Annotated in this window: 52 protein-coding genes and 2 tRNA genes (2 of these 54 running past the window's edge); 45 read left to right on the forward strand and 9 right to left on the reverse strand. The window is 66.5% G+C overall.

Annotated features, from left to right (window positions below; all coding sequences use genetic code 11):
* The 5 genes from AB4Y94_RS10340 to leuA all read left to right on the forward strand — a co-directional run.
* Window positions 1–1,139 carry the 3' portion of a hemolysin family protein gene (locus AB4Y94_RS10340; protein ID WP_441727730.1) on the forward strand. Its footprint begins 181 nt before the window's first position, so the window shows 1,139 of its 1,320 coding nt (coding positions 182–1,320); its start codon lies beyond the left edge, outside the window; its stop codon occupies window positions 1,137–1,139.
* The gene (gene era / locus AB4Y94_RS10345; protein WP_441727731.1) at window positions 1,132–2,031 is read left to right on the forward strand and encodes a GTPase Era; all 900 of its coding nucleotides are present in this window, start codon (window positions 1,132–1,134) and stop codon (window positions 2,029–2,031) included. The genes AB4Y94_RS10340 and era overlap by 8 nt, the downstream gene beginning before the upstream one ends.
* 265 nt (window positions 2,032–2,296) lie before the next feature.
* Window positions 2,297–3,583, forward strand: coding sequence for an alpha/beta hydrolase (locus AB4Y94_RS10350; protein ID WP_441727732.1), 1,287 nt, complete (start codon window positions 2,297–2,299; stop codon window positions 3,581–3,583).
* Window positions 3,584–3,596: 13 nt separating this feature from the next.
* Entirely contained in the window at window positions 3,597–6,089 is a 2,493-nt protein-coding gene (locus AB4Y94_RS10355; RefSeq protein ID WP_441727733.1) for a phosphatidylglycerol lysyltransferase domain-containing protein, read from the forward strand.
* 168 nt (window positions 6,090–6,257) lie between these two features.
* Complete coding sequence (leuA, locus tag AB4Y94_RS10360; protein WP_441727734.1) at window positions 6,258–8,024, forward strand: 2-isopropylmalate synthase; 1,767 nt, start codon at window positions 6,258–6,260, stop codon at window positions 8,022–8,024.
* Between the two features lie 109 nt (window positions 8,025–8,133).
* On the opposite strand, the gene AB4Y94_RS10365 is transcribed toward leuA, so the two are convergent.
* Window positions 8,134–8,820, reverse strand: coding sequence for a trimeric intracellular cation channel family protein (locus AB4Y94_RS10365; protein ID WP_441727735.1), 687 nt, complete (start codon window positions 8,818–8,820; stop codon window positions 8,134–8,136).
* A gap of 86 nt (window positions 8,821–8,906) precedes the next feature.
* On the opposite strand from AB4Y94_RS10365, the gene recO reads away from it, so the two are divergent.
* The 3 genes from recO (at window position 8,907) to AB4Y94_RS10380 (ending at window position 11,345) form a co-directional block, all read left to right on the forward strand.
* A complete protein-coding gene (recO, locus tag AB4Y94_RS10370; RefSeq protein WP_441727736.1) occupies window positions 8,907–9,629 on the forward strand; it encodes a DNA repair protein RecO in 723 nt (240 codons plus the stop codon).
* Window positions 9,626–10,459, forward strand: a complete 834-nt coding sequence (locus AB4Y94_RS10375; RefSeq protein WP_441727737.1) for an isoprenyl transferase — start codon at window positions 9,626–9,628, stop codon at window positions 10,457–10,459. Before recO ends, AB4Y94_RS10375 begins: the two co-directional genes overlap by 4 nt.
* 172 nt (window positions 10,460–10,631) lie before the next feature.
* Window positions 10,632–11,345, forward strand: coding sequence for a DsbA family oxidoreductase (locus AB4Y94_RS10380; protein ID WP_441727738.1), 714 nt, complete (start codon window positions 10,632–10,634; stop codon window positions 11,343–11,345).
* A 119-nt stretch (window positions 11,346–11,464) separates the two neighbouring features.
* Here the strand turns inward: AB4Y94_RS10380 and AB4Y94_RS10385 are convergent, their stop codons facing one another.
* Window positions 11,465–11,965 carry an aminoacyl-tRNA deacylase gene (locus AB4Y94_RS10385; RefSeq protein WP_441727739.1) on the reverse strand — a complete coding sequence of 167 codons (501 nt, stop codon included), beginning with the start codon at window positions 11,963–11,965 and terminating at the stop codon, window positions 11,465–11,467.
* Window positions 11,966–12,002: 37 nt separating this feature from the next.
* On the opposite strand from AB4Y94_RS10385, the gene dusB reads away from it, so the two are divergent.
* From dusB to AB4Y94_RS10435, 10 genes are all read left to right on the forward strand, one after another.
* A complete protein-coding gene (gene dusB / locus AB4Y94_RS10390) occupies window positions 12,003–13,196 on the forward strand; it encodes a tRNA dihydrouridine synthase DusB (protein WP_441727740.1) in 1,194 nt (397 codons plus the stop codon).
* A complete protein-coding gene (locus AB4Y94_RS10395; protein WP_441727741.1) occupies window positions 13,189–14,457 on the forward strand; it encodes a deoxyguanosinetriphosphate triphosphohydrolase in 1,269 nt (422 codons plus the stop codon). The genes dusB and AB4Y94_RS10395 overlap by 8 nt, the downstream gene beginning before the upstream one ends.
* Before the next feature lie 174 nt (window positions 14,458–14,631).
* Entirely contained in the window at window positions 14,632–16,503 is a 1,872-nt protein-coding gene (dnaG, locus tag AB4Y94_RS10400; RefSeq protein ID WP_441727742.1) for a DNA primase, read from the forward strand.
* Window positions 16,504–16,661: 158 nt separating this feature from the next.
* Window positions 16,662–18,299, forward strand: coding sequence for an ABC transporter substrate-binding protein (locus AB4Y94_RS10405; protein WP_441727743.1), 1,638 nt, complete (start codon window positions 16,662–16,664; stop codon window positions 18,297–18,299).
* A gap of 93 nt (window positions 18,300–18,392) precedes the next feature.
* A complete protein-coding gene (locus tag AB4Y94_RS10410; RefSeq protein WP_441727744.1) occupies window positions 18,393–19,478 on the forward strand; it encodes an ABC transporter permease in 1,086 nt (361 codons plus the stop codon).
* A 2-nt stretch (window positions 19,479–19,480) separates the two neighbouring features.
* On the forward strand, window positions 19,481–20,566 hold the full coding sequence (locus tag AB4Y94_RS10415; protein ID WP_441727745.1) for an ABC transporter permease: 1,086 nt from the start codon (window positions 19,481–19,483) through the stop codon (window positions 20,564–20,566).
* Window positions 20,566–22,254, forward strand: a complete 1,689-nt coding sequence (locus tag AB4Y94_RS10420; RefSeq protein ID WP_441727746.1) for a dipeptide ABC transporter ATP-binding protein — start codon at window positions 20,566–20,568, stop codon at window positions 22,252–22,254. Before AB4Y94_RS10415 ends, AB4Y94_RS10420 begins: the two co-directional genes overlap by 1 nt.
* Before the next feature lie 4 nt (window positions 22,255–22,258).
* On the forward strand, window positions 22,259–23,173 hold the full coding sequence (locus AB4Y94_RS10425; protein ID WP_441727747.1) for an ATP-binding cassette domain-containing protein: 915 nt from the start codon (window positions 22,259–22,261) through the stop codon (window positions 23,171–23,173).
* The gene (locus AB4Y94_RS10430) at window positions 23,157–23,525 is read left to right on the forward strand and encodes a TfoX/Sxy family protein (protein ID WP_441727748.1); all 369 of its coding nucleotides are present in this window, start codon (window positions 23,157–23,159) and stop codon (window positions 23,523–23,525) included. Before AB4Y94_RS10425 ends, AB4Y94_RS10430 begins: the two co-directional genes overlap by 17 nt.
* A complete protein-coding gene (locus AB4Y94_RS10435) occupies window positions 23,522–24,544 on the forward strand; it encodes a D-isomer specific 2-hydroxyacid dehydrogenase family protein (RefSeq protein WP_441727749.1) in 1,023 nt (340 codons plus the stop codon). The genes AB4Y94_RS10430 and AB4Y94_RS10435 overlap by 4 nt, the downstream gene beginning before the upstream one ends.
* 6 nt (window positions 24,545–24,550) lie before the next feature.
* On the opposite strand, the gene AB4Y94_RS10440 is transcribed toward AB4Y94_RS10435, so the two are convergent.
* Window positions 24,551–25,078 (reverse strand): hypothetical protein, encoded by a 528-nt coding sequence (locus tag AB4Y94_RS10440; RefSeq protein WP_441727750.1) that lies wholly within the window; start codon window positions 25,076–25,078, stop codon window positions 24,551–24,553.
* A 190-nt stretch (window positions 25,079–25,268) separates the two neighbouring features.
* On the opposite strand from AB4Y94_RS10440, the gene AB4Y94_RS10445 reads away from it, so the two are divergent.
* The 6 genes from AB4Y94_RS10445 to AB4Y94_RS10470 all read left to right on the forward strand — a co-directional run bounded on the left by AB4Y94_RS10445 (window position 25,269) and on the right by AB4Y94_RS10470 (window position 29,635).
* Complete coding sequence (locus AB4Y94_RS10445) at window positions 25,269–26,006, forward strand: response regulator transcription factor (protein ID WP_441727751.1); 738 nt, start codon at window positions 25,269–25,271, stop codon at window positions 26,004–26,006.
* Window positions 26,007–26,044: 38 nt separating this feature from the next.
* A complete protein-coding gene (locus tag AB4Y94_RS10450) occupies window positions 26,045–27,385 on the forward strand; it encodes a sensor histidine kinase (RefSeq protein WP_441727752.1) in 1,341 nt (446 codons plus the stop codon).
* An 80-nt stretch (window positions 27,386–27,465) separates the two neighbouring features.
* A tRNA-Asn gene (locus tag AB4Y94_RS10455) sits at window positions 27,466–27,538 on the forward strand.
* A 75-nt stretch (window positions 27,539–27,613) separates the two neighbouring features.
* Window positions 27,614–28,510 carry a sensor histidine kinase gene (locus tag AB4Y94_RS10460; protein ID WP_441727753.1) on the forward strand — a complete coding sequence of 299 codons (897 nt, stop codon included), beginning with the start codon at window positions 27,614–27,616 and terminating at the stop codon, window positions 28,508–28,510.
* Window positions 28,511–28,550: 40 nt separating this feature from the next.
* Window positions 28,551–29,333: an AzlC family ABC transporter permease gene (locus tag AB4Y94_RS10465; protein ID WP_441727754.1), complete on the forward strand. Its 783-nt coding sequence runs from the start codon at window positions 28,551–28,553 to the stop codon at window positions 29,331–29,333.
* Window positions 29,330–29,635, forward strand: coding sequence for an AzlD domain-containing protein (locus tag AB4Y94_RS10470; protein WP_441727755.1), 306 nt, complete (start codon window positions 29,330–29,332; stop codon window positions 29,633–29,635). The genes AB4Y94_RS10465 and AB4Y94_RS10470 overlap by 4 nt, the downstream gene beginning before the upstream one ends.
* A gap of 15 nt (window positions 29,636–29,650) precedes the next feature.
* Here the strand turns inward: AB4Y94_RS10470 and def are convergent, their stop codons facing one another.
* Entirely contained in the window at window positions 29,651–30,217 is a 567-nt protein-coding gene (def, locus tag AB4Y94_RS10475; protein WP_441727756.1) for a peptide deformylase, read from the reverse strand.
* A 40-nt stretch (window positions 30,218–30,257) separates the two neighbouring features.
* Here def and AB4Y94_RS10480 point away from each other — a divergent pair, with 40 nt between their 5' ends.
* The 3 genes from AB4Y94_RS10480 to AB4Y94_RS10490 all read left to right on the forward strand — a co-directional run bounded on the left by AB4Y94_RS10480 (window position 30,258) and on the right by AB4Y94_RS10490 (window position 32,729).
* Complete coding sequence (locus tag AB4Y94_RS10480) at window positions 30,258–31,172, forward strand: DMT family transporter (protein ID WP_441727757.1); 915 nt, start codon at window positions 30,258–30,260, stop codon at window positions 31,170–31,172.
* A gap of 225 nt (window positions 31,173–31,397) precedes the next feature.
* Window positions 31,398–32,639, forward strand: a complete 1,242-nt coding sequence (locus AB4Y94_RS10485; protein WP_441727788.1) for a glycosyltransferase — start codon at window positions 31,398–31,400, stop codon at window positions 32,637–32,639.
* Window positions 32,640–32,655: 16 nt separating this feature from the next.
* Window positions 32,656–32,729: transfer RNA gene (locus tag AB4Y94_RS10490), tRNA-Ile, on the forward strand.
* 428 nt (window positions 32,730–33,157) lie between these two features.
* On the opposite strand, the gene AB4Y94_RS10495 is transcribed toward AB4Y94_RS10490, so the two are convergent.
* The gene (locus AB4Y94_RS10495) at window positions 33,158–34,468 is read right to left on the reverse strand and encodes a HAMP domain-containing sensor histidine kinase (RefSeq protein WP_441727758.1); all 1,311 of its coding nucleotides are present in this window, start codon (window positions 34,466–34,468) and stop codon (window positions 33,158–33,160) included.
* Window positions 34,469–34,595: 127 nt separating this feature from the next.
* Here AB4Y94_RS10495 and AB4Y94_RS10500 point away from each other — a divergent pair, with 127 nt between their 5' ends.
* The 4 genes from AB4Y94_RS10500 to AB4Y94_RS10515 are packed head-to-tail and all read left to right on the forward strand — an operon-like array spanning window position 34,596 to window position 39,233.
* Complete coding sequence (locus tag AB4Y94_RS10500) at window positions 34,596–35,213, forward strand: hypothetical protein (protein WP_441727759.1); 618 nt, start codon at window positions 34,596–34,598, stop codon at window positions 35,211–35,213.
* Window positions 35,201–35,878, forward strand: a complete 678-nt coding sequence (locus tag AB4Y94_RS10505; RefSeq protein ID WP_441727760.1) for an ABC transporter ATP-binding protein — start codon at window positions 35,201–35,203, stop codon at window positions 35,876–35,878. The genes AB4Y94_RS10500 and AB4Y94_RS10505 overlap by 13 nt, the downstream gene beginning before the upstream one ends.
* Window positions 35,875–36,576 carry an ABC transporter ATP-binding protein gene (locus AB4Y94_RS10510; RefSeq protein ID WP_441727761.1) on the forward strand — a complete coding sequence of 234 codons (702 nt, stop codon included), beginning with the start codon at window positions 35,875–35,877 and terminating at the stop codon, window positions 36,574–36,576. Before AB4Y94_RS10505 ends, AB4Y94_RS10510 begins: the two co-directional genes overlap by 4 nt.
* A gap of 5 nt (window positions 36,577–36,581) precedes the next feature.
* Complete coding sequence (locus AB4Y94_RS10515) at window positions 36,582–39,233, forward strand: FtsX-like permease family protein (protein WP_441727789.1); 2,652 nt, start codon at window positions 36,582–36,584, stop codon at window positions 39,231–39,233.
* A 3-nt stretch (window positions 39,234–39,236) separates the two neighbouring features.
* Here AB4Y94_RS10515 and AB4Y94_RS10520 read toward each other — a convergent pair whose 3' ends face one another.
* Window positions 39,237–39,962, reverse strand: a complete 726-nt coding sequence (locus AB4Y94_RS10520) for a response regulator transcription factor (protein ID WP_441727762.1) — start codon at window positions 39,960–39,962, stop codon at window positions 39,237–39,239.
* Window positions 39,963–40,128: 166 nt separating this feature from the next.
* On the opposite strand from AB4Y94_RS10520, the gene AB4Y94_RS10525 reads away from it, so the two are divergent.
* Window positions 40,129–41,664, forward strand: coding sequence for a glycosyltransferase family 39 protein (locus AB4Y94_RS10525; protein WP_441727763.1), 1,536 nt, complete (start codon window positions 40,129–40,131; stop codon window positions 41,662–41,664).
* Window positions 41,665–41,717: 53 nt separating this feature from the next.
* Here the strand turns inward: AB4Y94_RS10525 and AB4Y94_RS10530 are convergent, their stop codons facing one another.
* On the reverse strand, window positions 41,718–44,267 hold the full coding sequence (locus tag AB4Y94_RS10530; RefSeq protein ID WP_441727764.1) for a CDP-glycerol glycerophosphotransferase family protein: 2,550 nt from the start codon (window positions 44,265–44,267) through the stop codon (window positions 41,718–41,720).
* 220 nt (window positions 44,268–44,487) lie between these two features.
* Between AB4Y94_RS10530 and AB4Y94_RS10535 the strand changes: the two genes are divergently transcribed.
* Entirely contained in the window at window positions 44,488–44,613 is a 126-nt protein-coding gene (locus tag AB4Y94_RS10535; protein WP_441727765.1) for a hypothetical protein, read from the forward strand.
* 110 nt (window positions 44,614–44,723) lie between these two features.
* Window positions 44,724–45,713 (forward strand): acyltransferase family protein, encoded by a 990-nt coding sequence (locus tag AB4Y94_RS10540; RefSeq protein WP_441727766.1) that lies wholly within the window; start codon window positions 44,724–44,726, stop codon window positions 45,711–45,713.
* Between the two features lie 33 nt (window positions 45,714–45,746).
* Here the strand turns inward: AB4Y94_RS10540 and AB4Y94_RS10545 are convergent, their stop codons facing one another.
* Entirely contained in the window at window positions 45,747–46,418 is a 672-nt protein-coding gene (locus AB4Y94_RS10545; RefSeq protein ID WP_441727767.1) for a VTT domain-containing protein, read from the reverse strand.
* 333 nt (window positions 46,419–46,751) lie between these two features.
* Between AB4Y94_RS10545 and AB4Y94_RS10550 the strand changes: the two genes are divergently transcribed.
* From AB4Y94_RS10550 to AB4Y94_RS10570, 5 genes are all read left to right on the forward strand, one after another.
* Complete coding sequence (locus AB4Y94_RS10550) at window positions 46,752–47,591, forward strand: COG4705 family protein (RefSeq protein WP_441727768.1); 840 nt, start codon at window positions 46,752–46,754, stop codon at window positions 47,589–47,591.
* 220 nt (window positions 47,592–47,811) lie between these two features.
* Entirely contained in the window at window positions 47,812–48,255 is a 444-nt protein-coding gene (locus tag AB4Y94_RS10555) for a phosphatase PAP2 family protein (protein WP_441727769.1), read from the forward strand.
* 309 nt (window positions 48,256–48,564) lie between these two features.
* Complete coding sequence (locus AB4Y94_RS10560) at window positions 48,565–49,605, forward strand: iron ABC transporter substrate-binding protein (protein WP_441727770.1); 1,041 nt, start codon at window positions 48,565–48,567, stop codon at window positions 49,603–49,605.
* 106 nt (window positions 49,606–49,711) lie between these two features.
* Window positions 49,712–51,205 carry an ABC transporter permease gene (locus AB4Y94_RS10565; RefSeq protein ID WP_441727790.1) on the forward strand — a complete coding sequence of 498 codons (1,494 nt, stop codon included), beginning with the start codon at window positions 49,712–49,714 and terminating at the stop codon, window positions 51,203–51,205.
* Window positions 51,202–52,263, forward strand: coding sequence for an ABC transporter ATP-binding protein (locus AB4Y94_RS10570; RefSeq protein ID WP_441727771.1), 1,062 nt, complete (start codon window positions 51,202–51,204; stop codon window positions 52,261–52,263). Before AB4Y94_RS10565 ends, AB4Y94_RS10570 begins: the two co-directional genes overlap by 4 nt.
* 122 nt (window positions 52,264–52,385) lie before the next feature.
* Here the strand turns inward: AB4Y94_RS10570 and AB4Y94_RS10575 are convergent, their stop codons facing one another.
* Window positions 52,386–54,287 carry an amino acid transporter gene (locus tag AB4Y94_RS10575; protein WP_441727791.1) on the reverse strand — a complete coding sequence of 634 codons (1,902 nt, stop codon included), beginning with the start codon at window positions 54,285–54,287 and terminating at the stop codon, window positions 52,386–52,388.
* A gap of 231 nt (window positions 54,288–54,518) precedes the next feature.
* Here AB4Y94_RS10575 and AB4Y94_RS10580 point away from each other — a divergent pair, with 231 nt between their 5' ends.
* From AB4Y94_RS10580 to AB4Y94_RS10605, 6 genes are all read left to right on the forward strand, one after another.
* Window positions 54,519–54,917 carry a PASTA domain-containing protein gene (locus tag AB4Y94_RS10580; protein ID WP_441727772.1) on the forward strand — a complete coding sequence of 133 codons (399 nt, stop codon included), beginning with the start codon at window positions 54,519–54,521 and terminating at the stop codon, window positions 54,915–54,917.
* Between the two features lie 118 nt (window positions 54,918–55,035).
* Window positions 55,036–55,392 (forward strand): ArsR/SmtB family transcription factor, encoded by a 357-nt coding sequence (locus AB4Y94_RS10585; protein WP_441727773.1) that lies wholly within the window; start codon window positions 55,036–55,038, stop codon window positions 55,390–55,392.
* On the forward strand, window positions 55,385–55,858 hold the full coding sequence (locus tag AB4Y94_RS10590; protein ID WP_441727774.1) for an SRPBCC family protein: 474 nt from the start codon (window positions 55,385–55,387) through the stop codon (window positions 55,856–55,858). The genes AB4Y94_RS10585 and AB4Y94_RS10590 overlap by 8 nt, the downstream gene beginning before the upstream one ends.
* Window positions 55,855–56,670 carry an alpha/beta fold hydrolase gene (locus AB4Y94_RS10595; RefSeq protein ID WP_441727775.1) on the forward strand — a complete coding sequence of 272 codons (816 nt, stop codon included), beginning with the start codon at window positions 55,855–55,857 and terminating at the stop codon, window positions 56,668–56,670. The genes AB4Y94_RS10590 and AB4Y94_RS10595 overlap by 4 nt, the downstream gene beginning before the upstream one ends.
* Window positions 56,671–56,809: 139 nt before the next feature.
* Window positions 56,810–57,022: a DUF998 domain-containing protein gene (locus AB4Y94_RS10600; protein WP_441727792.1), complete on the forward strand. Its 213-nt coding sequence runs from the start codon at window positions 56,810–56,812 to the stop codon at window positions 57,020–57,022.
* A 71-nt stretch (window positions 57,023–57,093) separates the two neighbouring features.
* On the forward strand, window positions 57,094–57,098 hold the 5' portion of the coding sequence (locus AB4Y94_RS10605) for a multicopper oxidase domain-containing protein (RefSeq protein WP_441727793.1). The gene runs 205 nt beyond the window's last position; only the first 5 of its 210 coding nucleotides appear in the window; its start codon is at window positions 57,094–57,096; its stop codon lies off the right edge, out of view.

The following is a 57,098-nucleotide window of genomic DNA, read 5'->3' on the forward strand; positions in this document are numbered from 1 at the left end:
CGATCAGCTTCGTGCGGATCATCGCCGAGACCACGGCCGCGGTGCTGGTGACCCTGGCCTTCGCGACCACGGTCAAGGAACTGTGGGTCGCCCTCGTCCTCTCCGCCCTGATCATGACGGCCGCGTCGTTCGTGCTGGTCGGCGCCAGCCCCCGCAGTGTCGGCCGGGCCCACCCCGGCATGCTGCTGCGGCTCACCGCGCCGATGGTGCACTTCCTGCGGGTGATGCTCGGCCCGATCGCGAACGCGCTCGTCGCCCTCGGCAACCGGGTCACACCCGGCCGCGCCCGGCTGGCGAGCTTCACCTCGGAGGACCAGCTGCTCAGCATGGTCGACGAGGCCACCGAACTCGACGTGCTCGAAGAAGACGACCGGGAACTGATCCACTCCATCTTCGAATTCAACGACACTGTCGTGCGCGAGATCATGATTCCCCGCACCGACATGGTCACCATCGACGCAGACGCCACCATCGGCCCGGCGATGGGCTTGTTCCTCAGCCGCGGGATCTCGCGGGTGCCGGTCATCGACGGCGAGGTCGACGACGTCACCGGCATCCTCTACCTGCGCGACGTGGCGCGCCTGGTGTACGAGCGCCCGATCAACGCGGAGTCGCTGACCGTGGGCGAACTGGCCCGGCCGGCGGTGTTCGTGCCCGAGTCGAAGAAGGCGGACGACCTGCTCCGGCAGATGCAGCTCGAGTCGAACCACCTGGCGATGGTCGTCGACGAATACGGCGGCATCGCGGGCCTCGTCACCCTCGAGGACCTGATCGAGGAACTGGTCGGCGACATCTCCGACGAATACGACCGCGACGTGGTCGAGGTCGAAGACCTCGGCGCCGGGCGCTACCGGGTGAGCGCCCGGCTGCCCGTCGACGAACTCGGCGAGCTGTTCGACCTCGACCTGGACGACGACGACGTCGACTCGGTGGGCGGGCTACTGGCCAAGGCGCTCGGGCGCCTCCCGGTGGCGGGATCGGTGGCGACAACGAGCGGGCTGATCCTGACCGCCGAGCGCACCGAGGGTCGCCGGAAGCGGATCAGCACAGTGGTGGTGGAACGGGACGAGGCGCTGATCGATGCGCAGTCCGCGTTCCTGAACGGTTCAGACGATGAAGGAGCACAAGAACGTGGCTGAGGACAAATACCGGGCAGGATTCGTTTCGTTCGTGGGGCGGCCCAACGTGGGCAAGTCCACGCTCACCAACGCGTTGGTGGGGGAGAAGGTCGCGATCACCTCGTCCAAGCCTCAGACCACACGGCGCGCGATCCGCGGGATCGTGCACCAGAAGAACGGCCAGCTGATCCTGGTCGACACCCCGGGCATCCACCGGCCGCGCACCCTGCTCGGCGAGCGGTTGAACAGCCTGGTGCAGTCAACCCTCGGCGACGTCGACGTGATCGGACTGTGCATCCCGGCCAACGAACCGATCGGCCCCGGCGACAAATTCATCAACGAGCAACTGGATGCGTTCCCGCGGGCCCGCAAGGTCGCCATCGTCACTAAGATCGACGCGTCATCGAAGACCACCGTCGCGGCCCAGCTCCTCGCCGTGTCGCAGCTTCGGGACTGGGAGGCGATCGTCCCGATCTCCTCGACCAGCCGCATCCAGCTGGACACCCTCGCCGGTGAACTCCTGCGCCTGCTGCCCCCGTCCGAGGCGCCGCTCTACCCGGCCGACGTTGTCACCGACGAAACCCTCGAATCGCGGATCGCCGAGTACATCCGTGAGGCTGCGCTCGAGGGCGTCACCGACGAACTGCCGCACTCGATCGCGGTCACCATCGATGACATCATCGAGCGCGACGACCAGGAGCTGGTCGAGATCTACGCCAACCTGTTCGTGGAGCGGGACAGCCAGAAGGGCATCATCATCGGCAAGTCCGGCAGCCGGCTGAAGGATGTCGGCATGCGCGCCCGCAAGCAGATCGAGCCGCTGGTCGGCAAGCGGGTGTTCCTCTCGCTGCGGGTCAAGGTCGCCAAGGAATGGCAGCGCGACGCCAAGCAGCTGGGGCGCCTCGGGTTCTAGGCGCCGCCCCACGGCCGCCCTGGCGCTTCACCCTCCCAGTTCGTGCGCGCGTGCGGTCAAATTGCCGCCTCGGGTTCGCGCTGGGCGACACTTTGACCGCACTCGCGAGCGTGGCCGGGGCGAGCGTGGCCGGGGCGAGCGTGGCCGGGGCGCCAGCCGTGTGTTGACTGTGACTTGGCCGCCCTGCGGCTGAACCCTCGCTCAGAGTGAGGCCGCTCCGTGTCCCGGCGCTTCCCCAGGTGCGAAAGTGGCGAGGGAGGCTTTGATGATCGACCAGTTGCTCAATTTCAGGATCGACGGCTGGGCATTCCTGTTGGCGCTCGACCTGGTCGGCGCTTTGGTCGGGGCCGCGCTCCTGGTCCTGCTGTTCCGCCGCCCCGCCAGGTCCGATGCCAGCAGACGCGGCCAACGCCGTGCGGAGCGGAACACGGTGGTCATCCTCGTGGCCGGCGCGCTCACCGGCTGGCTGCTCGCCTGGCTCGCCGGCGACGTGCTTGACGTGTTCGGAGTGAGCTTCTCCACCCCGACCCGGGTCTGGACCGCCGTGCTGTGCGCCGGGTTCGCGCTGGCTGTCACCGGGGTCACCGTGCTTCGTGGCTGGCAGCGTGCGGTCGCGATCCTCGCGCTGCCGCTCTGCCTGCTCGTGACGGCGGCCGGCATCAACGCGGAGGTCGGCCAGTTCCCCACTGTTCGGGCGGCGCTCGGGATACCGGTCTACGGCACGCTGGCATCCGGTGCGACGGTGAGACCCCCCGCCCGCGGCAGCGTCGGGTCCGTCACCATCCCGGGCGCGGCCTCGGGGTTCGCAGCTCGGCCGGCCCTCGTCTACCTCCCTCCGGCCGCCCTCACGGCACACCCCCCGGTGCTTCCGGTGATCGAAGCGTTCTCCGGTCAGCCCGGTAGTCCGCAGGACGTCTTCGTCGCCGGCCAGCTGGCGCCGATCCTCGATTCCTGGGCGTCCAGCCATGGCGGGGTCGCCCCGATCGTCGTCGTGCCCGACCAACTGGGGGCGCCGGAGAAGAACCCGATGTGCCTCGACTCCCCGCTCGGCAACTCGGCGACCTACCTCACCGTCGACGTGCCGAACTGGATTCGGACGCATTTCAAAGTTCGCACGGGACCGGAAGGCTGGGCGGTCGCCGGATTCTCGCAGGGCGGGACCTGCGCGATCCAGCTGGGGGCGTCGCATCCGCGACTGTATGGAACGGTGTTCGACATCTCCGGTGAGCTGGAGCCCCGGAACGGTACGGTCGCGCACACCGTCGCGGCCGCTTTCGGGGGGAGCACGGCGGCATACGATGCCGCGATGCCGTCGGCAATCCTCGCCGCACACGCACCGTACGCCGGCCTCAATGCGATCTTCGCCGTCGGCGCGAGCGACGGCCGGTATCGTCAGTGGGCGCGCCAATTGACGGATGCCGCGGGCAAGGCCGGCGCCGCCGTCCGGCTGATCGAGTCTCCCGGCACCGGGCACGACTGGCACACCGTGAGGTACGCGTGGACCACCTCCCTTCCGCTGCTGGCACACGACCTGGGTTTGACGGCCCAATGAAGGGAACAGCACCATGAGCCGACTGTGGCGCCAGGCGCGCCGACAGCCGTTCGCGCTGGCATTCGCCGCGGTAGTGCTCGTCATCGCAGTGGTGTCCGGTGCGACCAGGGGCGCGCATCTGCAGCTTCGAACCCAGTTCGGCACGGGTTACGAGCCGGTCATGAGCGCCGGCCACTGGTGGTCGCCCCTGACCTCGGTGTTCCTCGCCGACACGACCGCGGAACTGCTGCTCGTGCTGGCAGGCGGCGTGGTCCTGCTCGGGTTCGCCGAACGGCTGATGGGCACCTGGCGCACGGCGCTTGTCTTCGTCCTCGGGGCGTTCGGCGGAACCGGCCTCGGGATCCTCGCCCAGAGTGCGGGCGTCGCCAGCGGGGAACTCTGGTCCGTCGGGGTGAGCGAACTCTGGACGGTCGACCCGTTCACCCCGATCGTGGCGTGCCTGATGGCCGGCGCTTCCTTCGCCGGGGTGCTGTGGCGTCGCCGGATCCGGGTCGTGACCCTCTCCACCGTGCTGATGCTGCTGCTCTACTCCGGGCAGCCGGCGGACCTCTACCGCCTGATCGCGGCGATCATCGGGCTGGTGCTCGGTGCGGCGCTCCGTCCGCACCGCATGCACCGCCTCGACCTCAGCTGGCGCCGGAGTTCACACCACGAGACCCGCACCCTCCTCGCCTCGGTCGTCGGAGTGCTCTCCATCGGACCGCTGGTCACCGTCTTCTCCGGCGGTCGCTTCGGGATCCTGGCCCCGCTCGGGATGCTGCTCACCCAGGAGGTGCCGGCCCCTGGCGACGTCGTGGACCGGTGCCTGCTCGGCAACATCACCCGGCAGTGCGTGAACGAACTCACCCTTGAGCGGGTCAGCGGGGCCGGTCCCGTGCTGGTCAGCCTTCTTCCCCTCCTGGCGCTCCTGGTCGCATCCGTCGGAATCGCGCGGGGCCGGCGCTTCGCCGCCTGGCTGGCCATCGTGGTCAACGCCGGACTGGCGGCCCTCGGCGCGTGGTACTACGGGCTGCTCCCGGTCTCCGGCCAGCCGTACTCCTGGCGCTGGCACTCGGCCCACTACTGGGAAGTCGCGCTCATCCTCGTGGTGTCGGTCCTGGTGCCGCTGGCCACCGCCGTGCTCCTCATCGCGAACCTGCGCCGGTTCCCGGTGCGCACCCGGCCCGCGCTCCGGCGCCGGTTCGTCCTGGCCACGTCCGGCTCGTTCCTCGCGCTGGCCGCGCTCTACGTCGGCGCCGGGTGGTTGCTGCGCGACCAGTTCCGCCCGCACGTCACCCTGCTCGACCTGGTGACGGATGTCCCGGAGCGGTTCATCCCGGTGGGTTTCCTCCGCCTGGAACGGCTCTCCTTCCTTCCGGCCGGGCCGCTGTCGACGACGCTGTACCAGTGGGTCGGCCCGGTGTTCTGGATCATCCTGCTGGTCGGCGCAGTGCTGTGCATGCGCAGCAGCCCGGCCGGCACTACCCGAGACGACGGGGCGCGACTGCGCTCGCTCCTGGCCGCCGGCGGCGGGTCCCTGGCCTTCATGTCCACCTGGGAGGGCAACTCGCTCTGGTTCAACCGGGCGGGCACCGCTGCGATCGCCTATCGCGTGGTCAACGGCGTGGCGATCACGACCGGTGAGCCCATCGGTCCCATCGGCAGCACATCGCCGGATGCCGCATCGGCGGTCGCCGACTTCGCCACCATGTGCGATGACCACGGCTGGGTGCCGGTGTTCTACAGCATCCACGACGGCTGGCGGGCGCTGTTCGGAACGATGGGATGGCAGTCGATGCCGGTGGGGGAGGAGACCGTGCTGCGCCCGAGCGACTGGAACCCGACCGGGAAACGGTGGCAGGACATCCGCTCGTCGGTGAATCGCGCCGAACGGGCCGGCGTTCGGGCGGTGTGGACCAGCTACCGTGACCTCCCGGTGCTCCAGGCGTTGCAGATCGCCGAGATCTCCGAGCAGTGGGTGCAGGAGAAGGAGCTGCCTGAACTCGGTTTCACCCTCGGCGGTCTCGACGAACTGCGCGACCCGGCGGTGCGCCTGATGATCGCCCTCGATGCGGATGCCCGGGTGCACGCCGTCACCAGCTGGCTGCCGACACGTCGCGGCGATGAGGTGATCGGGTGGACGCTTGACTTCATGCGACGCCGCCCGGAGAGCATGAACGGCGTGATGGAGTTCCTCATCGCAGAGACCCTGGAGATGCTGCGCGAGCAGCCGGTCGAGTTCCTGAGCCTGTCGGCGGCGCCGCTGGCGCGGGCGGCCGAGGCCGAGCCGGCCGCACCGAGCCTGCCCATGCTCGTGACCGGGTTCCTGCGGCGCACGCTGGAGCCGGTGTACGGCTTCTCGTCGCTGCTTGCGTTCAAGCGCAAGTTCCAGCCGGAGTTCCACCCGCTGCACATGGCCTACCCTGACCCGCTGGCGTTGCCCGCCATCGGGCTTGCGCTGGTGCGGGCGTATCTGCCGTCGCTGACCATGCGCGAGGCGGTGGCCTTTGTGCGGGGCCTCGGGTGAGCATCCGCTGCCCGATCTGTGACGATCACCGCACGCAATCGGTGTTAGCCTGAATCTGTGTTGTTTGGCGTGCTCCTCCTTAGCTGCCGCGACGAGTCCTAACCTCGGGCCTCCCTCGTCGCGGAGTTTGTCGTCGGCACCCCACCACTCGCGAGGAGAACACAGATCATGAAGAACACCCAGACCCCGTCTGCCATGCCGGTGCACAAGTACCGCCCGTACCACGAGCAGTTCCGCGTCGAACTGCCCGACCGCACCTGGCCAGGCACCCACATCACCCAGGCCCCGCGCTGGTGCGCCGTGGACCTGCGCGACGGCAACCAGGCGCTGATCGACCCGATGAGCCCGGAACGCAAGCGCATCATGTTCGACCTGCTGGTGCGCATGGGCTACAAGGAGATCGAGGTCGGTTTCCCGTCGGCCAGCCAGACCGACTTCGACTTCGTGCGCAGCCTGATCGACCAGGACGCCATCCCGGACGACGTCACCATCCAGGTGCTGACCCAGTCACGCGAACACCTGATCCGTCGCACCTACGAGTCGATCGCGGGAGCGAAACAGGCCATCGTGCACCTGTACAACTCGACCAGCGTGCTGCAGCGCGACGTCGTGTTCCGGCAGGACAAGCAGGGCATCATCGACATCGCCCTGAACGGCGCGCGCCTCTGCAAGGCAGCAGAGGCCAGCATCCCCGGCACCACCGTCTACTACGAGTACTCGCCGGAGAGCTACACCGGCACCGAGCTCGAATTCGCGCTGGACATCTGCAACCAGGTGATCGAGGTGTTCGAACCCACCCCGGAACGCAAGGTCATCATCAACCTGCCGTCCACCGTCGAGATGGCCACCCCGAACATCTACGCCGACTCGATCGAATGGATGAGCCGGCGCCTCGCCCACCGGGAGAACGTGATCCTGTCACTGCACCCGCACAACGACCGCGGCACCGCGATCGCCGCGGCCGAGCTCGGCTACATGGCCGGCGCCGACCGCATCGAGGGCTGCCTGTTCGGCAACGGGGAGCGCACCGGCAACGTCGACCTGGTCGCACTCGGCATCAACCTGTTCACGCAGGGCATCGACCCGCAGATCGACTTCAGCAACATCGACGAGGTCAAGCGCACCGCGGAGCACTGCAACCAGCTGCCCGTGCCCGAGCGCAGCCCGTGGGCCGGTGACCTGGTCTTCACAGCGTTCAGCGGCTCCCACCAGGACGCCATCAAGAAGGGTTTCGAGGCGATGGCAGCGGATGCCGCCGGTCGCGGGGTCACCGTCGATGACCTGGAGTGGGCGGTCCCGTACCTGCCGATCGACCCGAAGGACCTCGGTCGCAGCTACGAAGCCGTGATCCGGGTGAACTCGCAGTCCGGCAAGGGCGGCGTGGCCTACCTGCTGAAGACCGACCACGCCCTCGACCTGCCGCGGAAGCTCCAGATCGAGTTCTCCGGGGTCGTGCAGGCCAAGACGGATGCCGAGGGCGGCGAGGTCACCAGCGGGCAGATCTGGGAGATCTTCCAGGACGAATACCTGCCCGCGCACCACGCCGACGCCGACGCCAAGTGGGGCCGCTTCGAGCTGTACTCGACCCGGACCGCGAGCGACCTCTCCGGCTCCGTCGAGCTGACGGTCGACCTGCGTGACGGCGTGGACGTCGCCCCGGCCACGGGCGCCGGCAACGGGCCCATCGCCGCGTTCCTCGGCATCCTGGCCGAACGCGGCATCGAGGTCACGCTGTACGACTACGTGGAGCACGCGATGTCCGCCGGCGGCGACGCCACGGCCGCCGCGTACGTGGAGCTGGACGTCAACGGCAAGCGCTACTGGGGGGTCGGCATCGACGCGGACATCTCCACCGCCTCGCTCAAAGCCGTCGTGTCGTCGGTGAACCGGGGCATCCGTATTGCCTCAGGCGACCGCGAGTTCACCTCCGTCTAGCCCCGCCCACCCACGCGAACCTGCACTTGTTGGGGTTATGACGACGTCATAACCCCAACAAGTGCGTTCTCGCGTGGGGGTGGGTTTCGCGCGCCACGCGCGGGGGTACCTAGTCGTGGCGGCGACGGGCGACGGAGGCGGGTGCCCGCCAGCGCGGCCAGCTTCCGATCGCCCGCTGCTGCGGGAGCGTCCAGCCGAACCGGGCGGCGAGGATGCGGATGACCGTGGTCACGATGACGCAGACGATCGCGGCCACCGTGATCGGCACCTGCAGCAGGAACAGGACCACGAGCAACCCGCTGCCGACACCGGCCGCGACCGCGTAGAGCGAGCCGACGTGCATCACCGCGATCGGAACGTTCAGCATCACGTCCCGCACGATCGACCCGCCGACCGCCGACACCACGCCGACGAACAAGGCGGGCACCTCCGGCAGCCCCAGCGAGAGCGCCTTGGTGGTGCCGATCGCGGCGAACAGCCCGATTGTCACCGCGTCGAGCCCGACGATCAGAGGGTTCAGCCGGTTGAACAGGCTCTGCAGCAGCATCCCGAGCAGGGCGAACCCCGTCGCCACCGGTAGGTACCAGTTGCTCTGCAGCGCCGCGGGGATGCCGCCCAGCAGGATGTCGCGCAGCAATCCACCGCCGAGTCCCACCACCACGCCGATCATGGCGACGCCGAACAGGTCGAACCGGCGGTCGGTGAACCGCCCCGCGAACATCGCGCCCTGGATCGCCCCGATGGCGACGGCGGAGAGGTCGATCCACAGCGGGATGGTGAAGAGCGTCTCGGTCACGTCTAATCAGTACCACGTGCGAACGGCAACCGGTCCGGTTCGGCGCGGGCGGCGGCATCCGTCGCCCGGCGTGGGAGAATCGAATCGTGCCCGTTTACCGTGATGAAGCCGTCGTGCTGCGCACCCACAAGCTGGGTGAGGCCGACCGGATCGTCACCATGCTCACCCGGCAGCACGGCAAGGTGCGCGCGGTCGCCAAGGGCGTGCGACGCACCGCGTCCAAGTTCGGCGCCCGGCTTGAACCGTTCATGGTCGCCGACGTGCAGCTGTACGAGGGCCGGAGCCTCGACATCATCACCCAGGCCGAGTCCCTCGGCTCGTACGGCGCCCTGATCACCGCCGACTACCCGAGCTACACGGCCGCCAGCGCCATGGTCGAGACCGCAGACAAGCTTTCGGAGGCGGAGAGCTCGCTGCAGCAGTACCTGCTGCTGGTCGGCGCGCTCCGGTCGTTGTCGCGCAAGGAACACGGCGCCAGCCTCACCCTCGACTCCTACCTGCTGCGCGCCCTGTCCATGGCGGGTTGGGCGCCGAGCTTCCACGACTGCTCCCGCTGCGGCGTGGCCGGCGAACATTCCGCGGTGGTGGTACAGCTCGGCGGTGTGGTCTGCGACGGATGCGCCCCGCCCGGTTCCCCGCGGCTCGACACCGCGACCATCACGTTGCTCAGCGCGCTGCTGACCGGCGACTGGGAGCACGTCGAAAGCACCGCCGAGAGAACCCGCGCCCAGGCCACCGGGATCGTCGCCGCCTACACGCAGTGGCACCTGGAGCGGTCCTTGCGATCCCTGGAGCACGTGAGCCGTTGAGCGAGAAGAAGCGGGGCGACGCGCCCGGCGCGCCGAAACCGTTCACCCACAAGGACGCCGTCGCCTACCGGCCGCTGGGCTGGACCGGCCTCTACCCGCCGGCAGTGCCCGCGAAGGCGGTTCCCGAGCACGTGGCCGTGGTGATGGACGGCAACGGCCGCTGGGCCAACGCCCGCGGGCTCACCCGGATCGAGGGCCACAAGGCGGGGGAGGCGGCGCTCCTCGACGTGGTCGCAGGGGCGATCCAGATCGGGGTCAAGCACCTGAGCGTCTACGCGTTCTCGACCGAGAACTGGAAACGTTCGCCGGCCGAGGTGCGCTTCCTGATGGGATACAACCGGGACGTGCTGCACCGCCGTCGCGACCAACTGAACGAGTGGGGCGTGCGCATCCGCTGGGCCGGGCGGAAACCGAGGCTCTGGGCATCCGTCATCAACGAACTGCAGTTCGCCGAGCAGCTCACCAGCGGCAACGACGTGCTGACACTCACGATGTGCGTGAACTACGGCGGCCGCACCGAGATAACGGATGCCGTGCGCGCCTTGGCCGAGGACGTCGCCGCCGGCAGGCTGAAGCCGTCGGGGATCACCGAGAAGGCGATCGCCCGGCACCTGTACACGCCAGAGTTGCCCGACGTGGACCTGTTCGTGCGGAGCTCAGGGGAGCAGCGCACCAGCAACTTCCTGCTCTGGCAGAGCGCATACGCGGAGATGGTGTTCTTAGACACCCTGTGGCCGGACTTCAGCCGGGTCGACCTGTGGCACGCCGTGGAACTGTACGCCGGGCGCAACCGCCGTTACGGGGGCGCCGTCGACGCGCCCGCCCCCTGACCGCCCGCCCCCTGACCTCCCGCCCCATCGTCCGCCCGGTGGGGCGTGAGGTGTCACAAATCGACGTTCCGGGGCGCTTGGAAGGTCGATTTGTGACCCCTCACGGGGCGGGGCCGCGGGGGTGTGGCGGCGGGGCGGGAATACCGGAGCGATCGCTCCGGTTGTTGCCACGGTGAGTGAAACCATCAAAAGTGAAACCATCAAAGTAGACATCTGGTCCGACATCGCCTGCCCGTGGTGCTACATCGGCAAGCGCAAGTTCGAGTCCGGCGCCGCAACGTTCGCCGCCGAAGCGGGGGAGGACGCCCCCGACGTCGTGGTCGAGTACCACAGCTACGAGCTCTCACCGGACACCCCGGTGGACTTCGCCGGCAGCGAGATCGACTTCCTCGCCCAGCACAAGGGACTGCCGGCCGGCCAGGTGCAGGGCATGCTCGACCGCGTCACCGGCATCGCCGCCGACGTCGGCCTCGCCTACGACTACGACGCGCTCCAGCACACCAACACCGTCAAGGCTCACCAGCTGCTGCACTACGCCAAGGCCCACGGCGTCCAGCTGGCCGCCGTCGAGCGCCTGCTCAAGGCCTACTTCATCGAGGGCCACCACGTGGGCCGCATCGAGGACCTGGCCGACCTCGGGGCCGAGCTCGGTCTCGACCGCGGTGACATCATCCGCTCGCTGACAGAGAACGAGTACCTGCCCGCCGTGCGCGCCGACCAGGCCCAGGCCCAGGAGTACGGCATCAACGGGGTGCCGTTCTTTGTGATCGACGGCAAGTACGGCGTCTCCGGCGCGCAGGACCCTGCTACGTTTGCCCAAGTGCTCCAGCAAGTCTGGACCGAGAATTCCCCCACACCGACCCCAACGCAGGAGCAGAACGCATGAGCGACATCACCACCATCATCGAAGCCCCCGTCGAGACCGAGGGACGTCCCACCATCGAGCTGCTCGGCCAGGCCGAGGCCGGCGGATGCTGCGGTGGCGGTTCCTGCGGCATCTAGCCGTCAGTCTCCCTCCGGGTCGCTGATGTCAGCCACCGTCGCGTCGAACGCCCTCACCAGCGCATCGGCGTCGACGAAGGCGCTGAAGCCGTGTTCGCCGGCGCCCATCGACACCTCACGGCCGAGGATCGACGCATCCGCGAATACCGGCCATGCGGTGCTGCTGCCGAACGGCGTGATGGTGCCGCGGGCAAAGCCCGTGGCCTCAAGCGCCGCTGACGCGTCGGGCAGCGACAGCTTGTTCACCCCGACCAACGGCCGGAGCTTCGCCCAGGAGATCTTGCGTCCGCCGGGGATCAGGGCGAACAGGTAGTCGCCGTCGTGGCGCTTGACCACCAGCGTCTTGACGATGTCGCCGGGCTGGATGCCCATCAGTTCGGCGGCCTCCTGCAGGCTGTGGGCGACCGGGCGTGCCAGGATCCGTACCTCGACACCGCGTTCCGCGGCGTCCCTCAACACGCGCGCTTTTCCCTCGTTATGCACAGGCTGCGACGCATCGTTCATGACCCGACCCGGCTTTCTGGGAGAATTGGTGGTGATGATGACTCCCTCACCCACGATAAGCCAGGCAGCGGGCCCCAAAACCGGCGCGCTCCGCATCGGTCAACTGAGCCTCGACGTTCCGGTGATCCTGGCGCCCATGGCCGGCATCACCAACACCGCCTTCCGCCGGCTGTGCCGGGAATTCGGAGCGGGCCTGTACGTGAGCGAGATGATCACGTCGCGGGCGCTGGTCGAACGCACCCGGGAGTCAATGCGGCTGATCACCCACCACGAGAGCGAGACCACGCGCTCGATCCAGCTGTACGGCGTCGATCCGAAGACCGTTTCAGAAGCGGTCACCATGCTCGTGGCCGAGGACCGCGCCGATCACATCGACCTCAACTTCGGCTGCCCGGTGCCCAAGGTCACCCGCAAAGGCGGCGGCTCCGCCCTGCCCTGGAAGCTCCGACTGTTCCGCCAGATCGTCGAAGCCGCGGTCACCGCCGCGGGCGACCTGCCGCTCACCGTGAAGATGCGCAAGGGCATCGACTCAGACCACCTCACCTACCTCGAGGCAGGCAAGGCCGCGGAAGGCGCCGGCGTTGCCGCCATCGCCCTGCACGCCCGCACCGCCGCCGAATTCTACTCCGGGCAGGCCGACTGGTCGGCCATCGCAACCCTCAAGAACACCATCACCAGTGTGCCGGTGCTCGGCAACGGCGACATCTGGTCCGCCGACGATGCGCTGCGCATGGTGAGGGAGACCGGCTGCGACGGCGTCGTCGTCGGCCGCGGGTGCCTCGGCCGCCCGTGGCTGTTCGGGGACCTCGCTGCGGCGTTCAGGGGGCAGGCCGACGGCGGCGACGCGAGCGCCGGCATCCGCCCTGACCTCGGCCAGGTCGCCCGCACCTTCCGCCGGCATGCCGAGCTGCTCGCCGAGTTCTTCGAGAGTGAGGAACGCGGATGCCGGGACATCCGCAAGCACGTGGCCTGGTACTTCAAGGGGTATCCGGTCGGGGGAGACCTCCGCGCCAGCCTCGCGACCGTGGAATCGCTGGCCCAGCTGGACGACCTGCTCGGCACCCTCGACTGGACCCAGCCGTACCCCGGGGTGGGCGCCGAGGGTCCGCGCGGACGCGCCGGCACCCCGAAGAAGCCGGCACTGCCGGCGGGCTGGCTGGACTCCCGTGAGCTCGCCGGCGCCGAACGGGCCAACCTCACCGAGGGCGAAGGGGATACCAGCGGTGGATGACCGGTCCGGCTACAGCGAGTTCGACCAGGAGCGGGCGCACCCCGAAGAGCACACCTCCGGGCGCAGCGACTTCGCCCGCGACCGGGCCAGGCTGCTGCACTCCTCGGCCCTCCGCCGGCTGGCGGCCAAGACCCAGGTGCTCAGCCCCACCGCCGGCCTCGACTTCGCCCGCAACCGGCTCACCCACTCCCTCGAGGTCGCGCAGATCGGCCGGGAACTGGCAATCCGGCTGGGGCTGGACCCGGACATCGTCGACACCGCCTGCCTGGCCCACGACATCGGGCATCCGCCGTTCGGCCACAACGGCGAACGCGCGCTGAACACCTGGGCGAACGACATCGGCGGCTTCGAAGGCAACGCCCAGACACTGCGGCTGCTCACCCGGCTGGAGCCCAAGGTGTTCGGGCCTGACGGGGAGAGCTTCGGACTCAACCTCACCCGGGCCAGCCTGGACGCCAGCTGCAAGTACCCGTGGCCGGAGGACTCCTCGGTCGCCGACCCCAGCGGTCGCGCCAAGTTCGGCTTCTACCAGGACGACCTGGCCGCCTTCGAATGGCTGCGCCGCGGCGCCCCCGACCGCCGGCTGTGCATCGAGGCCCAGGTCATGGACCTCTCCGACGACATCGCGTACTCGGTGCACGACTTCGAGGATGCCGTGTTCAGCGGATACATCGACGTCGCGGCCCTCGGCAGCAGGGTCGACCACGACGGCTTGGTGTCGTCGATGTACGAATGGATCGGCGGGGCGGTCTCCCACGAGGAGCTCATCGCCGCGTTCGATCGGCTCGACACCCTCGACGTCTGGTTCGACAGCTGGGACGGCGGCCGGATCGACCAGGGCCGGCTCAAGAATCTCACCAGCCAGTTGATCGGCCGGTTCTCCGGCGCCGCGGTGAAGGCCACCCGGGCGGCCCACCCGGATCTCGACGGGCTCGATCACCGGAACCTCATCCGCTTCGCCGGTTCTGTCGTCGTGCCGAGGGAGATCCAGGCGGAGATCGCGGTGCTGAAGGGCATCGTCGCCGCCTTCGTGATGTCGACCACGACCCGGAAGCCGATCTACACGCAGCAGCGGCAGGTGCTCACGCTCCTCGCCGACGTTCTGCTCGCCGCCGGGGACCAGCACCTCGACCCGGGGTTCCGGGAGGACTGGCGCGCCGCATCCGACGCCGCCGGGCGCAAGCGGGTCATCGTCGACCAGGTCGCCAGCCTCACCGACCAGTCGGCCCTGGCCTGGTACGAACGCCTCGTCCAGTCCTGATCCGCGTCCACCCGTCCGCGACCACGCGTGTGCATCCCCGTTCCCGACCCCCACGCCCGTCTTCACCGTCCGCGAACCTGCACTTGTTGGGGTCATGAGGCTCCTATAACCCCAACGAGTGCGTTTTCGGCGGAGGGGGGAAGGCACTCAGCGGTTCTAACTTAGGATTACGCTATGGCAGGCCTGATTCGACAAAGCGACATCGAAGAGGTCAAGGCCCGCACCAACATCGCCGACATCGTCGGGGACTATGTGAGCCTCAAGTCGGCGGGCGTCGGCTCGATGAAGGGATTGTGCCCGTTCCACGACGAGCGCAGCCCCAGCTTCCACGTGCGCCCGCAGGTCGGTTTCTACCACTGCTTCGGCTGCGGGGAATCCGGGGACGTGTACTCGTTCCTCCAGAAGATGGACCACGTCAGCTTCTCCGAGGCGGTGGAGCGCCTCGCCGGCCGCGTCGGGCTCGAACTGCACTACGAAGACGGGAGCGGCGCCGCGCCCGACCACGGCAACCGGGCCCGCCTGCTCGCCGCCAACCAGGCCGCCGCCGAGTTCTTCGTCGAGAAGCTCGGCAGCCCGGGCGCCGACGTCGGCCGCACCTTCCTCGGCGAGCGCGGTTTCGACTCCCTGGCTGCCGAACGGTTCGGGATCGGCTTCGCCCCGAAGAGCTGGGACGAACTCACGGGCCACCTGCGTGGGCGCGGCTTCAGCACCGAGGAGCTCACCCTCTCCGGTCTGGTCTCCGCCGGGGACCGGGGGGTCTACGACCGGTTCCGCGGTCGGCTGGTCTGGCCGATCCGCGACATCACCGGGCAGACCATCGGCTTCGGCGCGCGCAAGCTGCTCGACGACGACAAGGGCCCCAAATACCTCAACACCCCGGAGACGCCGGTCTACCACAAGGCGCAGGTGCTCTACGGCCTGGACCTGGCCAAGCGCGACATCTCCCGCAGCCACCAGGTGGTCGTTGTCGAGGGGTACACCGATGTGATGGCCTGCCATCTGGCCGGCATCACGACGGCCGTCGCCACCTGCGGCACCTCTTTCGGCGTCGACCACATCAAGGTGCTCCGCCGCGTGCTCGGTGACGACAGCGGCCTGGGCGAGGTCGTGTTCACGTTCGATCCGGATGCCGCCGGGCAGAAAGCCGCGGTGCGCGCGTTCGGCGAGGAACAGCGTTTCGCCGCACAGACCTTCGTCGCGGTGGCGCCGGAGGGCCTGGACCCGTGTGACCTGCGCCTGAAGCGCGGCGATGACGCCGTGCGCCGTCTGATCGACGCCAAGAAGCCGATGTTCGAATTCATGATCCGGCAACTGCTCGGCCAGTACAACCTCGACACCGTCGAAGGACGGGTGGCCGCCCTCCGCGCCGCCGCGCCGGTGGTGAGCGACATCCGCGACCCCTCGCTGCGTCCCGGCTACACCCGGGAGCTCTCGCGCCTCCTCGGCGTGGACCTCGCAGACGTGACCAGGGCGGTGACCGCCGCCCAGCACCGGACGCGTTCCAGCGACCCGGGGGCAGGCTCCACGCCGCGGCAGGCCGGGACGCCGGCCGAGCCGGCACCCCGTGAGCAACCGTTCTCACTGGTGGAACTGCCGATCGACCCGGCCACCCGCCTGGAGCGGGACGCGCTGATGGCGATGCTGCAGCATCCGTCGCTGATCGGGGTGGACCTCCTGCAGCGCGCGACCCAGACCACGTTCGGCAACCAGTCGCTGGCCGTCGTGAGCAACGGCATCGCCGCCAGCGTCGCCCATGCCGCCGACCAGGACTGGCTCGACCGGGTCCTGGCCGAGGTCCCCGCGCCGCTCGCGAACCTGGTGCAGCAGCTCGCCGTCGCCCCGCTTCCCGAGCGCACCGAACGGGAGATCACCCGGTACGTCCGCGATATCACCATCGCCTTGGTCGACCGGGAACTCCTGCGCCTCAAGGCCGAACTCCTCGGCCGCCTGCAGCGAGCGGATGCCGCCAACCGCGAGGTCTACTCGACCCTGCAGCGGGAACTGGTGCGGGTCGAGGCTGAGCGCCGGAGTCTCCGCGAAGAGTAAGCCGCCGGCTTCGTCCGTTGATTGCAGGTCGGTAAAGAAGCGTCGCCGCGCTATCAGTCCACGCTCGTTATGTGCTACTTCTAGGTGAACAGCAATGCATTGTTGCGTTTTTTCACGGTGCAGTGCATGAGACTCCAAACAGGAAGAGGTTTACGGATATGACATCCGCATCCACAAATGGCAAGCGCGCTTTCGCTTTCGCCGCGGCTTTCGCCGCCGCAGCGCTCGTGCTCGCCGGCTGCTCCACCGGCGGATCAACCGGTGGCAGCACGACCAGCGGCGGCCCCCTCACCATCGGGACCACCGACAAGGTCACCACGCTCGACCCGGCTGGCTCCTACGACAACGGTTCATTCGCCGTCCAGACCCAGGTCTTCCCGTTCCTGATGAACGCGCCGTACGGCACCGCGGATGTTGAACCGGACATCGCCACCAAGGCGGAGTTCACCACCCCGACGGAATACACGGTGACCTTGAAGCCCGGCCTCAAGTGGGCAAACGGCAACAAGCTGACGTCGTCCGATGTCAAGTTCAGCTTCGACCGCCAGGTGAAGATCGCCGACGACAACGGCCCCTCGTCGCTGCTCTACAACCTCGACAGCACCGAGGCCAAAGACGACACCACCGTCGTCTTCCACCTCAAGGCTCCCAACGACCAGGTCTTCCCGCAGATCCTCACCAGCTCAGCCGGCGGCATCGTCGACGAGGACTCCTTCTCGCCGGACGCGGTCACCCCCGACGCCGACATCGTGAAGGCGAAGGCGTTCGCCGGCCCGTACACGATCACCAGCTACGACTTCAACAACCTGATCTCGTATAAGGCGAACCCCGACTACCAGGGTCTCCTCGGCAAGCCGAAGACGGATGTCATCAACGTCAAGTACTACGCCGAGACCTCGAACCTCAAGCTCGACGTGCAGGAAGGCAACATCGATGTGGCGTTCCGCAGCCTGTCTGCGACCGACATCGACGACCTGCGCGGCAACGACAAGGTCAAGGTCGTCGACGGCCCCGGCGGCGAGATCCGCTACATCGTCTTCAACTTCGACACCCAGCCGTACGGCGCGACGACCGCTGATGCCGACCCGGCCAAGGCCCTCGCGGTCCGGCAGGCCGTCGCCGACGTCGTCGACCGCAAGGAAATCGCCGACCAGGTCTACAAGGGCACCTACACCCCGCTGTACTCCTACGTTCCGGCCGGCCTCACAGGTGCGACCGAGGTCCTGAAGGACCTCTACGGCGACGGCAACGGCGGTCCGGATGTGGACAAGGCGAAGTCGGCCCTCGAGACAGCCGGCGTGACCCTGCCGGTGGCGCTCAAGCTGCAGTACAACACTGACCACTACGGCCCCGGTTCGGCAGACGAGTACGCCCTGATCAAGGACCAGCTGGAGGCATCAGGCCTGTTCAAGGTGGACCTGCAGTCCACCGAGTACGTGCAGTATGTCAAAGACCGGACGGCGGATGTCTACCCCGCCTACCAGCTCGGCTGGTTCCCGGACTACTCCGACGCCGACAACTACCTGACGCCGTTCTTCCTCACGAAGAACTTCATCTCCAACCACTACAGCGACCAGGAAGTCAACGACCTGATCCTGAAGCAGGCGGTCACTGAAGACGCGGGCGAGCGCACCAAGCTCATCGAGGAGATCCAGGCCAAGGTGGCGGCCCAGCTGTCCACCGTGCCGCTGCTCCAGGGTGCGCAGGTTGCCGTGACCGGGACCGACGTCAAGGGCGCCAGCGACACGCTTGACGCGTCATTCAAGTTCCGCTACGCGGCCCTGTCGAAGGGCTGACGCGATCGCGTTAGAGTTTTCTTAGCTTGACTGAGGGGGCATCCAGTTGCGATCAGCTGGATGCCCCAACTCTTGTGCAACCGTGAGGTAGGAATGACCACTGTGGCAACGAAGCCGGAACAGGCCGCCCGGCCTGCCGGCCGCAAACGACCCTCGGGCGGTGGGCTCGGCCGGTACATCGGCGTTCGCTTCCTGCTGATCTTCCCGACCATTTTCATCCTGGTCTCGATGGTGTTCTGGCTGATGAGAGCCACCGGCGACCCGATCACCGCCGCACTCGGCGGACGGCTCGGGCCCGAACAGCTGGCCGAGCGAATCCACGCCGCAGGCTACGACCGGCCGATCCTGGTGCAGTACGTCGAGTACCTCGGTCAAATCTTCACCGGCAACTTCGGCACCACCATCAGCACCAACCGCCCGGTCACGGAGGTGCTCACGACCTATGGCGTGGCCACGGCCGAGCTCGCGTTTTACGCGCTGATCGTCGCGTTCATCGTCGGCATCCCGCTCGGAATGGTGGCCGCCTACTGGCGGGACAAGGCGCCGGACGCGTTCCTGCGCGTCTTCGCCATCCTCTGCTACGCCACCCCGGTGTTCTTCTCCGGTCTGCTGTTCAAGCTCGTCTTCGCCGTCTGGTTCAAGGTGCTTCCGGTCGCCGGCCGCGCCACGACCAGCTCCGAACTGCAGATGCAGGTGCTGCCGAACAAGACCGGCGTCTACACGATCGACGCCATCCTGACCGGCAACAGCGAGGTCCTCCTCGACGTTCTCAGCCACGCGGTGCTGCCGGCACTTGCGCTGGGACTGCTGACGGCGGGCGTGTTCCTCAGGCTCGTGCGCACCAATGTGATCGGCACCCTCGGCACCGACTACGTCGACGCCGCACGGTCGCGCGGCGTCAACGAATTCCGGCTGGTCAGCAAGCACGCCTACCGCCCCGCGCTCATCCCGATCATCACCGTGATCGGACTCCAGATCGCGCTACTCCTCGGCGGAGCGGTGCTCACCGAGACGACGTTCGAATGGAAGGGCCTCGGCTTCATGCTCGCCGAGTTCCTCAAGGCGCGTGACTTCGTCGCGGTGCAGGGCATCGTCGCCCTGCTGGCCGTGATCGTCGCCCTCTCCAATTTCATCGTGGACATCATTGCCGCACTGATCGACCCGAGAGTGAGGTACTGATCATGGCATCAGCCACCGCCAGCCCGCCGGCGCCGGTCACGAACGGCGGATACCGCAAGCGTCGCCTGGTCGACCGCCTGCCGATCGTGCACCAGCTCCGCCAGAGCGTCGGACTGCAGCGCGGAATGCTCGTGGCCGGGATCGTCATCACCGGAGTCTTCATCCTCACCGCCGTGTTCGCGCCGGTGCTGGCTCCATTCAGGTACAACCAGCTGCGCGCTGACGGGGTGAGCTTCGGCGCCCAGCAGCCGCCCAGCGGCGCGCACCTCCTCGGCACGACCGTCGGTGGCTACGACGTGCTCTCCCGGGTGATCTGGGGGGCGCAGACAGCGCTCTTCGTCATCGTCGTCGCCGTCATCCTGTCGATCTTCGCCGGCGTGATGCTCGGCCTGGTCTCCGGGTACTTCGGCGGCTGGCTGGACCGTGTGCTCGTCGTCGTCTGCGACGCTGTGTACGCGTTCCCGTCCCTGTTGCTGGCCATCGTGATGTCGATCGTGATCTCCGGCGGCCGGTCCGACCTGATCGGCGGCATCTTCGCTGCGGCCATCTCGATCACCGTAGTGTTCATCCCGCAGTACTTCCGGGTGATCCGCGCCGAGACCGTGCGTATCAAGGCCGAGGCCTATGTCGAGTCGGCGCGGGTGCTCGGCGCGAGCAACAGCCGGATCATGTTCCGGCACGTGCTGCGCAACGCCACCCGCACTCTGCCGCTGATCTTCACGCTCAATTCGTCGGAGGCGATCCTCACCCTGGCCGGCCTCGGCTTCCTCGGCTTCGGCATCGAGCCGAGCGCCGCCGCCGAGTGGGGGTATGACCTCAACAAGGCGCTATCGGACGTTACCAGTGGTATCTGGTGGACCTCCGTGTTCCCGGGTGCCGCGATCGTGCTGGTGGTCCTCGGCGTCACCCTCGTCGGTGAGAGCCTGAACGACCTGGCCGACCCGCGGCTGCGCGGCCGGCGTGCCGTCACCTCCGGTGTCGCCGGTGAGACATCCGTCGTGCCCGGCGGAGCGCTGACCGCCGGACCCGGCGGGGTCGACGGGCTCGAACTTTATCCAGGCAAGCGTGGAGATGGGATTGTGCCCTGATGAGTGACGTCGTTACAATCACGGACCTCGCGGTCTCGTTCGCCACCGATGCCGGCGCCGTGCGCGCGGTGGACGGGGTGAGCCTCTCGGTCGCCCCCGGCGAAGTGCTCGCCATCGTCGGCGAGAGCGGCAGCGGCAAGACCGTGACCGCCAAGACCATCCTGGGGCTGCTGCCGGAGACCGCCACCGCGCGCGGCGCGATCGTCCTCAGCAGCAAGGACGGCCTGACCGAGAACAACATCGTCACCATCTCCAAGGCACAACTGCGGCAGGTGCGCGGCACCGACGTGTCAATGGTGTTCCAGGAGCCCTCCACGGCGCTGAACCCCGTCTACACGGTGGGCTGGCAGATCGCGGAGGGGATCCGCGCGCACGGCCAGTTCAGCCGCAAGGAGGCCAGGGCGAAGGCCATCGAAATCCTCGGCAAGGTCGGTATCCCCGACCCGGAGACCCGGGTCAACTACTACCCGCACCAGTTCTCCGGCGGGCAGAAGCAGCGCGTCGTGATCGCCATGGCGCTGGTGCTCGACCCCGGCCTGATCGTCGCCGACGAACCGACCACGGCGCTGGATGTGACGGTGCAGGCAGAGATCCTGGACCTGCTCCGCACCGTACGCGACGAATTCGGGACCGCCATCGTGCTCATCACCCACAACATGGGCGTGGTCGCCGACCTCGCGGACCGGGTCGCCGTGATGTACCAGGGCAAGGTCGTCGAAGAGGCGGCCGCGCAGACCTTGTTCAGCTCGCCGCAGAACAACTACACCAAGAAGCTTCTTGCCGCCGTGCCGCACGTGGGACAGGGCGTGGATCGCGCCGCCGTGCGCGCCAGCGAACGCGCGCCGGGTTGGGCCGCCGCCGAGCCGGTGGTGGTCGCCACAGACCTGCGCATCGAGTATCCCGGCCGGCTCGGTCGGCACGGGTTCACCGCCGTGGACGGGGTCAGTTTCGCCATCCGGCCGGGCGAGGTGCTGGGCCTGGTCGGTGAGAGCGGCTCCGGCAAGACCACGATCGGGCGGGCCATCGCCGGCCTCACCCGCATCACGGACGGGTCGCTGCGGGTTCTCGGCCATGAGATGAACGGGTTCCGGGAGCGGGAGTTCAAGAGGTTGCGCAGCGACATCGGTTTCGTCTTCCAGGACCCGGCGTCGAGCTTCAACCCGCTCCTGACCATCGCCGAGTGCGTGGCAGAGCCGCTGGTGGTCCACCGCAGGGCGGCCAACGCGGCATCCGCTCGCGCCCGCGTCGACGACCTGCTGGAAGCGGTGCAGCTGCCGCGCGCGTACGGCGACCGGTACCCGCACGAACTCTCGGGCGGCCAGCGGCAGCGCGCCAGCCTGGCCAGGGCGCTCGCGCTTGAACCGGCACTGCTGATAGCCGACGAGCCCACCAGCGCCCTCGACGTGTCGGTGCAGGCCAGCGTGCTCGAGCTGTTCGCCGAACTGCAACGCGAGTTCGGGTTCGCGGCCCTGTTCATCAGCCACGACCTGGCCGTGATCGACATCCTCGCCGACCGGATCGCGGTGCTCTACCGGGGCAAACTGGTCGAGGAGGGGACCGGGGCAGAGGTCCTCGGCAACCCGCAGGATCCGTACACCAGGAGGCTGCTGGCCTCGCTGCCGGTGCCAGACCCGGCGGAGCAGACCGTTCGACGTGAAGGACTGCGCCGCCTGCGCGCGGCAGGATAGGGGTATGGCCCCACACGACGACCTCGCGGTCAACACCAGCGACCTCACGATCGAATACCCGCCGCACGGCGCGAGCCCGGCGTTCGTGGCCGTTCACGGCCTGACCCTGAAGATCGCGCCCGGCGAGGTCCTGGGCCTCCTCGGGGAAAGCGGGTCCGGCAAGAGCACGCTGGCACGGGTGCTCTCCGGTAACGCATTCTCGGGGTCGTTCGGAAGCAGCTCAGCGGATGTTCGCCCGGTCATCACCGGGGGAGAGGCCACAGTCCTCGGGTTCCCGCTGCGCCGGATCAGCCGGCGGAAGCTTACCCGGCTCACCTTCGGCGTTGGGCTCCTGGCCCAGGACGCCTCCGAAACCCTGCCACCCACCATGACCGTCGCAGAAATCGTGGCCGAGCCGGTGCTCGACCGTGACAAGCAATACAACCGGAAGGCCCTGGCGACCCGCGTGGCCACCATGGTGGACGCCGTGCGCCTGCCGCTGTCCGTGCTCGGCACATTCCCCTACGAACTCAGCAGCGGGCAACGGCAGCGGGTGGCCCTGGCCCGCGCGCTGGTCTTCGGCCCGGCGTTGTTGATCGCAGACGAGCCGACCGCCGGGGTCGACGTGACAGTGCGGAACGCCGTCATCGACCTGATCGGCGAACTGCAGCGCGAACGGTCGTTCTCCGCCCTGGTGATCAGCCACGACCTCGCGGTACTCCGTCGGGTCGCCGACCGCATCGGGGTCATGCACCAGGGCGTGCTGGTGGGCCTCGGCACCATCGACGAGGTCTTCGACGACCCGTGGCATCCGTATGTCGCCGGCCTCGGCGCGGCACTGCGGCGGCACTCCGACGAGGACGACGGCGAGGACGACGGCGAGGACCAGGAGGAGCGCGGTGAGCGCCAGGAGGTCGACCATCGTGTCGACGAGTCCTGACACCGTCGCGTTCATCGAGGACCAGCTGGCCGGCCTCACCGTGCGCACCCGGCCGATGTTCGGCGAATACGGGATCTACTGCGACGGGAAGGTCGTCGGGCTCATCTGCGGCGACGCCCTCTTCCTGAAGCCGACAGACGCCGATCCGGCCCTGTTCGCCCGCACCGAACTCGCGCCGCCCTATCCCGGCGCGAAGGAGTATCACCGGGTTCCGGGCGACGCACTCGAGGACCGCGACTGGCTGGGGCAGGCGGTCCAAGCCACCGCCGACGCGCTCCAGGCTCCGAAACTGAAGCCGTTGCCGAAGGACACCAACGAGATGAAGCCGTACCCGCGGCCGCCCGCCCGATGAACGCCCAGCACCGCGCCGTCGTCCCCTCCGGCGGGCCCCTTCCCGCCGACAGCCGACCGACGCCGGGCCCGATCGCCGTGCTGCCGGTGCCCGGACCGGCAGGGGACCCCGTGGAGGCTGCCCGCTGGCGGCTCTTCAGGGCCACGGTCCGGGGCGCCGGAGGCGACCCGGCCGCCCTCTCCGCCGACACCCGCGGGCTGGTCTGGCTCTCCTACGCCCGAGCCGCGGAGCTGGGCGACACGCTCGCCGCGAACCCCCAGGTCGAATGGGTGCAGCTGCCGTGGGCCGGCGTCGACGCCTTCGCCCCCATTCTTGCCGCACAGTCCAGACCCGGCCTCCTCTGGACCAGCGCCAAGGGCGCCTACGCCCAGCCGGTCGCCGAACACGCCCTGGCGCTGGCGCTCGCCCTGCTCCGGGTGCTGCCGAAGCGCGCCCGCGCCACGAGGTGGAATGCCACGCCGGAGGGCAGGTCCCTCTACGGCCGCCGGGTGGCCATCATCGGGGCCGGCGGCATCGCGCACGAGCTGATCCGGCTGCTCGCCCCGTTCGACACCCGCATCACCGTGGTCAGGCGGCGCGCCGACCCCGTTCCTGGCGCGGCGGACACCGTGCAAACGGATGCGCTGGCCGACGTTCTCCCGACCATCGACGTGGTCGTCGTGGCTGCCGCGCTCACCACCGGCACCCGGCACCTGATCGGCGCGGCGGAGCTCGCGCTCCTTCCGCCCGATGCGATCCTCGTCAACATCGCCCGCGGGCCCCTCGTCGACACCGACGCGCTCGTCCACACGTTGGCGACCGGCGGCATCGCCGGCGCGGCGCTCGACGTGACCGATCCCGAGCCGCTCCCGGCGGGGCATCCGCTGTGGAGCGAACCGCGCTGCCTGATCACCCCGCACATGGCCGACACGCCCGAGATGACCGCGCCGCTGCTCGCCGAGCGCATTCGGCTCAATGTGCGCGCCTTCCTCGGCGACGGCGACTTTGTGGGGGTCGTGGACCCCGCGGAAGGCTATTGACCGGGGTCACTTCTTCGCTCGGGACTGTACCCGCTCGGCGAACTTCTGGATCCGATCGCCGTATCCTCCGCTGAGGGCCTTGGTCCTGATGGCAGTCGCGTCGGTTGCGATGTCGCCGCCCGAGGCCCCCTTCAGCGCCGTGAGATCGGTCTGCAGCGCCGCGGGCAGGGCGGCGAACCGCGCGGGATGCTTGTCGATGATCGTCGCTGCCAGCTTTTGTGCGCGCGTCGCAAAGTTGGTTCGAGCACGCACGTCGACCGCGATCTCGCGTGCGAGCGCGCTCCGATGCAGCCCGAGCTGCGGAGAGGGACTTCCGGTAGCAGACGGAGTGGGCGTTGACGTGTCGGCGAATGCGGTCGTGGTTCCGGCGACTCCCAGGCCGACGACGGCGGCGGTGCCGAGCGCTGCGGCCAAGGCGATCGTGCTCCGTCGGCGACCTCGCGGGTGCCGGGCGTGCCGGGTGGACGAGGGTGACGGGGCGGACGAGGGTGACGGGGCGGACGAGGGTATTGAAGCGTGCGGGAACGCGGTCATGGTGGGTCCTTTCGACGAGCCGACCAGCGTGTGCTGTGGCCCCGGTGGGGTCCGGAACAACGTCCACACTCTCAGGTCAATGATCGGTTTTCGTTCGGCGATTGTTCGAGGACTGTCAAGAGTGCCGGCGCAGCACCAGGGTGAGGCCTGAGCGGCTGCTGCGGCGCCCACTCGGGCTTAGATTTGCCTCATGGGCGAGAAGACGGGCGATAAGCGCGGGCTGGTCGTGGTTGTCGAAGATGACCGGTCGATCGCCGACATCGAGCGCCTCTACCTGACCCGGGCGGGGTTCGGCGTGCACGTTGAGGCCAACGGCGAACGCGGCCTCGCCGAAATCAAGAGGCTACGGCCGGTTGCGGTTGTGCTCGACGTGGGTTTGCCGGGTCTTGACGGAATCATGATTTGTCGGCTGATGCGCGATGCCGGCGACTGGACACCGGTTGTCTTCGTGACCGCGCGCGACGACGAGGTCGACCGGATCCTGGGGCTCGAACTCGGAGCCGACGACTACGTGACCAAACCGTTCTCACCGCGTGAACTCGTCGCCCGGATCACGGGAATACTCCGCCGCACGGCTGGTGCCCCCGACACTCGGGCTCTGACCGTGGGCGAGGTGACGATCGACGTCCACCGGCGCACAGTATCGGCCTCCGGGTGCCCCGTTGAGCTGACGGCCACAGAGTTCGATCTTCTCGCATACCTGTGCAGCAGTGTGGGCCGGGTGTTCACCCGCGACCAGCTTCTCTCGGCGGTGTGGGGACAGGCGAACTACAGTGGCGCTCGAACCGTCGATGTGCATGTCGCGCAGCTTCGGGCGAAGCTCGGCGAGGCCAGTCCGATTCGAACTTCCCGCGGCGTCGGGTACGCCGCGACGGATGCCCCGCCCCAGCGCGATCCGTTGCACCCGCCGACGGGAGCCGGGTTGTGAAGCGGTGGCTGGCCTCCCTTTCCGGCCGGATAACGGTGATGAGCGTCACCGTTGTGGTACTGGCCGTCGCCGTGACGGGCGCGATCGCCTTCCCGCTGATCCGTTCAGCCGGGGTGGAGCAGGCGCGCAACCTCCTGTCCCAGGCAGCCGACGAGTTCAGCGCTCTTCGCCCGTCTTCCTTCGCGCTTGATCGGCGCCAGCAACGCCTCCTCGACCGTGGTGACTACTCGTTCACGCTGATCGGCCCCAATGGCGTTGTATCCGGTGGAACGTCGACCCCCCTGACGACGAGACAGGTCAACCGAGTATTGGCCGGCGACTCGGTGTCGACCACCGTTTCCACCGGCGGAACGCGCGTGCTCGTGGAGGCGAGGCCGACCAGGTCCGGCGGCGCGATCGTTCTCTCGCGAGGCCTCGACACCGTCTACGCTGCCTCGGGGCAGACGGTGGCGCGTCTCGCCCTGGCGCTCGGAATCGGTTTCGCCCTGGCGATCCTGATCGGCACCTCGCTCGCGCGGCGCATCGCCCGCCCCCTGGTCGTCGCGGCCGCCGCTGCACGCAAACTCGCGGCGGGAGAGCGCTCCGTCGGCCTGCCCGAAAGCTCCGTCACGGAAGTCGCGGAAGTTTCGAAGGCGCTCGCAACACTCGACACCGCGCTGTCCACGAGCGAGGGCCGCCAACGGGAATTCCTACTCTCAATCTCGCACGATATCCGGAGTCCGCTCACGGCACTTCGCGGTTACGGCGAGGCGCTCGCTGATGGTCTGGTCGACCAGTCTGAGCTTCGCCACGTCGGGGAGACCCTGGCGGCGGAAACCGAACGCCTGAACCGCTTCGTTACCGACCTGCTCGAGTTGGCACGGTTGGGGGCGGACGACTTTCAACTTCACCCCACCCGGCTCGACTTCGCCGGACTCGCGGGCGAGGTGGAACGGGCTTGGACCGCACAATGCGCGCAGAACGGCATCCGCTTGAGCACTGAGCGACCCTCGCATCCGGTCATCGCCCGCGCCGACCCCCAACGGGTGCGGCAGATCCTCGACAACCTGCTCGACAACGCCGTGCGAGCCACCCCTGCAGGCTCACCCATCGTTATCGCCGTGCGAGAAAGCGGACCGGACGCGATCGTCGAGGTTCGTGACAGCGGCCCCGGCCTCAGCGCAGGCGATCGATCCGTCGCTTTCGACCGCGGAGCGCTCTACGAACGGTATCGAGACGTGCGTGCCGTCGGCAGCGGCCTGGGACTTTCCATCGCTGCCCGCCTCGCGACGCGAATGGGCGGAATGCTCTTGGTCGATGCTGCACCCGAAGGCGGCGCGTGCTTTCGTTTGGAGCTGCCACGGGGTGAGGCAGATCGCGGGCCGACACGCCCGGGATGACCGCTGGACGGGCTGAAGAGCGCCCTCGATTTGGCGCACGGCCAACCTTTGGTAAAGTAGCAACGCTGTTCAAGCAGTAATCCTCGATAGCTCAATTGGCAGAGCAGCCGGCTGTTAACCGGCAGGTTGTTGGTTCGAGTCCAACTCGGGGAGCGAAAGGCCACCAAGGGCTCCACCCCTGGTGGTCTTTTTGTTTCGCGACATTTGTGCACCGAGAAGGGCGTGGGCATGACCGGCTGGACCATCCTCAGCGGGGTGCTCGTCGTTGTCGTCATCGTGTTGCTGGTGTTGTGGCTGCGGGCGGTGCGCCAGGTCCGCCGCACGAACTTCGACCGCACCACGGCCGAACGCACCCGGATCGACCTCGAGTTGTCGCTGGCCGAACAGCAGGGCCGGCTGGGCATCATCCGTGAGCTGCAGGACGTCGCCGTGCTGTCGGTGTCGCGCCTGATCACCCGCGCGGAGGGCGCCCGCTACACCGCAGAGAGCGACCCGTCCACCGCGGTGCGGGCGGCGACGGCGCTGGTCGACGACGGGCGCGGCGCCCTGGCCGATATGCGGCGGGTGCTCACCATCGCCCGCGAGGGCGAGTCCGTCGCCACCTCCCGCCCGGGGCTGCCGTCCGCCCGTGACCTGTTCCGGGTGATGCGGGATGCCGGCCTGGTCGTCGACTTCGTCGAGACCGGGGAACGTTTCCCGCTGAAGCCCGGCGCCGAACTCGCGATCTTCCGGATCCTCCAGGCCTCCCTCGCCAACACCCTCGGCCACGGCGGAGTCGGCACCGAAGCCCGGGTCTCCTTCGGCTGGACCCAGGACGGCCTCAAGCTGCAGATCGACGACGACGGCATCCGCGCCGCCGCGCGCCGTGCCGAGGCGGCGTCGTCGACGGCAGGGCCAGTGGATGCTGCCGGCCCGGTTTCCGGATACACGATCGACGACGACCTGGCGGCGCTCACCGAGAGCATCTCCGGGGCGGGCATCACACAAATGCGGGAGCGGGCCCAGCTGTTCGGTGGCGTGTTCAACGCCGGCACCGTTCCCGGTGTCGGATTCTCGGTTTCGGTCGTGTTCCCGTCGCTGCGGTTCCACAACGGCGTGCACGGCGTTGACCTGGCCCGGCGCTGATGTCGACGTGCTGCGGCGCGGAAGCGATGGGGACGAAGCGATGAACACCGGTGCCGTGGGCGCCGACGCAGAACCCGCCGCCAGGCGGGAGGCGATCAGGGATGGCCTGGCCGTCGGGATCGCGACCGCCGCCTACGGGATCTCCTTCGGCGCCCTCGCGGTTGCGGCCGGGCTCGACATCTGGCAGACCTGCTTCATCAGCCTGGTGATGTTCTCCGGCGGTTCCCAGTTCGCCCTGGTGGGGGTGCTGGCCGGCGGCGGAACCGCGGCCGGGTCTGCCGCCATCGCCAGTGCCGCGCTCCTGGGCACCCGCAACGGGATCTACGGCATCCGCACCGGGCCGATCGTGGGCCGCGGCTGGTGGAAGCGCATCATCGCCGCCTGGATCACGATCGATGAGTCCACCGCCGTCGCCCTCGCCCAACCGACCGCGAAGAGCCGCCGCGTCGGCTTCTGGGTCACCGGCCTGGCCGTGTTCATCGGGTGGAACCTGACCACCCTCGCCGGCGCCATGATCGGAGACGCCATGGGCGACACCAGCGCGTACGGGCTCGACGCGGCAGCCGCCGCCGCGTTCGTCGGGCTCCTGTGGCCACGGCTGAAGCGGCTGCAGGCCCGAGCCGTCGCTGTCGTCGCGGCCGTGGTCGCAGCCCTGCTGACGCCGGTGCTTATGCCCGGCCTGCCGGTTCTCGTCGCCGCCGTGGTCGCCATCGTCGTGGGTGTGTTCAACCTGCTGGGCCGACCGGCATCCGCTGCACCGGCGGCAGGGCCGGCTGCGCCCGACGCGGGGACCCACACGACCGGGACGGGCGAACCGGCATGACACTGTGGCAGATCATCATCCTGGCGTCGATCGCGTGCCTGGCGATCAAGATGGCCGGCTACCTGGTACCGCCGTCGCTGCTGGCGAAACCGGCGGCGGCCCGCACCGCGGACCTGCTCACCGTCGCCCTGCTCGCGGCCCTGATCTCGGTGCAGACCCTGGGCCACGGCGAGTCCATCGTCGTCGACGCCCGAGTGCCGGCCGTGATCGTCGCGGCGGGCCTGTTCGCCCTCCGGGTGCCGTTCATCGTCGTGGTCGTCGTGGCGGCAGTGGTGGCCGCGGGCATCCGCGCGCTCACCTGACCGGCTGGCCCGGGCCTACGCGTCCAGGGCGTCGACGCCCGGCAGCCAAGTCAGTCCTGGCACGCCCCAGCTGCGCTTTCGGGTGACCTTCGCGGCCAGCTTGGCGTACGGATGCTCGAGCCGGTCGACGTACAGCGTTCCGTCGAGGTGGTCGAACTCGTGCTGGAAGATGCGCGCCAGCCAACCGTGGGCCGGGATCTCGAACGGGTTCTGGTCCAGATCCACCGCACGCAGGACGGCATGCGCGGACCGCAGCAACGGGAACCGCTCCCCGGGGAATGAGAGGCACCCTTCGACGTCCTCATCGTCGTCGGCTTCACCGGCCGGGACGGGCGTGATCCACAACTCGGGGTTGATGGCCACCCCGCGCCACGGGTGGTCATTGTCGTCCGTGTAGCCGAACGTGAACACCCGCAACGACACACCCACTTGCGGCGCGGCCAGGCCAACGCCCGGCGCGGCATCCATGGTGTCGAACATGTCGTTCACCAGTGTGCGCAGATCGTCGTTGAAATCGACGACGGGAGCTGCGGGGGAGTGGAGAACAAGGTCACCTGAAATTACTATCGGTCGCACGGCCATTCAGCAAGAATATCGGGCAGGTTCTGGATAGGGTCGTTGCGTGACCCCCGACTTGACTGATCTCGCCGCGGAGATCACGATCGATCCCAGGCAGGCCATCGGCATTCCCCTCGCGCTCATCGGCGCGGTATTCCTGTCGCTCGGCGCCCAGTTCCAGCATCGGGGGGTCAACAAGGTCGAGGCCAACACGGTCGAGATCACCGGTGGTTTGAACACACGCCAGCTCCGCCTGCTGCTCGCCCGGCCATCCTGGGTCTTCGGCACCGTCATGCTGGGGCTGGCGATCGTGCTGCAGCTGACCAGCCTGAACTTCGCCCCGCTGATCGTGGTGCAGCCGCTCGGCGCGATCGCGCTCGTGATGACGACCATCCTGAACGCGCGGGTGAGCAAGGTCAGCCCGACGCGGGCATCCCTGGTCGCCATCGCCCTGTGCATCGGCGGCGTCGGCTTGTTCGTCACGGTTGCCGCGTTCACGGCCGTTGACAAGGCCGTCACGGATGCGAACCTGGTGACGATCCTGATTATGCTCGGGATCGTGCTGGTGGCATTCGGATTTGCGTTCTTCTTCCTGCGCAACCGGTTCAAGGCGATCTTTTATATCATCGGCGCCGGCGTGGTCTACGGTTTTGTCGCCACCCTGGCGAAGGTCATCATCAACCGGGTGCAGCACGGTAATTTCGAGTGGCTGACGCTCACCTGTGTGCTGGGGCTGCTGCTCGCCGCCGGGGTCGGCGCCTACTTCGTACAGAATGCCTACGCCTCGGGGCCGCCCGACCTGGTCATCGCCGGTCTCACCGTGGTCGATCCGCTGGTCGCCGTTGGCATTGGAATCGTGGTGCTTGGTGAGGCCTCACAGGCGCCGCTCTGGGCATCAATCGTCTTCGTGGTGGCCGGACTCATTGCCATCTGGGGCGTTTTCCTGCTCGCCAAGTACCACCCGCAGTCCGAAAACTGACCAGCGCACGCACGCTCCGATGTGTGCGCGCTGGGCGTGGCTGGCTCCTCTCACGCGCGGTCGGTTTAGACTGGGGTGCAAGGAACTTTCCGCCGGCTTCGGCCGCAGGACCACGACTTTCGCCGGACGATGATTCTCGGCTCACCAACGTAGGGACTTCGCCTCTTGTCAGAACTGAATCATTCGCCCGGTGACGCACGCCCGGACCCGGCAGCTGAAACCGCGGTGGACGCGGTGACACCACCGGCGGCAAAGAAGCCGATCCGGGTGCTGATCGCCGCCGACACGTTCACTCCCGACGTCAATGGCGCGGCCCGGTTTGCCGAGCGCCTGGCTTCGGGCCTGGCCGGTCGTGGCCACGACGTGCACGTGATGGCGCCGGCGTCGTCCCGCAAGCACGGCACCTGGACCGAGGTCTACGACGGCCACACCATCACCGCCCACCGTCTCTACAGCTGGCGCTGGTACCCGCATGACTGGCTCCGCTTCGCCCTGCCCTGGACGCTGCGCCGCGACTCCCGCCGCATCCTCGACACAGTCAAACCCGACGTCGTGCACATCCAGTCGCACCTCAACGTCGGCCGCGCCGTCGCCTACGAGGCCGAGAAACGCGGCATCCGCACCATTGCCACCAACCACTTCATGCCGGAGAACCTCGCTGAATTCTCCCTCCTGCCCAAGTGGGCGCAAGACCGGGTGATCCAGGCCGCGTGGAAAGACGCCCGCCACACCTACTCCCGGGTCGAGGCCGTCACTACGCCGACCCAGCGCGCGGCGGAGTTCCTGGAGAAGTACACCGGGGTCACCGGGGTGCACGCGATCTCGTGCGGCATCGACGCGGAGAATTACTCGCCGAATTTCGAGCCGCGCACTGAGAATCGCATCCTGTTCGTCGGCCGGATCACCGGTGAGAAGCAGATCGATGTGCTGCTGCACGCCGTGGCACTGCTTGCGTCCGACCTCAAGGCCCAGGTCGACATCGTCGGCGGTGGTGACCAGAAACGCAACCTCGAGCACCTCGCCGACACCCTCGGCATCCGTGATCGGGTCACGTTCACCGGCTATGTAACGGATGCCGAACTGCGCGAGGCCTACTCGCGGGCCACCGTCTTCGCCATGCCGTCGATCGCCGAGCTGCAGAGCATCGCCACCATGGAGGCCATGGCGTCAGCGCTCCCCATCGTCGCCGCCGACGCCATGGCGCTGCCGCACCTGGTGCACGACGGTCGCAATGGTTTCCTGTTCGAGCCGGGCAGTGCCCAGGACCTCGCGGACAAACTGGCCCAGGTGCTCACCGCGGCCCCGGACGACCTTGACGCGCTGAAACGAGAGTCGCTGAGACTGATCGGCGCCCACGACATCAACCGCACGCTCAACACGTTCGAGAGCCTGTATCGTGGGGAACCGGTGGTCGACCCGGTGATCGAGCCGGTCACCGACGAAGCCTCCGCCCACTCGGCCGAATAGCCGGGCGGGCGGCTGCGGGGTGGTAGCTCAGCTGGTTAGAGCAGCGGACTCATAATCCGTCGGTCACGGGTTCAAGTCCCGTCCGCCCTACTGAATTGAGGGTGATCAAGCATTTACCCCGTCGAATTGCATCTCTCGCGCGTATTCGCGAACAAGGCGCACTACCCGGCTCGATTCACCTCGGGAGCCTTGGGGCGTGGTCGATTGAACTCGAGGAACCAGGACATTCCGAAAATGGTGTTGGCAAGTGAGTTGCCGGCGGTGCTGCCACAAACTCGGGTAGGACGTAGAAGCCGATGTCCCGGAGGCCCCGAAACCCGAGTACGCGAATCTCATGCCTAAACGCTCTATGGGGCAAGCTGTGTCGACCGCTCGGAGCGACGGCATGCCGTTTTGACGCATTATCGTCGAACAATGAAAGCACGATCTGTCTCGCGCCCATGCCGGTATTGATTGACAACCGGGGGCTGCAAGCGGGGCTGCGAGCGGTGCGGCCTCCAGCCTGGTTGCCGTCCTGCTTACAACGGCCTTGCGAGGCTGAACGCGGCTCCGGCACCTTCGACCGGCACGAGTAAAGTGAACTGGGTCCGGGGAACCCGGGCGGAGAGCAGTAGCCGGGCTCCTTGGTCTTCAGCGAGCTGCCTGGCCAGCGCGAGCCCGAGCCCGCTTCCTCCGCTAAACGAAACGCCTTGACCGAAGATGTCCGCTCCGAGCGGGATCCCGTTACCCTCGTCCGTGACATCGAAGGCGACCGCCCCGTGCGACTCACGCGCCCGAAGCGTCACCTGACCCGATCCGTGCCGTACGGCGTTCTCGAGGACCGCGTCCAGGATCTGCCGGAGGGCGACTTCGGCGATCACAGGATGCGGCAGGTCATCCCGAGCCTCGAGTCGTAGTGGTCGACCGGCCGACTCCAGCACGCCACGCCACCGCCGTTCAACTGCCTCGAGCTCGGAGACCGGATTCACCGGCGACCCCGACGAGCCACCACGGGCCAGCGAGATCAACGCGTCAATTGTGGCGTCGAGCTGGTCGGCGCGTTCGATAGCCTGGCCGAGGATGCCCCGGTGATCGGCCTTCGGGTCGGAGAGCCCACTCTCCAGCAGCAGGCGCAAACCAGTCAACGGGGTCCGCAACTGGTGCGAAGCGTTCGCTGCGAGATGCCGCTCCCGCATGACCAAGTCGCCTAGCCGCTCCGCCGTCATGTTCAGGGCGGCCCCCGCGCGGTCGATCTCCGGGAGTCCCGACGGCGTAGTGCGCACATCAAAATCGCCATCGCCGAGAGTCTGCGAGGCTAGCGTGAGTTGCTCCACACGCCGCGTGATGCGCCGCGCAAGCGAACCGGCGGCGATAATGCCAACGGCTAGGGCTGCCGCCGCCGCAAGCGCGAGAATGAGCCAGACACCGAGGGTCCGTTGCCAAACTCCCGAGAGAGGCGTCGCCGCCCGCACCGCACCGGTCACTGACTCCGACGCGCTGATTGGGACGACGGCGACGAGCAACCCGCCGGTGTTCGTGCGGGTGGATTGTCCCGCTAGTGCCCGGCGGACTGCTGCGTCCGCGGTATGTGGGCCGGTCCCGACGATGAGGCCCCCGGAGGCGTCGTAGAGGCCCAACTGGTCACCCGGTGGGGACTTCGGCAACTCGGTGCGATCGGACGCGGAGAAGCTCGGATCGACGACGATCGCCGCGTGGAGGGCATCCCGCTCCAGAGTTGCCTGCGCGTCGGCGAGGAACAGGTTGAACACCGCGATGGCCAGCGGAAGGAGGAACAGCACCAACGCAATGGCCGAACTGATGACCGCGACCGCCATGATTCGCCGGGTCATCGCCTCTCACTTTCCAGCTGGATTTTGCCGTCCGTTTACCGGTCCTGGTGAGCCCGCTGGCCGGAGCCTCCGTAGCGTGACAGGCAGTCATCCGTCGTTCAGTCACACGTCGTTGCAGGAGGGGCTCATGCTGAGTAATCGTACAACCGCCAGAATCCGATCCGCTGGGGTCGTCACCGTCGTCGCACTCGGCCTGGCGGTCGGACTCTCCGGGTGCGGTTCGCCCAACCAGTCGACCGTGCAGTCCGGGTCTTCGCCGCAGGCGACCGAGGTCAATCCCGCCGGAGACATCCCCGATAACCAGGCCTTTGTCGGATTCACGGCACCGTCCGGCGCGTACACCTTCCAGGTTCCGGAAGGGTGGGCCCGCACCTCGACCGCCTCGTCGACATCCTTCACCGACAAGCTCAACTCCATCACAGCCGTCGAGTCCGCCGCCCCCGCCGCGCCGACGGTCGATTCGGTGCGGAAGACCGAGGTTGCCGCCCTCCAGGGGTCGAAGGCGAAGTTCGAACTCCGTGACGTCACGACCTTCCAGCGCCCCGGAGGGGACGGCATCCTCGTGACCTACCGCGACGACTCCGCCGGCAACGCCGTGACCGGCACGGTTGTGCGGGAAGACGTTGAACGGTACCTGTTCTGGAAAAACGGACGGCAGGTAGCACTCACCCTCTCGGCTCCACAGGGTTCGGACAACGTCGACCCTTGGATCATCGTGACGAAGTCATTCACATGGCTGTCGTGACCTCCGGCCGACCGGCCCTCGAGGCGAAAGACCTCTACCGATTCTTCCGCTCCGGGGAGGACGAGACCCTGGCCCTGCGCGGGGTCTCCCTGACTGTCGAGTCGGGAGAGATCCTTGCCGTGACGGGGCCGTCCGGTTCGGGGAAGTCCACGCTGCTGGCGTGCCTGGCCGGTCTCGACGAGCCGGACGGCGGGTCCGTCTTTGTGTCGGGAACCCGGATGAGCCATCGGTCGGAAGGCGAACGGGCGGCGCTGCGAGCACGGCACATTGGCATGCTGTTCCAGTCCGCCAACCTGATCGGGCATCTGAGCGTTGAGCAGAACGTCAGGCTGGCCCAGAGGATCGCTTCTGGTGATACCCCGCTCCCTGAAAGCGTCCTCGACCAAGTCGGGCTTGGCCATCGCGCTGCTTCACGGCCCTCGCAACTCTCGGGCGGCGAAGCAGCGCGAGCCGGCCTCGCGGTCGCCCTCGCGAACAACCCGGCCGTTCTGCTGGCGGACGAGCCAACCGGTGAACTCGACGGTGCCACCGAGCGCCGACTGCTCGATCTGCTCCGAAGTCACGCCGCCCGGGGTTGCGCCGTGCTCGTGGTCTCCCACAGCGATGATGTCGTCGCCCGCGCGGATCGTGTCATCGCCTTGAGCGACGGGCGGGTTGCGTCATGACGGGGAGCGAGGTCGTCCGGTGCGAGCAGGTCGGCCACACCTATGGAGACGGTCAGCTCGCTGTCGTGGCCGTGCACGGGGTGAGTTGCGTTGTGGAGGCCGGGGCGCGGATCGCCCTGACCGGCCCCTCAGGCTCGGGCAAGTCGACCCTCCTCCACATGATGGCGGGTCTTGAACGGGTGAGCACCGGACGGCTGACCTGGCCGGCGCTGGGTGGGCCTCCCGGCGGAAGACCAGGCGCCGTGGGCGTCATCTTCCAAGGCCCCAGCCTCATCCCCTCGCTCGACGTGGTCGAGAACGTCGCACTGCCGCTGGTTCTCGATGGCGTCAGCGACTACAACGCGAAGGTTCGCGCGCTCGAGGCGCTGTCGCAACTCGACCTCGGCTGGACGGCTGGCAAGCTTCCCGACGAACTCTCCGGTGGGCAATCCCAGCGCGTCGCGGTCGCCCGGGTGATCGCCACCACCCCGGCCCTGATCCTGGCCGACGAGCCCACCGGCCAGCTGGACCACGAATCGGGTCTCAGCGTGATCGATGTCTTGATCAGGGCCGCCGATCACCTCAATGCCGCCCTGGTGATCAGCACCCATGACGCGAACATCGCGACCCGGCTTGCCGTTCGCTGGAGCATGCACGACGGAAAGCTCACAACCAGCGGTGAGAGCCTCGCCGCAAGCACTGGCCGGAGAAGCTCGTGACCTGGATGTGGCTGCAGGGGCTACTGACCCGTCGCGCCGGCGTCCTTATCGCCACGACCGCGGGGGTCGCCATCGCCGTCGCGCTGCTCGCGAGCCTCGGATCATTCCTGGGTGCCGCCCAGTCGAGCATGACTGTTCGCGCCGCATCCGGTGTGGCCGTCGACTGGCAGGTGCTGGCGGCCGGGGGGACCGATCCGGCGGCACTTGCCGCACAGGTCGCTGCGGCGTCGGGCGTGACGAAGGCGCTTCGGGTGGAGTTTGCGCAGACCAGCGGGCTGAGCGCGTTCACCGGCAACTCCACCCAGACCACGGGCCCCGGCGTCGTGCTCGGAATTCCGGCCGGGTACGCCGCGGCCTTCCCCGGCGAGGTCCGCTTCCTCGCCGGTTCACGGGATGGGGTGCTGATCGCGCAGCAGACGGCCGCCAACTTGCATGTCGCCCCGGGCGACAGCGTGAGCGTGGCCCTTGCCGGCGCCGCCCCAGTAGATCTGGTCATCGGCGGGGTCATCGACCTTCCACAAGCAAACTCACTCTTCCAAACCGTTGGAGCGCGCGCACAGTCACAGCCCACCGCCCCACCGGACAACGTGATCCTGGTGCCGGCGGCACAATTCAGGATTATCGGTTCTGCGCTGGCTTCGGCGCGCCCCGACCTGCTGACCACGCAGATACACGCTGCCCGGTCGCACGATCTTCCGAGCGACCCTGCGGCTTCATTTGTGGCGGAGACGGCAGCAGCGCATAACCTCGAGGCGAAATTGGCCGGGGCCGGCCAGATCGGCGACAACCTCGGTGCGGCGCTCGACGCTGCGCGCGGCGATTCGAGCTACGCAAGCGTCCTGTTTCTGTTCCTGGGGCTACCCGGCGCGGTGCTCTGCGGCATCCTGACCGTCGCTGTCGCGAACGCGGGGGCTGAGCGTCGAAGACGCGAGCAGGCGTTGCTGCGTACCCGTGGCGCGAGCGCGGGCCAGGTCGGCCGCCTGGCGAGCGTCGAGGCCCTCTTCGCCGGCATCGTTGGCGGCACGATCGGCCTTGGAATCGCCGCACTGGTCGGCCTTGTGGCGTTCGGCTCGGCCGGCTTCGGCGGTTCGGTGCTGAGCGCCATCCTGTGGCCGCTCGGGGCCTTCGCTGCGGGGCTCGTGATCGCGGTGACAGCTGTCCTGATCCCGGCGGTGCGTGATTTCCGGATGCTGATCGTCAGCCAGGCCCGTTCCCAGGCCGTCGGGACACGGCGGCCGTGGTGGATGCGCGCCTGGCTCGATGTCATCCTCTTGGCCGCGGCCGCCGTTGTGCTCGCAATCACCACGCAGGCGGGCTACTCTCTCGTGTTGGCACCAGAAGGGGTCGCCGCAATCCAGGTGAATTATTGGGCGTTCTTGGGGCCCGGGCTGTTCTGGATCGGGGCCGGTCTGCTGATCTGGCGACTCATCGACCTCATGCTTGGTCGCGGTCGCCGCGCGGTCGCCGTGTTGGCGGGACCGATCACCGGGAACCTCTCCGGGATCGCGGCGTCCTCCATGTCCAGACAACGCAGCCTGCTCGCGCGGTCCACGGTCGTGCTCGCTCTGGCCCTGGCCTTCGCGGCGTCGACGTCCGTTTTCAACGCCACTTACCAGCAACAAGCGGAGGTCGATGCGCAACTCACCAACGGGGCGGATGTCGTCGTCACGGAACCGCCGGGATCTTCCGTCGGCCCCGGCGCGGCCGCAGATCTCTCCCGAACCGCCGGCGTCGCATCCGTCGAACCGCTGCAGCACCGTTTCGCTTACGTCGGCAACGACTTGCAGGACCTCTTCGGGGTGCGCGCCACGACGATCGCCCAAGCCACAACCCTTCAGGATGCGTACTTCCAGGGCGGGACGGCAGCCGATCTCCTGAGCCGGCTCGCCGCCCAGCCCGACGCGATCCTGGTCAGTGCCGAAACGGTGAACGACTTCCAGCTGCACACGGGAGACCTGCTGAACCTTCGGCTGCAGAATAGCCAGACCAAGCAGCTCACCACCGTACCGTTCCACTATGTCGGCGTCGCCAACGAATTCCCCACCGCGCCGAAGGACAGCTTCTTCGTCGCGAACGCTGACTACGTCGCTCAGCGCACCGGCGACAATTCAGTCGGATCCTTCCTGGTGAACACGAGAGGCACGAACCAGGAAACGGTGGCCGCGTCACTTCGACAGAGCCTCGGAACCAGGGCTGGCGTTACCGCCATCGGTGCGGCGCGGTCAGCCGTCGGCTCGAGCTTGACGTCGGTCGACCTCGCCGGACTCACGAGTGTCGAACTGGCATTCGCGCTGGTTCTCGCGGCAGCGGCGGGAGGCCTGGTCTTCGCGCTCGGCCTTGCCGAGCGGCGACGCACGTTCGCGATCGCCGGCGTGCTGGGCGCTTCCCGCCGGCAACTGCGCAGCGTGGTGCTGGTGGAGGCTGCCGTCGTCGCGGTGGGCGGCGTCGTCTTCGGGACCCTGGTGGGCGGCCTGCTCTCCCAAATGCTGGTGTCGGTCCTGACCGGGGTGTTCGACCCGCCGCCGGCAGTCCTGGCCGTCCCGTGGCCCTACCTCATCACGGTTGCGGTCATCGCAATCGGGGCAATCGGTACGGCAGCGCTCCTGGCATCCCGGCCGACGTCGAGGCCGACGGTCGAGTACCTGCGCGAGCTGTAACCGTCAGCGACCGGCGGCATCCATGCGGTAGCCGAAACCGCGGAGCGTCACGATTTCCGGGAGGGCCCCCGTAACGGCGGGTCCTGCCGCGTCGGCGATCTCCTTCAACTGGCGGCGCAGGGAAGCGACATGTACGTCGAGGGTCTTGGTGGAGCCAAACCAATTCGCGTCCCATACATCGGACATGAGGTCTTCCCGACGGATCGCGATCCCGGGCTCGCGCACGAACCGGGCCAGCAGGTCGAATTCCTTGGCGCGCAGCGTTACTTCCCGCCCTCCGACCAGCACCCGCCGCGCAGCGGCGTCGAAACTGAGCGAGCCGATCACCAATGGTGTGTCCACAGGGGCCTCCATGCGGGTATCACCTGTGGACCGGCGCATATGGGCGCGCACGCGGGCGAGTAGCTCGACGGTGCTGAAGGGTTTGGTCAGGTAGTCGTCGGCGCCCGACTCAAGTCCCGAGACAATGTCAAGCTGTTCCCGCCGGGCGGTCACGAGGACGATCACCGCCGACGGCAGTAGGACGCGCAGTTCTCGGCACACCGTCAGCCCGTCCAGGTCGGGTAGCCCCAGGTCGAGCAACACGAGCTCCGGCTCGAACGCCGCGACCGCGGCGAGACCGGCGAGCCCCGACTGGTATCGCTCGACGCCGTAGCCACCGGCCCGCAGTGCGGCCTCGAGTGTGGCGCCGATGACCTCGTCGTCTTCGATGATGAGCACGTTCGGCATAGCTGCAGCCTAGTTGCGGCGCTAATTCACAAGCCCGGGATTGCTGCCTCGAGATACCAATTCGCCTGCGAGAACTCTCAGCGTTGTTCACCCAGTTGACCGGTGGAACCGCGAGGTTCCGCTCGTAGATTTGTTGTGGGCCATCGGCCGGTGAGAAGGGTCGCACATGGTACTTGAAGTGGTCCGTGGCGTGTCGACCCGGTCCCCGCATCCGCCCATCCACCGACTTGGCATCACCGCCGGGGCCATCGGGGTCGTCGCAGCGGTCGTCGCGGCACTCGGCTCCTGGATTCCGTCGTTCTGGGGTGACGAAGCAGCGAGCATCATGTCGGCCCAACGACCCCTGCCGACGCTGTTCAGCATGCTCGGCAATGTCGACGCGGTGCACGGGACGTATTACCTGTTCCTTCACTTCTGGGTCGGCGCATTCGGCGCCTCGCCGTTCTCGGTGCGGTTGCCGAGCGCCCTCGCGATCGGCATCGCCGCAGTGGGCGTCGTCTTCCTCACCAATCGGCTTGCCGACTACCGAATGGCCGTGTACGCCGGAATTGTGGCTATCCTGCTTCCGCGCCTCACCGTTGATGGCATTGAAGCCCGCGCCTATGCGATCAGCGCGGCCTGCGCGATTTGGCTGACCTATCTGCTGATCGGCTTGGTCGACCGGGGTGAACGCCGGGCGGTCGCGTGGTGGGGGTACGCGTCCCTGTTGGCCGTGTCGGTCTACGTCTTCGCATTCTCAGTTCTGGTTGGCGCTGCGCACCTGTTGATTCTGCTCATGCAGGCGGAATCGAGGAAGCTGGTCCGCCAGTGGGCGGTTGCGGCGGCTGTCGGACTTGTTGCGGCGGCGCCGGTGCTCATCACGGGCTACCTGGAGCGCCAGCAGATCTCGTTCCTGAGTCGCCGGACGGCGGCTACAGTGCAGTCGGTCTTTGTCGGCCAGTGGTTCGGAAACGTGGTGTATGCCGCGCTCGCGTGGACTGCCATTGCGGTGATACTCGCGCTCACGGTTATGCGCGTCGGGACACGCATGACAGGCCATCTGCGCGTCCACCAGTTTCGGTGGCTGAAGGCGTGGCCGCACCGAATCGTCGTGGTGTCGGCCGCAGTCGCGCTCCTGCCGCCGGTGGTGCTCCTCACCGTGAACTTGGTCTCAGCGGTCTATACAAATCGGTACCTGGCGATGTCAGCGCCGGCTGTGGCTGTCCTGCTCGGGTATGCCCTGTCGGCATTGCCCAAGCGGTGGGGCGTCGCGGCGCTTCTCGTGCTGAGCATCGTCGCCGTGCCGAGCTATCTGCAGCAGCGGACGGTCTTCGCGAAGAATGAAAGCGACTGGGCGCAGGTGGCCGACGTCGTCCGCAGTCACGCCGTGACCGGCGACGGTATCGTTTTCGACGAGTCGACCCGGCCGTCGCTGCGGTTGCGCCTGGCCATGCACACCTACCCGCAGGCTTTCAGTGATGTCACGGATTTGACCCTGCGTACGCCGTTTTCGCGGAACTCCTGGTGGTGGGATGCGACGTACCGGCCCTCCTCAGTCCCGCAGCGCTTTGTGGGCGTCGGTCGGCTTTGGCTGCTCGAGTACAGATTCCCGGGGAAGTCAGCGGACACTTATGGAATGGCCGAGCTGCAACTGATGGGATTCCAGGTGCAGCGTTCTTATGATCTACACCGTTCGGTTGTCTACGAACTGAGCCGAGTCTGACCGCCCGGCGCCCAACATCCGCTCTACCATCAGGTCATCCGTGGACACTCTGATCAGCGGATGCTGGGGGTGCCGCCGTCAAGACCGACCGCACGAGCGAACGCTGCGACCCCCTTTTGGTTGTAGGAGGTTGCGTCGAAGCGGGTAGCGCTCACACCCTCGCTCAGGAAGGCAGCCATTCCGTCGGCGAGCGATTCGACTTCGGGAGGTACTACGAGGCCGGCGCCCTCTGGCAAGGTGTCGCGCACTGACCCGAACGCGACTGTGACGACGGGCAGCTGCAGGACCAGCGCTTCGAGCAGCACCATGGGCTGGCCCTCATAGTCGCTTGAGAGCACGAAGCAATCGCAGTGGGCCATGACGGCGTACGGATTGGACTGGTGTCCCAGCAGCCGGACCGAGTCGGTGAGCCCCAACTGCTCAACGAGGGCTTCGAGCCGCTCCCGAAGCGGACCAGAGCCAATAATCAACAACCGGGTCTGGCTGTCCCTGGCATGCACAAGAGCGAAGGCACGCAGCAGCCTGGCGTGATTTTTCTCGGGCGAAAGCCGTCCAACCGTCACGAACGTGGTGACCGGCGACTCTTGGTCCAGGTCGGTCGCCCAGGTCGGTACCGCGCCGGTAGACGGGTCACCCGCCACGCCGTCGAGGTCCAGGGCCGCCTGGGAGAGGATGCGCTCCTCGTTCACCAGATTGGGGGCGGAGGTGAACTTGCTCCGCTCGGCATACCGGCCGAGGTTCGCGGCGTTGATTTGGTTGAGTGAGGGGGAGACTGAGACGAGGTGATCATAGTCGCGGTACAGGCTGAAAATCGCGTTGAGGTCACGCAGGTGTCGGCGACGTCCTCTGGTGACCCGGTGGGCGTCGGCCGCCAGATCATTGTGCAGCCAGATCGACCGTTCAGCCCAGGGGGCGTGGAGGAGGAGCGTTGCGGCAAAGGGGCCGTATCCGCTGAAGTCGATCACGTAGTCGAAGAGGCTGGCGCCGAAGCATCGGGTCCATTCGTCATCCCACAATTGACGTTGCATTGCGTTGGCCTGGTGTGCACGCAGATCGCCGCGACGGAACGCGATGCTTCGCCGCAGTCGGTTGACCTTGGATCCGTTCATGCCTCCCGTGCGCGAAAACTGTCGTACCCGGGGGTTCAACTGGCGCTGTTTGTCGAGAACCAGGGGGTTGTAACTCGTCGGAAAGATCACCGACACATCGAGCGCGGTGTAGTCGACTGCGTCGAGGAGGTTCAGCAGCGATGTCGTGATGCCGTTCGGCCGCATGCCTCCGGCGTTGATCAACACTGATTTCCGGTCGTCCCGCGTGGCCGGTGCAATTCGATAGCCGGCCATGTTCCCGCGGAAGACGATGTCGATGACCCGCGCGGTCGCGTTCCCGTCTTCATGGGCGACGAAGCGTTCTCTGGCGTTCTCGTACCGGCGGAGAACGTCGGGTTTCATTCCGCTCTCATCGATCGTCCGCAGCTCACCGGCAAGCTCCGCCACAGTCTCGGTGACGGGGCCGGGCCAGTCGTCGGGCGTCAGGTACAGTCCGCGGTACCCGGAGTAGTCGCCGATGTCGGGCACCAGGAACGCGATCGGCCTGCCGGTAGCCAGGAAATCGAAGAAGATGCTCGAGTAGTCCGTCACCAGGACGTCGGTGATCCCCAACACGAGATTTGTGGGCACTTCGTTCGGAACCAGGAAGCGTCGGATCTGCGGAAGATGCGCAGCGAAGGCATGAACGACCTGATGAGTCTTGAGCAGAACCACATAACGCTCGGTGTCGATAAGCGAATTGAGCTCTACGACGCGTTCGATCAGCTCCCTGGCGTCGTCTTCCGGGCGATTGAAATTGGTGCCCTTCCAGGTTGGCGCGTACAGAATGATCCTGCGGTCACCGATGTCGAGGCCGGACGCACCGAGGCGTTGACGCGTCGCATCCTTCTCCGACTCCGACAAAAATTGGCGGTCGATGCGTGGATAGCCCTCCTCGATGATGCGACCGCGGTAAAGTTGGCGGAGTCGATGCGCCTCTTCGTACATCTGCTCGACCATGAATCGGTTGGCGGCGAGCAGGAAATCGGCGTTGAGAAAGTTGCGGATGACGTTACCCACGCGCGACGCAGGATCCCCGATGTCGAATCCCATCCGCTTAAGGGGGGTGCCGTGCCACGTGTTGAGGTACACCTGCCCGGTGCGTTTCCCGAACTCCGGCGGAAACGTCGCGTTGTTGATGAGATAACCGCTCGTTGCTAATGCCCGGTAGTAACCGGTCGTGCCCGGGCGTACGAACCGCACGGTCGAATCCCGAGCGAATTCGCTCATCGCGGCCGGGTTGCCCTGTTTGCTGGTGAGCGCCCACACGTGTCGTAGGCCGGCGAATTCTGGGTCGTCTTTAAGGGCACGGAAGATCGCTTCCGGGTTGCACAGCATGCCGTTGCCGCCGAACGATTCATAGAAGACGACCTTGGGGTCAACCGGCCGGCGCCGCCAGAATGCGTATACCTCATATTTCACCGCCCGTTGCACTCGGTTGACGAGTGCAGTGATCCGCGAGAAGACCCGACGGGGGGCGCGCGTCGACACAGGGATCGGTGCGGGCGTGATCACGAACTCAGGCTAACCACGCCGTCACGCCGCGAGCCGCTCCCCGCGAGTTCCTGTCAAAACCTTCAGTCGTTGTTCTCTGATGCGCAGCGCTGCCGCAGCTGACGACGAGCTCCAGAAGAAGGTCGCAAAGCTCTGCGAACCCTCAGAATTTGCGGCTCACCTGAGGCCTGGAATGCAAGTTCCACTCGCTATGGTCAAGCCTGAAAAGGTCGGAGGCCGTATGAGCCCGTGGATTGTGGCGGCACTTGTCGGAGTGTTAGTGGTCGGCGCGCTGGCCGGTATTTTTCACGTGCTCGCTGCAATCGAAGAATCGGGGCTCCTCGAGGAATACCTGGAGGGAGATTAATCAGCGTTGACGGGCACGGCGACAGCGGACCCAACGGTGCGCCGCCCTCGCACGTTGAGGCGCGCCCAGCTCAAGGCTCACGCGGTGCTCGCTCACTGCCGCTCGATGTCGTGCGTGTGCTGGCCATGGTGGCGATCGTGGCCGGCCATGTTTGGGTCGCGGGTGCGGGACGCCCCTTCCTTTATAGCTGGCACGTGCCCATCTTTTTCGTACTCTCGGGCTACCTCTGGAAGCAGAATCGGTCACTGGGTCGCGAGGTCAAGAACCGATTCAGGTCTCTCCTCGTTCCCTACGGAGTGTGGCTTCTAGTCCTCGGGACCGTAGCGGTCAGTATTGAGAGTTCCGGGGGGCACTTCAGCCCCGAAAGACTCCTGCACATTCTCTGGGGCGGCCAATTCGCGACCGGTCGCCCCTTCTGGGCGATCTGGTTCGTCACCGCGCTGTTCTTCGCCGCAGTCGTCTTTCGTCTGATTTCTCCGCTGCCCCTGCTTGCCCAGTGGGCCGTCGCGGTGGCGCTGTTCGTGGCGGGCGTCTACATCCCGGGACACCCTGTGCGGTTTTTGCCGTTGAGCCTGGGTCTCTCCCTCCCGGGGATTGTCTTCATCGTTGCGGGATTCACGTTGCAACGCTTCAGGAGTGCAATCCCACGTCCGACTGTGACGGGGTCGGCACTCCTTCTGGCTTCGTTCGCGGTGATCAGCCTGCGATGGTCCCAGCCACTCGACCTGAAACAGCTCGACGTGGGTACGCCGGTTGTCAGCGCTTTGACCGCCCTCGCGATTTCCGTCGGTCTTATTCTCTTGGCCGAAGGTGTGTTGGGCGGCGGTCCTTTCGGCAGAAGCGCACGCAGCGATGGCACTCTTGGGCAACGGGAGTCCGGCGCCGGAATGGAGCGGATGGCGCGAGTCGTCACGCCCCTCGCGCAGGCGTCGCTGACGGTTCTCTTCGTTCACCCGGCGGTGATCACCGTCTTCTACACGCTCGGGTTGTCGAAAGCCGCAGTCTTTTTCCTCACCATCGGAATCGCCTGGTCGGTGGGGCTGCTGCTACTGCGTTTTCCTCACAGTGGCCCGTTGACCGGCATGAAGCCATCCGGCTGACCGGTGCGAGCTTCATCGCTCAGGCGTCGGCCGTTATTCGCGCGCTCCGGCGTGCTGGTCGAGTGGTTCCGGCGCAGAGCGTTTGCGGCGTGCGCGGATCGTTTCGATCCAGACTGGAATGAGGGACACCACGACGATCACCAGAGCGATGAGGTCGACGTTGTTGGCGACGACCGGGATCCGGCCCAACCAGAAGCCCGCGAGCACGCAGACCACGACCCAACTGACCCCTCCGATGACGTTCCAGAGGAGGAACTTCCGGTAGGGCAGATGCGACATGCCAACGATTGGTGGCACAAAGGTGCGGACTATGGGCACGAATCGTGCCAGGACCAGAGCGCGCGCGCCGTATCTCTGGAAGAACGAGTCCGCCCGGTCGAGGTAGATTGTCTTCAAAATTCGCGCGTCGGGTCTGAACAGCCGCCGACCGAATCGTTTCCCGATCAGGTAGCCGACCTGGTCGCCGGCCACGGCCGCGATTGACGCCGTGACGATGAGCACGGGCAGTGGCAAGGCGAGGGCACCGCTTAACAGCGCGGCTGTGAAGAGCAGGCTATCGCCGGGAAGAAACGGAAACAGCAGGCCGGTTTCGATGAAAATGAAGGCGAGGATCAGGGCAAGAACCCATGGTCCGGCGCCGGTTAGCAGGGCCGATGGGTCCAGCAGACCACCCGATGTGCTGACGGCGGCAGCGAGTGTCGTCACGTGTTCTCCTGACGTGGTTTAAGAACGTGTGTGTGCCTGGCGGCCCGAGGCATCCATGGAGAGAGCCCATCAGCCAGCCAGGCAAAGAGCCTACGGGGCACGGCTGGCAGGCATCCTGCCGGAAAGATCACTCGGCTGAGAGAACACTCACAGGACTGCGCGACGAGAGGGGACAGCCGGTTGTTCGGCGACGGATCGCGTCGCGATTCTCTGTGAATATTCTCCACAGAGTGCACGCCGTTTCCTGCTTCGTCCCGGCTCACCTCGCATACGCTCACCCCTGTTGGTCCTCTGATCCACCCTCATTTCACGCTATCAACCTTAAGGATGCGCATGACCGCCAGTGTGCTAGAGAACGACGGAAACAAGCTTTCGATGGCCCGGAACAAAGTCCCTGAACCAACGGCGACATTCTGGATCATCAAGGTCCTCGCGACGACGGTGGGGGAGACGTTCGCCGACTTCCTTGCTACAAATCTGAATCTGGGGCTCACCAATACCACGTACGTGATGGGCGCGCTTCTCGTGATCGCATTGGTGTTCCAGTTCCGATCGAACCGCTACACGCCGGGAATCTATTGGCTGGCAGTGGTACTGATCAGCGTTGTGGGCACGCTCATCACCGACAATCTCACTGACAATTTCGGAGTCCCGCTGGAAGCCACGACCGTCATCTTCGCGATCGCGCTCCTCGTAACCTTCGTTGCCTGGTTCGCGAGCGAGCGAACTCTGTCGATCCACTCCATCAAGACCACCAGACGCGAAGCTTTCTACTGGCTGGCGATCTTGTTCACGTTTGCCCTTGGCACCGCCGCCGGAGACCTCATCTCCGAAGGACTCAATCTCGGATACGGCACCTCGGTCGTCATCTTCGCCGTCGCGATCGCCGTCATCACCGGGCTTCGCTTCGGGGCGCGTCTGAACGCGGTGTTCGCGTTCTGGTTTGCCTACATCCTGACCCGCCCGCTCGGGGCGTCCCTGGGCGACTTGCTCGCGCAGCCAGCTGGGGACGGGGGCCTTGCGCTGGGAACGGTGACCACCAGCATCGTATTCCTGGGAGCAATCCTTGGCCTTATCGTCTTTCTCACGATCGACCAACGCCGGAAGGTGATCACTGCGTCCAAGGAGGACATTGCCTACGAATTGGAGAGCGAGCTTGCCCTCGAACGGTAAACGGGTGCCGGCTGGGCGCGGTCGAACTCGGGAGGGCGATCATGGGCTGCCTCTTAGGCCCTTGCGCCCTGGGCCTGCCGAGTTGCCGGACCGCGCCAGGCTGGGCGTGTTGCCGCAGGCGCGACACTGGGTGCTCGTGTCAGTGGCACTGACCGTGGTCGTACTGGCCCTCGGATAAGTCGTCACCGGTATTCACCGGATCTCCTCGACAGAGGCTCTCGTGGACGAAGAGCTGAGCCGTGGCCACACCCCGGCATTCACGGCACTTGCGCTCATCGTCGACTCGGTTTTCTCGCCGCTGGGCAACGTCATAATTCTCGCCGCCATCTTTTCGTTGCTGCTCCTGGTACGCCACGCCCCTGTGAACGCCGCCGCTGTCACCCTGCTCATTGCTAGCGGCTCGCTTTCTGCCGAAGTATTCAAGCTTCTGGTCGCACGCCCGCGACTCGACTCCACGCTATTGGCGCATCCGCTTCTCGCCGAGCCGGGCACGGACAGCTTTCCGAGCGGGCATACCAGCTTTTCCGTGGCGGTCGCAGTGGGAGCGTGCGTGCTCGCGCAGGGTACCCGATGGAGGGTCACCGGCACTCTCGCCGGCATCGCCCCGGTGTTGCTGGTCGGCGCGACTGCCTTTACCTCGGAGTGCACTACCCGAGTGACATAGTCGGTGCAGTGCTTGGGCCCCTCGCTGCGATGGGCTTCTTCGCTGGGATCTGGAACAGATACGGTCTGAAGATGCTCGGAAAGATCCGCTATCTTCGCCGGTTTGGTCTCTTCCCCCATCGCGACTGAGGATGTCAGCCAGTCGAAATGACCTGAGCCGGCGGGCCAATCCCTGCAGACGTGTGGTTGGATTTGGTCGTCGTACGGCTGCGCACCGCCACCCGTAGGCCACGATGGGCGACCAGCTGTGGTGAGCGGTCCGCGTTTGTAAGGTTAGGCTGTCCTTCGCACACCAATTGCTAGGGACCTCATGAAACGCCTTCTTCGCCCCGCGCTCGTCGCTGTCGCCGTCTCGACACTCGCCTTGACCGGCTGCACGGCAGCGTCCACGGCCCCTTCCGCTTCGGGCGACTCACTCGCCGGCGGCTCGATCACCGTGTACAACGCGCAACACGAGGAGTTGACCCAGGCGTGGGCTGACGCCTTTTCAAAGGAGAGCGGCGTCACGGTCACCCTCCGCAACGGTTCAGACTCTGAGCTCGGCAACCAGATCATTCAGGAAGGCGCCGCGTCGCCGGCCGACGTGTTCTTGACCGAGAACTCCCCGGCCATGTCGCTCGTGGACAACGCGAAACTCTTCGCTCCCGTCGACGCAGGCACGCTCGCCCAGGTGCCGGCCGCGTACAAGCCGACGACCGGAACCTGGGCCGGGATCGCCGCGCGCTCCACCGTCCTGGTCTACAACCCGAGCCTGTTGCCGGAAGCCGATCTGCCCGCGTCGTTGCTCGACCTGGAGAAGCCCGAGTGGAAGGACAAGTGGGCCGCCTCACCGAGTGGCGCCGACTTCCAGGCCATCGTCTCCGCGCTTCTCGAAGAGAAGGGAACGGCCGCCACCGAAGCCTGGCTGGCCGGAATGAAGGCGAATTTCTCGGAGTACAAGGGCAACAGCACAGTGATGAAGGCAGTGAACGCCGGTGAAGTGCCGGCCGGCGTCATCTATCACTACTACTGGTTCGGCGACCAGGCCGGAACCGGTGAGAACAGCTCGAACGCGAAGCTCTACTATTTCAAAAAGGAGGACCCGGGGGCATTCGTCAGCGTGTCAGGCGGTGGCGTGCTCAAGACCAGCAAGAATGCGGCCGCAGCACAGGCTTTCCTGAAGTTCATCACCGGCACAGCGGGCCAGAGCATCCTGCAGACTGGCACGAGCTTTGAGTACCCCGTCGGCAGCGGTGTCGCGGCCCACCCGGACCTGCCGGCTCTCGACACCCTCGAAGCGCCGACGATCGACCCATCGAAGCTGAACAGCGCTGAGGTCACCACCCTGATGACGACGGCCGGTCTCATCTAGATGGACTCGTCTCGATGATCCTTCACTCGGCTCGGGATCGGTCGCCTCGGTGACCAGTCTGAGCGCGCGGAGGGGCGTGGGCGCCGGCTCCCGCCCCTCCGCATTTCTGGTTGTCGTGACTGTCGCGATCGCCGTCGTCACACTGGTTCCTGTCGGTTTCGTTGTCGTCACGATGCTGCAGACCGGGTGGGATGTGCTCGGCCCACTGATCTTCCGCCCGAAGGTCGGCGAGCTGCTCGCGAACACCGTCCTGCTCGTGGTCATCGGTGTTCCGCTCTGCGTCGCACTCGGTGTCGGCGAGGCGTGGTTGGTCGAACGCACCAATTTGCCGGGCCGACGCGTCTGGGCGATCCTGTTCGCCGCCCCGTTGGCGATCCCGGCGTTCGTGAGCAGTTACGCCTGGGTGAGCCTCGTCCCCTCGATCGGTGGGCTCAGCGGCGGACTGCTGATCGCCGTGCTGTCCTACTCGCCCCTGGTTTATCTGCCGGCTGTCGCCACGCTACGCCGGCTTGACCCGGCACTCGAAGATGCAGCCCAGTCACTGGGGCTGACCGCCCCGCGAATGTTCGGCCGCGTCGTGCTTCCACAGTTGCGTCTGGCGATCTGGGGTGGCGGGCTCGTCGTCGCGCTGCACCTGCTTGCCGAGTACGGCGCTTTCGCCCTGATCCGGTTCGACACCTTCACAACCGCGATCATCGTGCAGTACCAGTCGACCTTCGCCGGACCTGCAGCCAGCGCCCTCGGTATCGTTCTCACGCTGCTCTGCGTGCTCGTGCTCACCGCGGAGTCCACAACCCGGGGCCGTGCGCGCTACGCGCGAATCGGTTCGGGCGCCTCGAGCCCGGCGGAACGCCGCCGCCTCGGTCACGCATTGATCCCCACTGTCACAGCAGTGACATGCGTCGGCCTTCTTGCCGTCGGCGTCCCCATGGCCAGCATCGCGCGCTGGCTGAGCGTCGGCGAACCGTGGGCCCAGCCCGAGATTCTGCAGGCGATCACCCAGACCGTTCTTCTCGCCGTTAGCGGAGCCCTCTTGACCATCCTCGTGGGGATACCGCTGGCCTGGCTGAGCATCAGGCATCCGAGCCGAACCAGCAAACTGGTCGAAGGCTCCACCTATCTCGCGAGCAGCCTGCCCGGCATCATCATCGCCCTGGCCCTTGTCACCGTCACGATTCGCCTGGTTCCGGCGCTCTACCAGACCGCTTTCACGGTGTTGGTGGCGTATCTGATCATCTTCCTGCCCCGGGCGCTCGTTTCGCTGCGTGCCGGCCTCGGCCAGGCGCCGATCCTGTTTGAGGAAGTGGCGCAGTCGCTCGGATACTCACCAACGGTTGCCCGCGCCCGGGTTACCCTGCCGTTGCTCGTTCCGTCGATCCTGGGCGGCGCAGCGCTCGTTGCGCTCGGCGTCGCCAACGAACTCACCGCAACCCTGTTGCTGGCGCCGAACGGAACCCGCACGCTTGCCATGCAGTTCTGGTCGGCGAGCTCGTCGCTCGCCTACTCAGACGCGGCGCCGTATGCTCTACTCCTCGTGATCATATCGATTCCGACAGTGGCGCTCATGTCCATCCAGTCACGGAAACGAACCACCCAATGACCACTCTCCGCCTGCAGGATGTCTCGATTGCCCTCGGCGGCCTCCCGGTTCTCTCCGGCGTTTCCCTCGTGATTCCGAGCGGAACGAGAACCGCCCTCGTCGGCGCCTCGGGCAGCGGCAAGACCACCCTGTTGCGGCTGATCGCGGGATTCTCGCGCCCCGACAACGGAACCATCACGCTTGACGACACCGTCGTGTCAGGTCCTCACGCCTTTCTTCCCGCACACCGCCGTGGGGTCGGCTACGTGCCCCAGGATGGCGCACTGTTTCCGCATCTCACCGTGGAGCAGAACATCCGTTTCGGCCTGGCACGCGGGGAACACTCGGCAGCGCGAATCGCAGAGTTGGCCGAGCTTGTCGCCTTGCCGGTTGACCTGCTCCGGCGCTACCCGCACGAGATTTCGGGAGGGCAGCAGCAGCGCGTGTCGGTGGCGCGCGCGCTGGCCCCTGCGCCCAAAATGATCGTGCTTGATGAACCTTTCAGCGCGCTCGACACCGGGCTGCGGGAGCAGTCCCGAATGGCCGTGATTGCGGCGCTCGAGGCGAGCGATGCGACAGCCGTGCTCGTCACGCACGACCAGGATGAAGCGTTGATGTTCGGTCAGCAGATTGGCATTCTGGCCGGTGGGCGGCTCGAACAGCATGGGTCCCCACTGTCAGTGTTCGACAACCCGAGCACCGCCGAGGTCGCCACTTTTCTCGGGGATGCGGTGTTCGTCGCGGGGCAGGCGCAGGGAACGTGGGCCGAGACGGCGTTCGGCAGTGTTCCGCTGAGGCATCAGAACGTCGGATCGAGCGCGGACGCCACAGGCCAGACGGCCGGCCCTGGCAGCGCGATCAGGGTGTTGCTACGTCCAAGCCAGCTCACACTTGGTCACGACGGCGCGGCGAACGGCAAGATCAGCTCACTCTCGCTGCGCGGAACTCGAATGAGGGTGGAGGTTGAGGCGATCGGGTTGATCGACCGGGTGGTTTTGAACGTTCCTGCCGCCGAAGCGAGCTACCGCGTAGGCGATCGAGTGACCGTGGTGATCCACGGCAGCGGGGTCTCGTACTAAGCCTCGATCCACTGGTAGGACTTGGGTGGCGATGGCGCTCTATGGAGGATGCCTTCGGGTCCGCAGATCGAGTGCTTCTCGTCCAACAGCCCGGACCACAAAACCGGCGTTCTGTTGGACGTTCAGCTGACGTGGACGTGCGGGCGACGTTTGGCCTGCGGCTCTGATTCACGGAGCACTTCGCGGGTTACGGGAGCGATCTCACCAAGGCCTGTCACTAGAAATTTGAACATGTTGGAAATCGGATTTCCCTGGGTCCATTCGAAGTAGATTTCCGGGATGATACCGGTCTGGTCGCGAATTTCCAGTAACACGGCGGCTATGGTGTTGGGCACGTTTCCACTCGTTACTTGGAGTACCCGGTACCCGTGTTTCACGACTCCGCGCACGACCAGGTCTTCCTCGAAATCGGATGAGTCGGATGGATACACCTCGAGGAAGACGATTGGCGAAACCGGTGGGATATGGGCGAATCGACGTTCGTCACGGCTCTTGTTCCGGTATTCGGTTTCGGTGTCTTCGTCCGGTTCGTGGGAAATGATTCGGATGGCGTCGTAGTCTTCGGCATCCGTCATGACATAGTCGAGCGCATTGTCGTCGAGGATCACCGATGTGGCTCTGAGCTCGAAAGAACGGCGGACCCGCGAGATGATCGACGTTGTCATAATGCCGAGAATGAACAGCCCCGCAATTCGAACACCATCCGGACGTTCAATAACGTTTGCGACCGTGGTGTAGACGAGGATCGCTGAAACGAGTCCGAACCCGATTGTGGGCCACCGCTGCTTTCTATGCCTGGCCGAGAGAGTGACGGCGACGGATGCTGACGTCATGAGCACGAGCACCCCCGTCGCATAGGCGCCGCCCTGCGCGTCGACGCTCGCGTCGAAGACGACCGTGATCAGGAACGCCACCCCGGTGAAGATGAGTACGAGAGGGCGGACGGCGCGCGCCCATTGCGGGGCCATCCCGTATCGCGGCAAATAGCGGGGAACGAGATTGAGCAGACCGGCCATCGCCGAAGCGCCGGCGAACCAAAGGATGCAGATGGTGCTGATGTCGTACACGGAACCAAACACCGAGCCCAGGTATTCATGGGCGAGGTAGGCGAGGGCTCTCCCGTTCGCCTGACCGCCGGGCTGGAAATCTTCCTGCCGGATCAGCAAAGTCGTGACGAGACTTGAGGCGATGAGAAAGCCGCTCATGATCAGCGCCGCCGTCATCAGCAATCGCCTCGTGCCGCGAATTCGACCGATGGGGCGCTCCTCGCTATCACCTTGGTCGCCCTTCACCTGCGGCATCACCGCGACTCCGGTTTCGAAGCCGGACATGCCCAACGCCAGCTTCGGGAAAACGAGCAGGGCGATACCGACCATGAGGAGCGGATTCCCGTGCTGCGAGGACAGAGCTGACCACCAATTAGTGACCAGGACCGGGTGCCCCGCGACTTGGCCGATCGCCACCAGAATGACCACCAGGTTGAGTGCGAGATAAACCGCCACGAGCACGACAGCGATGCCGATGGCTTCCTTGAACCCACGAAGGAAAACGCCTCCGAGTAGCGCGATGAGCAAGAGGGTGAACGGCACCTCTTGGCCATGCAGCCATAACGGAGCGAAGGGATTTTCCAGCGCGTGGGCCGAAGCATCAGCGGCGGACAGGGTGATGGTGATCATGAAGTCCGTCGCGGCAAATCCCAGCAGGACAAGGACAAACAACTTGCCGGCCCACCACGGCAGCAGTCGCTCCAGCATGTGGATGGAGCCAGATCCGCGGAAGCTCTCTCGCGCTACTCGCCTGTAAACGGGCAGAGCGCCAAGCAGCGTCAGGGCAACCAGCACGAGAGTAGCGATAGGCGAAAGGAGCCCCGCGGCCAAGGCTGCGATCGCAGGCTGATAGCCAAGGGTCGAGAAGTAGTCCACACCAGTCAGGCACATCACCCGCCACCAGGAATGCGTTTTTTCAACGGCCGCGGAATGTGGTCCGACGTGTGAGCCGCGCTCGTCGACGAGACCCTGCAGCATCCACGTGCGAAAATCCGTAGATTCAATACGAGACTTGCTCACGAGCACACACTACGCTCGGCAGGCCAAGACGTCGCCGAAGCGGTTCCTTCTGGTCGCACACAAGGTTCGTAGGAACTGGCGCAGGCATTCGGCGTCACCGCGCCGACGCCGATCCGCTGCGGATGCTCCCCTGTCGCCATCGACCGCATCGTCGATCGTGCTAGGCGCAAGCGCCAAAGCCGCAACTGCGTGTGGGTCGGTAACGTGCGCGGCGACGCGAACCTGCGCAACCTGCGATTCGACATCGGCGGGGCTGCGACCGCTCGGCATCGAACCTGGCCCCGCATCATGAAAGTCGCTGACGAAGCGTGGGGCGGGGCTGCGTTTGGTGAGCCGGACGTGGCCGCGTTCCGCGTCGTCCGAATCGACATCCCCGACGTGCGGGGCAAGTCACCGGACGTCGCTCATAGTGTGCTCGAGTCGGCCGGCTTAACCGTGACGGATACTGGGCAGCAAGACTCCGACCTCCCCGCCGGGCAGGTCTCGCGCACCGATCCATCCGGCATTGCACCACGCGGAGCAACGATTTCGCTGTACACGAGCAAGGGCTCGCTAGTGGTGGTGCCCTCCGATCGTTCTTCCGGATGAGCCCGAGGGCAGACTGCGGCTATGCCTGTAAACGGCTCTACCGGCAGGGATCTACTTGACAACTCGCGCCGAAGCGATACTTTTAGAACCAAGAGGTTCTAAAAGAAGTAGGTTATATATGAATGCCGATACTCTCAGCGCCGTCTTCGGGGCGTTGGCCGATCCAACGCGTAGGGCGATCTTGCAGCGGCTAACCGAGGGTGATGCGCAGGTGTCTGATCTGGCTGCGCCGTTTGCGATCAGCCAACCCGCAATTTCAAGGCATTTGAAGGTGTTGGAGGATGCCGGTTTGATCTCGCGGAGTCGGGTTGCGACGGCTCGATTCAGCCATCTGGAAGCCGATCATTTGAAGGGGGCCAGCGAGTATATGGAGCAATACAAGAAGTTCTGGGGTGAGTCGTTTGACAAGCTCGACGGCGCTCTTGCTGCCTTTCAATCGGTTGCGGACCCAGAGAAAAGGAGCCCTCATGTCTGAGGCTTACCGGCCGGAGGTAACGGATCGGGACGTCTTCGTCTCGCGCACATTCGAAGCGCCCCGCAACGTGGTGTGGCGGTTCTGGACGGAATCCGCGCTTCTCGCCAGCTGGTTCGGGCCGGAAGGAGTAACTGTACCGATCGATAGCGTCACGATAGATCTGGTCGTAGGCGGCCGGTGGGAGCTCTCGATGGTCGAAATCTCAAGTGGAGCGACCAACCCCATCCAGGGCCGGATCCTCTCCTTCAACGAACCCGAATTTCTCGAGATCCAGATGACGGCCGATACCTCCGGAGGAATCGTCAGCGACATCATCCTTCGACTCGAGTTCCACGACCACGGCGATCGAACCCGGATGACCCTCCATCAAGGCCCCTTCACAGACCAGATCCGCGAGATGACACTCGCTGGCTGGGTTCTCTCCTTCGCCAAACTCGACACCATCCTTAAAAGGCACTCGGCATGAAGACTAGAAGTCACGACACCACGATCGACGAGGTCATATCAGCGGACGGGACAACAATTTCGGTCGAGCGGATCGGGTTCGGGCCCGCGCTGATATTAGTGGATGGGGCCTTCTGTGGCCGATCGTTTGGTCCGGCACGCGCGCTTGCGCAGGAACTTGCCGACTCCTTCAGCGTGTACTTTTACGATCGCCGAGGCCGCGGTGACAGCGGGGACACCCAGCCCTACGCGGTGCAGCGTGAGGTTGAGGATCTCGCCGCGGTGATCCACCACGCGGGCGGCAACGCCTTCGTCTATGGGATCTCATCCGGCGCCGCCCTCGCCCTTGAGGCCGCTGCCGCCGGCGTACCGATGCGTAAGCTCGGCACCTACGAGGCTCCATATACCGGCGTGGGAATCATCGACGGAGTTCCTGTCGATCACGGGCGCCATCTGAAGGCGCTCCTGGCTGAAGAGAAGCGCGGCGCGATGGTCTCGTATTTCTTGGTGAAAATGATCGGCGTGCCGGCATTCGTCCCGATCATGCTGCACTTCATCCCCGGTGTATGGAAGAGCCAGACTGCATCGGCAAACACGCTCCCGTACGAGACCGAAGTTCTCAACAACTTCACTGTCCCCACTGACCGACTCTCGCAGATCTCCATTCCGACCCTGATCCTGGTCGGGGGAAAGGCCGCCACACCAATGGTGGCCGCTCAATCGGTGATTGCCGCCTCGGTACCAAATGCTGCGCACCGCACCCTCGAGGGTCAGACACACCAAGTATCAACCGCAGCCATAGCGCTAGAGCTGCGCGCGTTCTTCAGCGCCTAGCTCCAGGGTCCTCCTCACCCACATCACACTCGCCACACTCCAGGAGTAGGAACGTGTCCAAAGTCGACTCCCTACATAGGGGCAAAAGGCCGCCGCTCTCACGCCGCATCCAGCCGCGCGACCCGTGCTTTACTGGCCTGTGGCAGCAGCCGGGCCGCTCTGCCTCGTCGTCGGCTTCGCCCAAGCATTCCTCCGTCCCGGTTTCGACGCGGCCCACAACGACCTCAGCGTGCTCGCCAACGGTGATCCCGGCTGGATCCAAGTAGCCAAGTTCGTCCTGGGGAACGTTCACGAATCGCGACCGGATCGCCCCCACATGCACCCGGCTCGTGGACCCCTTCCGACCCACTGAGCCGCTCGGCGACGCCGGCTCCCCGTCTGGAAAGAAGCTGATGTATATCCCGGCCGTCGCCGCGGTCCCGTATTTC

Source organism: Glaciibacter sp. 2TAF33, assembly GCF_052114945.1.
Lineage (GTDB): Bacteria > Actinomycetota > Actinomycetes > Actinomycetales > Microbacteriaceae > Cryobacterium.

Coding starts and splice junctions, on each gene's coding strand:
- AB4Y94_RS10355 (WP_441727733.1), top strand. CDS start 3,597: ATGAGCCGACTGTGGCGCCAGGCGCGCCGACAGCCGTTCGCGCTGGCA.
- AB4Y94_RS10425 (WP_441727747.1), top strand. CDS start 22,259: ATGGCCCCACACGACGACCTCGCGGTCAACACCAGCGACCTCACGATC.
- AB4Y94_RS10590 (WP_441727774.1), top strand. CDS start 55,385: ATGTCTGAGGCTTACCGGCCGGAGGTAACGGATCGGGACGTCTTCGTC.
- leuA (WP_441727734.1), top strand. CDS start 6,258: ATGAAGAACACCCAGACCCCGTCTGCCATGCCGGTGCACAAGTACCGC.
- AB4Y94_RS10445 (WP_441727751.1), top strand. CDS start 25,269: ATGGGCGAGAAGACGGGCGATAAGCGCGGGCTGGTCGTGGTTGTCGAA.
- AB4Y94_RS10505 (WP_441727760.1), top strand. CDS start 35,201: ATGGCTGTCGTGACCTCCGGCCGACCGGCCCTCGAGGCGAAAGACCTC.
- AB4Y94_RS10440 (WP_441727750.1), bottom strand. CDS start 25,078: ATGACCGCGTTCCCGCACGCTTCAATACCCTCGTCCGCCCCGTCACCC.
- AB4Y94_RS10575 (WP_441727791.1), bottom strand. CDS start 54,287: ATGCTGCAGGGTCTCGTCGACGAGCGCGGCTCACACGTCGGACCACAT.
- AB4Y94_RS10405 (WP_441727743.1), top strand. CDS start 16,662: ATGACATCCGCATCCACAAATGGCAAGCGCGCTTTCGCTTTCGCCGCG.
- AB4Y94_RS10510 (WP_441727761.1), top strand. CDS start 35,875: ATGACGGGGAGCGAGGTCGTCCGGTGCGAGCAGGTCGGCCACACCTAT.
- AB4Y94_RS10550 (WP_441727768.1), top strand. CDS start 46,752: ATGACCGCCAGTGTGCTAGAGAACGACGGAAACAAGCTTTCGATGGCC.
- AB4Y94_RS10570 (WP_441727771.1), top strand. CDS start 51,202: ATGACCACTCTCCGCCTGCAGGATGTCTCGATTGCCCTCGGCGGCCTC.
- AB4Y94_RS10525 (WP_441727763.1), top strand. CDS start 40,129: ATGGTACTTGAAGTGGTCCGTGGCGTGTCGACCCGGTCCCCGCATCCG.
- AB4Y94_RS10595 (WP_441727775.1), top strand. CDS start 55,855: ATGAAGACTAGAAGTCACGACACCACGATCGACGAGGTCATATCAGCG.
- AB4Y94_RS10420 (WP_441727746.1), top strand. CDS start 20,566: ATGAGTGACGTCGTTACAATCACGGACCTCGCGGTCTCGTTCGCCACC.
- AB4Y94_RS10350 (WP_441727732.1), top strand. CDS start 2,297: ATGATCGACCAGTTGCTCAATTTCAGGATCGACGGCTGGGCATTCCTG.
- dnaG (WP_441727742.1), top strand. CDS start 14,632: ATGGCAGGCCTGATTCGACAAAGCGACATCGAAGAGGTCAAGGCCCGC.
- def (WP_441727756.1), bottom strand. CDS start 30,217: ATGGCCGTGCGACCGATAGTAATTTCAGGTGACCTTGTTCTCCACTCC.
- AB4Y94_RS10520 (WP_441727762.1), bottom strand. CDS start 39,962: ATGCCGAACGTGCTCATCATCGAAGACGACGAGGTCATCGGCGCCACA.
- AB4Y94_RS10435 (WP_441727749.1), top strand. CDS start 23,522: ATGAACGCCCAGCACCGCGCCGTCGTCCCCTCCGGCGGGCCCCTTCCC.
- AB4Y94_RS10465 (WP_441727754.1), top strand. CDS start 28,551: ATGAACACCGGTGCCGTGGGCGCCGACGCAGAACCCGCCGCCAGGCGG.
- AB4Y94_RS10450 (WP_441727752.1), top strand. CDS start 26,045: ATGAGCGTCACCGTTGTGGTACTGGCCGTCGCCGTGACGGGCGCGATC.
- dusB (WP_441727740.1), top strand. CDS start 12,003: ATGACTCCCTCACCCACGATAAGCCAGGCAGCGGGCCCCAAAACCGGC.
- AB4Y94_RS10415 (WP_441727745.1), top strand. CDS start 19,481: ATGGCATCAGCCACCGCCAGCCCGCCGGCGCCGGTCACGAACGGCGGA.
- AB4Y94_RS10535 (WP_441727765.1), top strand. CDS start 44,488: ATGAGCCCGTGGATTGTGGCGGCACTTGTCGGAGTGTTAGTGGTCGGC.
- AB4Y94_RS10500 (WP_441727759.1), top strand. CDS start 34,596: ATGCTGAGTAATCGTACAACCGCCAGAATCCGATCCGCTGGGGTCGTC.
- AB4Y94_RS10470 (WP_441727755.1), top strand. CDS start 29,330: ATGACACTGTGGCAGATCATCATCCTGGCGTCGATCGCGTGCCTGGCG.
- AB4Y94_RS10410 (WP_441727744.1), top strand. CDS start 18,393: ATGACCACTGTGGCAACGAAGCCGGAACAGGCCGCCCGGCCTGCCGGC.
- AB4Y94_RS10460 (WP_441727753.1), top strand. CDS start 27,614: ATGACCGGCTGGACCATCCTCAGCGGGGTGCTCGTCGTTGTCGTCATC.
- AB4Y94_RS10585 (WP_441727773.1), top strand. CDS start 55,036: ATGAATGCCGATACTCTCAGCGCCGTCTTCGGGGCGTTGGCCGATCCA.
- AB4Y94_RS10560 (WP_441727770.1), top strand. CDS start 48,565: ATGAAACGCCTTCTTCGCCCCGCGCTCGTCGCTGTCGCCGTCTCGACA.
- AB4Y94_RS10515 (WP_441727789.1), top strand. CDS start 36,582: ATGTGGCTGCAGGGGCTACTGACCCGTCGCGCCGGCGTCCTTATCGCC.
- AB4Y94_RS10385 (WP_441727739.1), bottom strand. CDS start 11,965: ATGAACGATGCGTCGCAGCCTGTGCATAACGAGGGAAAAGCGCGCGTG.
- AB4Y94_RS10495 (WP_441727758.1), bottom strand. CDS start 34,468: ATGACCCGGCGAATCATGGCGGTCGCGGTCATCAGTTCGGCCATTGCG.